Here is a 54909-nt window from a genome sequence, read left to right as displayed (position 1 = left end):
CGGCACCGGGCCCGCGCCGGTGCCCGAGGGCGGCGAGACCCTGGGCGCGGACCTGGCGGCGGGCGACGCCCTCCAGGTGCTGGTGCCCGCGGGCACCTGGCAGTCGGCGCAGCCCGCGGCCGCCGAGGAGGTCCTGGTGGCCTGCTTCGTCTCGCCGGGCTTCGACTTCGCGGACTTCGAGTCGGTCTGAGGGCCGCCCGGATCAGGAGGGCTCGCAGGTCCCCCCGGCGTCGGCGTCGCGTCCTTCCTTCTCGGCCTCCCGGAGCCGGGCCAGGAGTGCCTCGGAGATCGCCGTCAGGTCGTCGAGCCGGTCCTCGCCGATCGGCTCGATGAGCCATTCCCGGATGTGCGCGGCCCGGACGGGCATGGCGCGGTCGATGGCGGCCCGGCCCTCGTCGGTGAGCGAGACCATCACGCCCCGGGAGTTGCCCTCCGGGGTGTCCTTGCAGATCAGCCCGCGTGCGACCATCCGGTTGAGGTGGTGGTGCAGCCGGCTCTTCTCGAAGTCGGTGACCTCGCCCAGCTCGTAGGCGCGCATCGTGCCCTCGGGGGCCCGGACCAGGGCGGTGAGGATGGCGAGGTCGGGCTCGGAGAGCCCGGTGTCGGCCTGGAGGCTGCGGGCCAGCCGCCGCCAGAAGGCGATCTGGGCGTCGTAGAAGACGGACCAGGCGTGTTCCTCGCGGGGATCGAGTCCATCCGGTGTTCCGGGGCGCGTACCGGTCATGTCCGTGATCCTATGCCGGACCCCGCGACCAGCCGTTTTCCTACTTTTCCCACTGATTGAATAGATTTATGCGCCGACCGGGTTGACATGTCGACTCAATCGGGCGCAGCATGAGTCGACACATCAACTCGATCGAGGGGACACCGATCCCATGACCACCATCGCCGTCATCGTCGGCAGCACCCGCCCCGGCCGGGTCACCCGCGCCGTCGCCGACTGGGTGCACAAGCAGGCCGCCGAACGCCCCGGCGCCGACTACGAGATCGTCGACCTCGCCGACCACGACCTGCCCGTCTACGACGAGGCGATCCCCGCCCAGCTCGGCCGGTACGAGCAGGAGCACACCCGCCGCTGGGCGGCCACCGTCGCCCGGTACGACGGCTACGTGTTCGTCACCCCCGAGTACAACCACGGCGCCCCCGCCGCCCTCAAGAACGCCCTCGACTTCGTGTACGCCGAGTGGAACGACAAGGCCGCCGGGTTCGTGGGCATCGGCGCCGCCGGCGGCGCCCGCGCCGTCGAGCACCTGCGCCAGGTCGCCGCCGAGCTGCGGATCGCCACCGTGCAGGCGCAGGTCGGCCTGCCGGTGTCGGTGGACTTCCCGACCTACCCGGAGTTCTCCCCCACCCCGGCCCGGCACGAGGAGCTGGAGCGCCTGTTCGACCAGCTGGAGGCCTGGGCCGACGCCCTGAGGCCGCTGCGCGCCTGAGCCCCGGTGCCCGGGCCCCGGTGTCCGGAACCGTGGGGTACCCGACCGATACGGCCGCCGAGCGCGGACTAGCGTGGGTTCCGCGACGGACGGCGCGGAACCCACGGGAGGCACGATGGCGGAGGCAGGGCGGGCACCGGAGGCGGTCGGCCCGGTATCGACCGGCACGGTACCGGCCGCCGCGACCTGGGGGCTGCTGGCCGCCTGGGTCGTCCACGACCTGGAGGAGCTGGCCGCCATCCCCGGCTGGTCGCGCCGGGCCCGCCCGCGCCTGCGGCGCGAGCTGCCCTGGGTCCCGGAGCGGGTGTGGGACCGGCTGGACGTCTCCCCCGCGCACAACGCCACCGCCATCGGCCTGATGGGCCTGGTGGTGGCGGCCGCGGCCGCCGACGGGGCGCGCACCGGCGGGCGGAGCGGCTTCTACCAGACGGTGCTGCTGGGCTTCGGGCTGCACGCCGTGACCCACGTGGCGCAGTCCGCGGCCACGCGCGGGTACACGCCCGGCGTGGTGACGGCTCCGCTGGTGGTCGCGCCCTTCTCGCTGTGGGCGTGGTCGCGGCTGCGCGCGGCCGGGGTGCCCGCGGCACCCGGCGGCGGGGCCGCCGCGGTGGCCGCGTTCCCGGTGACTCTGGGCGCGGTGCACGGGCTGGCCGCGCTGCTCACACGCGGCCGCCGCGAGAAGAGGCGGAAGAAGTAAGGGACATGCGGGGGGTGCGGTCCGAGCCGGTCAGACGCGGCCGGACGGCTGCTGCGGCCCGGTCGGGTAGTGGCCCTGGCCGGGGTCGCGCTCCCCGCCCGGGCGCGGGATCGGCCCGCTGTCGCGGATGTCGCTGTGGTGGCCGACGCTGGGCGGGCTGGTGTGCCGGACCTTGCCCTTGTCGATGCCCAGGATCCGGTTCAGGTAGCCCTTCTTGCCGACCACGAACCAGGCGATCGCCCCGAAGAACGGGAACCAGAGGATGAAGATCACCCACAGGAGCTTTCCGCCCGCGGTGGTGTTGTCGTCGATGAGCGCCGAGATGACGGCGGCGATCAGCAGCACGATGAGCGCCAGGGCGATGACGGCGACCACGATGCCCGTGATGCCCGTCATCCAGGCCAGGGCCGTCCCGGCCGGGTCCGTCGTCGTGTTCGCGAGGGCGATGCGTTCCGTGAGGTGCTCGATCATGTCTCCCCCAAGCATGGCGTGAGCGTATCAACACGTAGCGTAACCATCATGGGTGCATACTCGCCCCCATTTCACGGTTTTCGGGCGTTTCCTCGGAGCGGTATCGGTGGGCTACTCATCGGTACCACCCCCCACCAGCGCTTTCCGCTGCTTTACTGAGAGGCATGGGCTCTCCTCCCCTCGCAGCGGTCCCGCTCCGTCACCCTCTCCCGGCGGTCGCACCCGGAACGCGGGGCTCCGGGATCGCGCGGCCGTGACCAGGAAACCCCGCTACGTCTGGCTGGCCGACCAACTCCGCGCCCCCATCCTGCGCGGCGACATGCCCCCCGGGACCAAGCTGCCCTCGCGCACCCGCCTGGCCCGCAGCTACCGGGTGAGCGAGCAGATCTCCCGCACCGCGCTGCGGCTGCTGGTCACCGAGGGCCTGGTGGAGGCCCGCCCCGGATCCGGCTACTACGTGCGCGACGTCCCCGACATCTTCCGGATCTGCCGCACCGACGCCACCTCCGGCTCCGGCCTGGGCCGCCTGGCCCGGGAGCCGCTGGGCACCGAGCAGGAACCCGGGGAGACGCCGATCGTCGAACGGCTCGGCCTGCGCCAGGGCGAACCGGTGTACCTCACCACGTCGCGCGGGCTGTCCGCGGAGCGGCCCATCACCCTGCACCGCTCCTGGGAGCCCGCCGCCCTCACCGCCGGAACGCTGCGCACCCCCTACGACGCCGCCCCCGACGCGGGCCTGCTCGAACGCCTGGGCTCGGTCGGCCACCCCGTCGACCGGGTCGTGGAGGAGGTCGGGGTGCGGGTGCTGCGCGACTCCGAGGCGGTCCTGCTCGGTTCGGCCCCGGGCATCCCCGTCCTGGTCGTGGAGCGCACCCACTACAGCGGCAACCGCCCGGTGGAGACCTCCGACCTCATCGGCACCGCCGACCAGTGTCGACTCGTCTACAAACTGGGACTGGCCCGGCCGCGCCCGCCGCGCGGGCGCACCTGACCCGTGCGGGCGCACCTGACCCGTGCGGGCGCACCTGACCCGCGCCCCGTCCCGGCCCCGACCCCGGGCATGCGAAGGGGGCGGCCGCCGCGGCGACCGCCCCCTCGAAAACCCTCTACGGCCGTCGGCTAGGAGGTGAACTCCTGCGCCACGACCTCCGCGATCTGCGCGGTGTTGAGCGCCGCGCCCTTGCGCAGGTTGTCCCCGCACAGGAACAGGTCCAGCGACCTCGGGTCGTCCAGCGACTGCCGGATGCGACCCACCCAGGTCGGGTCGGTGCCCACCACGTCGGCCGGGGTCGGGAACTCGCCCTTGGCCGGGTCGTCCAGCACGGCCACGCCCTCGGCCTTGCCCAGCAGCTCGCGGGCGGCGTCGGCGGTCACCTCCTGGGAGAAGGTGGCGTGCACGGTCAGCGAGTGGGTGGTGATGACCGGGACGCGCACACAGGTGGCGGTCACCCGCAGGTCGGGCAGGCCCAGGATCTTGCGGGACTCGTTGCGGACCTTCAGTTCCTCGGAGGACCAGCCGTCGTCCTTGAGCGAACCCGCCCACGGCACGACGTTGTAGGCCAGCGGAGCCGGGAACGGGCCCAGCTCGCCCACGGCGGCGCGGACGTCGCCGGCCTTCTCGCCCAGGGTGCGGTCGGCGGCGGCCGCGGCCATCTGGTCGCGCAGGACGTCGATGCCCTCCTGGCCGGCGCCGGAGGCGGCCTGGTAGGAGGAGACCACCAGGTCGGTGACACCGTAGGTGCGGTGCAGCGCGCCGATGGCGACGATCATCGACAGGGTGGTGCAGTTGGGGTTGCTGATGATGCCGCGCGGCCGGTTGCGGACCTGCTCGGCGTTGACCTCGGGCACCACGAGCGGCACGTCCGGGTCCATGCGGAAGGCGCCGGAGTTGTCGACGGCGACCGCGCCGCGGGCGGCGGCGATCGGCGCCCACTCCTTGGACACCTCGTCGGGCACGTCGAACATGGCGACGTCGACGCCGTCGAAGACCTCCGGGGCCAGGGCCTGGACCACGACGTCCTCGCCGCGCACCCGCAGCACCTTGCCGGCGCTGCGCGCGGAGGCGATGAGGCGGATCTCGCCCCACACGTTCTCGCGCCGGGTGAGGATGTCGAGCATGACGGTGCCGACGGCGCCGGTGGCACCGACGACGGCCAGGGTGGGAAGACGGTTGCTCATCGGCCGGTACCTCCGTAGACGACGGCCTCGACCTGGTCGGCGTCGAGCTGGAACTCGGTGTGGGCGGCCTGGACGGCCGCGTCGATCTGGTCCTCCGTCACGATGACGGAGATGCGGATCTCCGAGGTGGAGATCATCTCGATGTTGGTGCCCGACCCCGCGATGGCGTCGAAGAAGCGGGCGGTCACCCCCGGGTAGGAGCGCATGCCGGCGCCGACCAGGGAGACCTTGCCGATCTTGTCGTCGTAGCGCAGCGACTCGAAGCCGACCTTGTCCTGCACCTTCTTCAGGGCGGCCAGGGCCTGCTTGCCGAAGTCCTTGGGCACCGTGAAGGAGATGTCGGTGCGGGAGGTCGAGACCGCCGACACGTTCTGCACGATCATGTCGATGTTGATCTCGGCGTCGGCGAGGGCCTTGAAGATCGTCGCGGCCTCACCGACCTTGTCCGGGACCCCGACGACGGTGACCTTGGCTTCGCTCCGGTCGTGGGAGACCCCGGAGATGATCGGCTGTTCCATGCCTTCGCTTTCCTCGACTTCCGAAACGATCCAGGTCCCGGGCTTCTGGCTGAACGACGAGCGGACGTGCAGGGGGATGTTGTACCGGCGCGCGTACTCCACGCAGCGCAGGTGCAGGATCTTGGTGCCGCTGGCGGCCATCTCCAGCATCTCCTCGTAGGAGACCTGGGGGATGCGCTGTGCGGTGGGGACGATGCGCGGGTCGGCGGTGAACACGCCGTCCACGTCGGAGTAGATCTCGCAGGCGTCCGCCTCCAGGGCGGCGGCCAGGGCCACCGCGGTGGTGTCGGAGCCGCCGCGCCCCAGGGTGGTGATGTCCTTGCTGTCCTGGGAGACGCCCTGGAAACCGGCGACGATGCAGATCGCGCCCTCGTCCACGGCCTCCTTGATGCGGCCGGGGGTGACATCGATGATCTTGGCGTTGCCGTGCAGGGACGTGGTGATCACGCCCGCCTGCGAGCCCGTGAACGACCGCGCCTCGAAGCCCAGGTTGGCAATGGCCATGGCGACCAGGGACATGGACATGCGCTCGCCCGCGGTGAGCAGCATGTCGAGTTCGCGGGCCGGCGGCATCGGGGACACCTGCTCGGCGAGGTCGATCAGCTCGTCGGTGGTGTCGCCCATGGCCGAGACCACGACGACCACGTCATATCCCGCTTTTTTCTGAGCGACGATCCGCTGGGCTACTCGCTTGATGGCTTCCGCGTCGGCCACGGAAGACCCACCGTACTTCTGCACGATCAAGGCCACGGTCGATGCTCCTGAGGAGTTGGGTTCACAGAGGATTGCAATGGAGTGTAACCGGCGACGCCATCGTCACCCTGTCCCACCTGGGACGGGACGGTTCGGGGCGTACCGGCGCACCGGGCACGGGTTACCCGATGATCCGGAGAGTACTCATATTTCAGCTCGGTTACGGCGAAATGTGAGCTAGAACTCCAGGCTGCGGCGCCCCTCGAAGGCGCGTCCCAGAGTGACCTCGTCGGCGTATTCGAGATCGCCGCCGACGGGAAGGCCGCTGGCCAACCGGGTCACTTTGAGACCCATGGGTTTGACCAGGCGGGCGAGGTAGGTGGCGGTCGCCTCCCCCTCAAGGTTGGGGTCGGTCGCCAGGATCAGCTCGGTGACCTCGCCGTCGGCGAGGCGTTTCATGAGCTCCTTGATCCGCAGGTCGTCCGGGCCCACACCCTCGATCGGGCTGATGGCCCCGCCCAGGACGTGGTAGCGGCCGCGGAACTCGCGGGTGCGCTCGACGGCGACGACGTCCTTGGACTCCTCGACCACGCAGATGACGGCGGGGTCGCGGCGGGGGTCGCGGCAGATCCTGCACTGCTCTTCCTCGGCCACGTTGCCGCAGACGGAGCAGAAGCGGACCTTCTCCTTGACCTCGACCAGCGCGCCGACCAGGCGCTTGACGTCCGCGTGCTCGGCGGACAGCAGGTGGAAGGCGATGCGCTGCGCGCTTTTCGGACCGACGCCGGGCAGCCGCCCGAGCTCGTCGATCAGATTCTGCACCGCGCCTTCGTACATCGCCGTCCACTTCGGTCGGACCGTGCGTCCGGGGCGGTCCGTCACCCCTGTACCACCACCGTATAGGGAACGACGACCTTCCGCGTACGCGTCGGGTCGCCGTCTTCGTCCGCCCCGGGAGGGGGGCGCGCGTCCGGGAGTGCCGGACCCCTTGGGTCGCGCAAGGCGCCGGCGGGGTTCTGGAGGCCCTGGAGGCGAAGTCCGAGGAACGAGGACTTCGCCGGAAGGGTCGAAGGTTCCCGCCCTCTAAGGGCGCCTTGCACGAACCGAAGCAGAGCGGAGGTTCAAAAAGGCACAGCTTAGAAGCCGGGCAGGCCGGGGAGTCCGCCGCCGCCCAGGCCCTGGGTGAGCGGGCCCATCTTCTCCTGCTGGAGCCGCTCCACCTGCGCCTCGGCGTCGCGGATGGCCGCCAGGACCAGGTCCGCGATGGTCTCGGCGGTGTCCGCCGCGTCGTCGGGGTCCACGGCCTTGGGGTCGATGGTGATGTCCTCGACCTGTCCGCGCCCGCTCAGCTTGACCTTGACCAGGCCGCCGCCGGAGGTGCCCTCCACCTCGGCGTCCTCCAGGGCCTGCTGGGCCTCCACGAGCTGCTGCTGCATCTGCTGGGCCTGCTGGAGCAGGGCCTGCATGTCCATTCCGCCAGGGTTCACGGCCGTCTCCTCGTCGCACCCGCGGTATCGGGTCTCGGTGTCATGTCCGTATGCCTGTGAGCGTAACCGGTTCCGGCGCGGCGGGCGGGCGTGCGGCCGCACGGGCCGCGAGGGCCTCGCCGATGACCGTGTCCAGGGAGGCGCGGGTCTTCTCCAGGGAGCGGATGGCGGCGTCGATGCGCTCGCGCTCGGCCCGGAACGTGTCGAGCAGGTCGGGGGCGGGTTCGCCGAGCTCGTTGGCGTACATGCAGGGCAGGATGTCGCGGACGGTGTCGCTGTTGAGTCCGGCGGAGTACAGGCAGCGGATGCGCTCGACGCGTTCGACGCTGTTCTCGGCGTACTCGCGGTGGCCGCCGGGCGAGCGGGTGGCGGCCAGCAGGCCCTGGTCCTCGTAGTAGCGCAGGGAGCGGGGGCTGGCGCCGGTCCGCCGGGCGAGTTCACCGATCCTCATCACGACCCCCTCGCGACCCCGTGTGAGCCGCACCACAAAGGCTTGAATCTGACATCCGTGTCAGATTTTACGCTCACGGTATGACGACGACAACGGCACGGATCCACGAGACGACCACCGCCACCGACCACCCGCTGCTCACCCCCTACGACCTGGCCGGGCTGGCCCTGCCCAACCGTGTGCTCATGGCGCCGATGACCCGGCTGCGCGCCGACGCGGACGGGGTGCCCGGCCCGCTGATGGCCGAGTACTACCGCCAGCGCGCCGGGGCCGGGCTCATCGTCTCCGAGGGGATCGCCCCGCGGCCGGACGGGCGCATCCACCCGCTCCAGCCCGGGCTGGACACCGACGCGCAGGTCCGGGGCTGGCGTTCGGTCACCGGGGGTGTGCACGCGGCCGGCGGGCGGATCTTCGCGCAGCTCATGCACGGCGGGCGCAACTCCCACCCCGCCAACCTCCCCGGCGGGGGGATCCCGGTCGCCCCGGCCGCGGTCGCCGCCCCCGGCCGGGTGCACACCCTCGACGGCAAGGTGGACCCGGTGGTCCCGCGCGCGCTGACGGCGGGGCAGGCGCGCGAAATCGCGGAGGGGCACGCGGAGGCGGCCCGCCGGGCGCTGCGCGCCGGGTTCGACGGGGTCGAGATCCACGGGGCGAACAGCTACCTCGTGCACCAGTTCCTGGCCGACGGCACCAACCCGCGCACCGACCGGTACGGCGGGTCCGTCGCCGGGCGCATCCGGTTCGCGGTGGAGGCGGTCGAGGCGGCCGCCGATGCCATCGGCGCCCACCGGGTGGGGTTGCGCATATCCCCCGGTAACACGGAAGGTGGAATGGTGGAGCGGGACCCGGCACCGGTGTACCGCGCCCTGCTGGCGGCACTGGCCCCGCTGGGCCTGGCCTACCTGCACGTCACCGACGACCCGCGCTTCCCGGCACTGGACGACCTGCGGCCCCGGTGGGCGGGGACCCTGGTGGGCAACACCGGGGAGCACACCGAGACCACGCGGGAGAGCGCCACCGCGCTCGTCGCCTCGGGCCGGGCGGACCTGGTGTCGGTGGGGCGGCCCTACATCTTCAACCCCGACGTGGTGGAACGCATCGCCGCCGGGGTGGCATGGACACCGATTCGGGGAAAGGACTACCACTACGGCAGTGGTCCGCACGGATACGTGGACCTTCCCCGGCACGATGCGGTTGCGACTCTCCGATCGTCCGTTTCCACCAGCGAAAATATCGAAGAGTAGCGATAACATCACTGCCGGTTGAAATCGTGCCTCACGGGGCACAATCGTCCCGGCGGTGTGCGCGAACACCGCCGGTCACAGCGACAGGCACGGGGGTCGAGGACGTGTTGACCGCACGAGAGCGCCATTCGGCGCTGATCGAGGCGATGATCGCGGACGGCACCCTGGTCGACGCCTCGCTCATCGAGACGTTCCGATCGGTGCCCCGCCACCGGTTCATCCCCGAGACCGGGGCGCTGACGGCGCACGGCACCACGCTCAACGCCGCCAGCGACCCGGACCTGTGGCTGTCCGCCGTCTACGCCGACAACGCCATCGTGACCAGGGTCGACGAACCCGGCGTCCTCATCCCCCGCGACGAGAACCAGGACCTGGAGGAGCGGAGCGACCGGGAGGTCGGGGTCCCCGAGCAGCGGCGCTCGCCCGCCCGGTCCACCTCCTCCAGCGCGGCGCCCACCGTCCTGGCCCGGATGCTGGAACTGGCCGAGCTGGCCCGCGGGCAGAAGGTGCTGGAGGTCGGCACCGGCACCGGCTGGAACACGGCGCTGCTGGCGCACCGGCTGGGCGACGCCGCGGTGGTGTCCGTGGAGATCGACGGGCGGCTGGCCCGGACCGCGCGGGAGACGCTGCGCTCGGAGGGCCACACCCCGACCGTGCTCGACGGCGACGGCTACGAGGGCTGGCCCGCGGAGTCCCCCTACGACCGGGTCATCTCCGCCTGCGGGGTGCGGCGCGTCCCGCCCGCCTGGATCGACCAGCTCGCCCCCGGCGGGCAGGCCGTGTGCCCCTGGGGCCTGCTGGAGGGCACCGGCGTGCTCGCCCGCTTCGTCTGCCCCGGCGACGGGACCGCGCGGGCGAGCTTCCACGGCGGCGTCGGGTTCGTGCCGCTGCGCACGCCCGGCCCGCGGCTGCCGCCGGTGCGCGACGCCGGGCAGCAGCCCGACGAGTACCGGCTCACCCAGGTGGACCCGGTGGCGCCGCTGATGGCGTTCCCGTCGGCGTTCGCGCTGTCGGTGATGGTCCCCGACTGGCGGCTGCGCCGCCGGTGGATCGGGACCGGGTCCGGGGTGTGGGTGTGCGACGGCGGGGAGTCGTGGGTGCGCGTGTACCCCTACGGCACCTCGTGGATGATCGAGCAGGGCGGGCCGCGCAGCATCTGGGACGAGTTCGAGGACGCGCTGGAGGAGTGGGGGCGGCTGGGGACGCCCGGCCCCGACCGGTTCGGGCTGTCGGTGGACAAGGACGGGGCGCACCGGGTGTGGCTGGACACGCCGGATCATCCGGGCTGGCCGGTCTGAGGGCGGGGCCGCGCCCCTGTCGGGGAACGCCGGTGCCCCCGGACCGGGGGGATGGTCCGGGGGCACGCGGGGTGTTCACGGTGGCCGGGACGCTCGCGCGCCCGGGCGTTCCGGGCTTTTCAGGCTTTCCGGGCTACTCGTCGGTCTCGCCGGAGTCCTTGTCCTTGGACCCCTCGGCGTTGCCGGCCTGGTTGCGCTCCTTGATCTTGCGCAGCAGGTCCTCCTTGCGGCGCTGGGCGTCGGCGCTGGGGCCGCTGGGACCGCCCTTGTTGCCCTTCGCGGCGGAGCGGGAGACGCCCCGCCCGCCGCCCAGGCCGAGGAGATTGTCGTTGTTGCGGGCCATGGGACCTCCCCCTGGGCGAGTCCGGGCTCGCCCTGTACTGTTCCGGTCTCTTGCAGGTTACCTGTAGCAAGACGATACGTCTCGTTGTTTTCTGGGGCTAACGTGGGACACATGGCACAGACCAGCACCCCGGAGGAACCGGCACGGCCCGCACCCGACCCCCGGCGCCGCAGCGAGCGGGCGCGCAAGGCCATCCTCGCCGCCGCGGGCGAACTGCTGGGCGAGGTCGGGTACGCCAGGCTGACCATGGAGGCGATCGCCGCCCGGGCCCGGGTCGGCAAGCAGACCATCTACCGCTGGTGGCCGACCAAGGCCGCGGTGGTGTTCGACGTGTTCACGGAACTGACCGGCGGGTCCGCGGGCGACCCGCTGCCGGACACCGGCGATCTCGACGCCGACCTGCGAACGGTACTGCACGCCATCGTCGACGAGTTCGCCGACCCGCTCATGGACCGCATCAACCGGGCGTTCGTCGCCGAGGTGCAGACCGACCCGGAGCTGGCCCGCAACGTGGTGGAGCAGCTGCTGCGCCCCAACCTGACGGCGTTCGAGGACCGGCTGCGGTCGGCGCGCGCGGCCGGGCAGCTCGACCCCGGGGTGGACACCGCCCTGGCGGTGGACCTGCTGCTGGCGCCGGTGCAGCAGCGGTGGCTCATGCGGTCCGGGGAGCTGACGCACCCGTACGTGGACGCCCTGGTGGACACGGTGCTGCGGGCCCTGCGGCCCCAGGACTGACCGCGGCCCCAGGACCGGCCGCGGCCGCGGGGCCGACCGCGCTCCCGCCAGGGGGCGGCGGCCTGCCGGAAGGCGACCGCCTCCACAGGAGACCGCCAGGGCCGGAGACAGCGGCTTTCGCAGAGAAGCGTCGAGAGTCCGGGCCGCAGCGGCGGAACGGGGGAGGTCGCTCGCCGGGAAGCGACCGCCTCCACAGGAGCACCGGGGCTCGGGGCGACCGCGGAGCGGCGGCCTACAGAGAGGTATCAGGGGCCTCGTGCTCGATCTCCTCGATGACCTTGCCGCCTAGGTGCGTCTCGATGAGGGCGGCGCCCATCCCCGGGGGGAGCGGGGCGTCGGCGGAGGCGGCGGCCGGGCTCGGGTCCGGCCGCTGAGCCGGGGCCGCGGACGCCTGCTCGGGCGCGGGGGCCGCGGCCGCAGGCTTGGCGGGCTCCGGGGCCGGTGCCGGGGTGCGCGGGGAGGGGGCGGACGGCTCGGGGCCGTAGTCCTCCGGCGGCGGGGCGGCCGCGGCGTCCTCGTAGGGGTCCGGCGGCGGCTCCTGGAGGCCGGTGACGATCTTGTCCGGCGGCGGGCCCGCCGGGGCGGCCGGGGCCGGCTTCTCCTGCGGCGGCGCCGACTGGGCCTGCGGCTGCGGCTGTGCCTGCGCCTGGGACTCCTGGGGGCGGGCCGGGGCGTCCCAGCCCGCGGGCTCGGCGGCCCGGACCGGGGCCGGGGCGGGCGCGGGGGCGGAGCCGCCGCCACCGGAGATCGCGGTGACCCGCACCTCCATGCCCAGCACCTGCTGGACGGCCGAGGCCACCACCTGGTCGCTGCCGCTGTTGCCGAACCCCCGGGCCTCGTTGGGCCGGGAGAAGCCGAGCACGACGGCGTTGCCCTCCACACCGACCGGGCGCACGTCGCTGCCGCTCAGCACCATCCAGGTGAAGCGGCGCAGGCGCTTGACCGTGTCCAGGATCTGCGGCCAGGAGGCCTGGATCCGGCCCAGGTCCACCGTCGCGCCGCCGCCCTGCGGCGCGGGGGCGGCCGCGGGGGCCGACGCCGCCGGGGCCGGTGCGCGCCGCGCCGGGGCGGCGTCCCAGCCGTCGGGCTCGGCGGCCCGGGACTGCGGCTGCTGCTGGGCCTGAGGCTGGGGCGGCTGGGGCGGCTGTGTCTGCGGCTGTGCCTGTTGCGGCTGCGGGGCCGGAGGCGCGGCGGGCGCGGCCGGTGCGGGCTGCGGCCGTGCCTGGGCCTGCGGCTGCACCGGGGCGGGCGCGGCGGGCGCCGCCACCGGGCCCGCGGCGATCCGCCGCTCCATCTGCTCCAGCCGGGCCAGCAGCGCGCCCTGGTCGCCGTCGGCCGACGGCAGCAGGATGCGCGAGCACATCAGTTCCAGCACCAGCCGGGGCGCCGTCGCCCCGCGCATCTCCGTCAGCCCCTGGTTGAGGAGGTCGGCGCCGCGGGTCAGCTCGGCCGGGCCCAACCGGGTCGCCTGCGCCTTCATCTGGTCGGCGGCCTCGGCGGCCACGTTCACCAGGCCCTTCTCCAGGGCGTCGGGGACCGCGGCCAGCACCACCAGGTCGCGGAACCGCTCCAGCAGGTCGGTGGCGAACCGGCGCGGGTCGTGGCCGCCCTCCACCATCCGGTCGATCAGGGAGAACACCGCGGCGCCGTCGCGCGCGCCCAGCGCGTCCACCATCTCGCCCAGCAGGCTGGAATCGGTGTACCCCAGCAGGGACACCGCGCCCTCCCGGGTGATGCCCTGGTCGTCCGAGCCCGCGATCAGCTGGTCCAGCACCGACAGGGTGTCGCGCGCCGACCCCGCGCCCGCCCGCACCACCAGCGGCAGCGCCGCCGGGTCGTAGGCGACCTTCTCCTGCTCCAGCAGGTCCTCCATCAGCTCCCGGAGGGTGCTCGGCGGGATCAGCCGGAACGGGTAGTGGTGGGTGCGCGACCGGATCGTGCCGATGACCTTCTCCGGCTCGGTGGTCGCGAACACGAACTTCAGGTGCGGCGGGGGCTCCTCCACCAGCTTGAGCAGCGCGTTGAAACCCTCGCGGGTCACCATGTGCGCCTCGTCGATGATGTACACCTTGTAGCGCGAGCTGACCGGCGCGAAGAACGCGCGTTCGCGCAGGTCGCGGGCGTCGTCCACACCACCGTGGGAGGCCGCGTCGATCTCGATGACGTCGATGCTGCCGCCGCCGTCGGGGGCCAGCGCCACACAGGAGTCGCACTCGCCGCACGGGTCCGGGGTGGGGCCCTGGGCGCAGTTCAGGGAGCGGGCCAGGATGCGCGCGCTGGTGGTCTTGCCGCAGCCCCGTGGGCCGCTGAACAGGTACGCGTGGTTGATGCGGCCGCTGCGCAGCGCCTGGCGCAGCGGCTCGGTCACGTGCTCCTGTCCGCGCACCTCGGCGAACGTCGCGGGACGGTACTTGCGGTACAGCGCGATGCTCACGGCGTGATCACTCCCCTGGTCCCTGCCACGGGTCCATTCAACCCGCGAGCACCGACAGCTCGCGCCGGTTCCGGGGAGAAACCTGGGGTGGACCGGGCCGGAGAATACAGAAAGGACCCCCCGCGCACCCGCCAGAGCCCACTTATCCTTGCTGCCTTCCGGCCCTGGGGAGGTTCATGAGATGACGCCGCACGAGGGGTCTGCCCCGAAGTCTATCCGAACACCGGGGTGCTCGGGCAACCGGGGCGGGGAGGGGCAGGGGAGGCAGGAAGGCGGCCGGGACCGGCCGCCGGGTGGCCCAGCGGCGGAACAAAGGGGGAGGATGGGCGCATGTTCGACCCTCACTCCCCTGTCGACCGGTCCCCCGGGCGGCGCGACCTCATCGTCTCCGTGCTGGAGAACGCCTTCGCCGACCTGATGTCCGGGGCGCCCTCCGCGTTCCGGGTCAAGTTCCGCAAGATGGCGGCCGACCCCTTCGCCTTCTACCGGGGCAGCGCCGCCCTGTTCTACGCCGACGTCGGCGACGCCGACGACCCGTGGGCCGACGCGCGCACCTCCCGGGTGTGGATCCAGGGCGACCTGCACAGCGAGAACTTCGGCACCTACATGGACGCGACCGGCCGGTTCGTGTTCGACGTCAACGACTTCGACGAGGCCTACCTGGGCCACTTCACCTGGGACGTGCTGCGGCTGTCGGCGAGCATCGCCCTCACCGCCTGGCGCAAGGCCCTGTCCGACGACGACATCGACGCGCTCGTGCGCCGCTGCGTCGACGCCTACGTCACCCAGGTGGCGGCGTTCGCCGAGAACGGCGGCGACCGCGACTTCTCCCTCAAGCTCGACACCACCGACGGCACCGTCCACGACGTCCTCCAGCGGGCCCGGCTCAACAGCCGCTCCGACATGCTCCTGTCCATGACCCGCCGCCAGGGGTACTCCCGGCTGTTCCGCGAGGGGCCCCGGGTGCGCCGGCTGGGCGAGGAGGAGCGCGAGCGGGCCATGACCGCCTACCGCGCCTACGTGGACACCATCCCGGCCGACCAGCGGCACGGCTCCCTCAGCTACGAGGTCAAGGACGTGGTGGGCAGCGGCGGGTTCGGCATCGGCTCGGCCGGGCTGCCCGCCTACACGTTCCTGGTGGAGGGGCCCTCCGAGGCCTGGGAGAACGACCTGGTGCTGTCGATGAAGCAGGGCAACGTCGCCGCCCCGTCCCGGGTGGTGCGCGACCCCGAGATCATGGACGCGTTCGAGCACCACGGGCACCGCACCGCCGTGTCCCAGCGGGCGTTGCAGGCCCACACCGACCCGCTGCTCGGGCACACCGAGATGGACGGGCGCGGGTTCGTGGTGAGCGAGGTGTCGCCCTACACCACCGACCTGGACTGGGACGGGCTCACCGAGCCCGCCGACATCGCGCCGGTGCTCGACTACCTGGGGCGGGCCGCCGCCAAGGCGCACTGCGTGTCCGACACCCACGCCGACGACTCCCTGGTGGGGTGGCAGGTGGAGGAGGCGCTGATGAACGTGCTGGGCGGGCGCGAGAAGGAGTTCTCGGACTGGTGCGCGACGTTCGCGCACGCCTACGCCGCGCAGGTGCGCGCCGACCACGCGCTGTTCGTCGACGCGTTCCGCAACAACGCCATCTCGGGGGTCCGTTCCAGCCACGGCTGACCGGCCGGAGAAACGCGTTCGAAGCACACCCGGACAACCTGTAGAGTTGTTCGCGGAGGATTCGCCTAGTGGCCTAGGGCGCACGCTTGGAAAGCGTGTTGGTGGCAACGCCTCAGGGGTTCGAATCCCCTATCCTCCGCAGACGCCCACGAGGGCGAACGGAAGGCCCCGACCGGACACCGGTCGGGGCCTTCGTCGTTCCCGGTCTCAGGCGGCGGACCGTTCCGCCGTCCTGGCGGGTTCCTCCGGTGGTGGCGGCAGACCGCGGAGGCGGCTCACCGGGGACAGGACGAGTGCGATCAGCACGGCGGCGGACGCGACCGCCGCCGCGGTCAACGCGTTCTCCGCTCCGATCCGGCCGGACAGCAGGCCCGCGGACAGGCCGCCGAGCGCGCCGCCGCCGAACAGCAGCGTGCGGAAGACCGCGGTCATCCGGCCCATCATCGACTTCGGGGTACTCGCCTGGCGCAGGCTGACGATGATGACGCCCGCGACGCCGAGTCCGAGGTAGGTGGTGAAGAAGGAGAGGACGAACATCCCCACCATCACCGGTCGGGGTCCGGCGGCCAGGACGATCAGCACCGGGCCGAGGAGAAGCGCGGACTGGGCGACCAGGTAGACCAGGCCGAGCCGGAAGCGCCGGATGACCCTCCGGGAGATCGCCGCGCCGATCAGCCCGCCCACGGAGGCGGCGGCGAAGATGCCGCCGAGGGTCGTCGAGTCCAGGTGCAGGTCCCGTGTCCCGTACAGCAGGAACATGGTCCACACGGTGACCATGGAGAAGTTGCAGCAGAACCCGATGAGCGCGAGGGACCGGAGAACCGGGTTCCCCAGTACCCAGCGCAGGCCGTCCCGGAGCTCGGTGGGCCAGTGCCGTCGTACGGCCGGGGGTTCGGGACGGGGTTCGGGGGTGCGGATGAGCAGCAGCGTGACCAGGGACACCAGGTAGGAGAACGCGTTGACGATCAGCGCCACGGGCGCGGTCAGGGCGCCGATCAGGACGCCCGCGAGCCCGGGTCCCGCCACGTCGGCGGCCGACGAGCTCATCCCCATCTTGGCGCCGGCCTCGACATAGTGCTTGGGATCGCGCACGAGGGTGGGCACGTACGACATCCAGCTCACGTCGAACAGCACCGAGGCGACGCCGACGGCGCAGGCGATCACCAGCAGGGAGGCCATGCTGAGCACGTCCGCCCAGTACAGGACGGGCACGAGGGCCAGTAGGACCATTCGGACGAGGTTGGTGCCGAGCATGATCCGCCGCCGCCGGACCCGGTCCACCCACACCCCGAAGACCAGGGCGAGGCCGAGGTAGGGGACGAGCTGGAGGAACCGCAGGACGCCGACCTGCTCGTCGGTGGCGTTGAAGGCGATGATCGCGGTCAGCGGCAGGGCGAGGTTCGTGACCTGGGTCCCCAGGAGCGAGAGCGTCTCGCCGAACCAGAACTTGAGGAAGTCCCCGTTGCGCCAGAGACCGCCCTCGGAGGGCTCCGCGGCGGGTGTCCGCTCGGCGGTCATCGCGGCCCGGCACCGACGAGGTCGGCGATCGCGTCGGCGACGCGGTCGACCTCCTCCTCGGTGTTGTAGTAGTGCGGCGACAGGCGCAGGCACCAGTCGACGTCCTTGTCCCCGAAGTCGAACCGGGCGAACTCGCGGAAGCTCAGCGCCGAGTTGACGCCGCGGGCGTCCACCGCCTCCTTGAACGGCTGCGCCTCCCAGCCCTGTACCTCGAAGGTGACCAGCGCGGCCAGGCGGGGGCCGCGGTCGAGCACGCGCACCCCGGGCAGGGGTTCGAGCCGGTCGCGCAGCCGGGCCGCGAGCGCCGGGGTCCGCTGTTCGATGGCCCCGATGCCGACCTCGCGGGCGTAGCGCACCGCGGCGGCGCTGCCGAGCACCGTGGCGTAGGGGAACTCCCACTCCTCGAACCGGGCCGCCGTCGCGGCGGGCTCGTAGCCGCCCGGCTCGGTCCAGCGGGCGCCGTGCATGTCGATGAACAGCGGTTCGTAACCCGCTTCCAGGACGCGGTCGGAGACGTACAGGAATCCGGAGCCGCGCGGGCCGCGGAGGAACTTGCGGCAGGTGGCGGTGAGGAGGTCGCAGCCGATCTCCTCGACGTCGATGGCGAGCTGGCCCACCGACTGGCAGGCGTCGACCAGGTAGAGCAGGTCGAGTTCGCGGCAGTGGCGGCCGATCTCGGCGACCGGCGAGACCAGCCCCGAGTTGGTGGGCACGTGGGTGGCGGACACCAGGCGCGGGCGGTGGGTCCGCATCAGCACGGCCATCGCCTCCACGTCGACCCCGCCGCCGGGCGCGTCGGGCGCGTGGACGATGCGCACGCCGAACCGCTTGCGCAGGGACAGGAAGGCGATCTGGTTGGAGATGAAGTCGTCGCGGGTGGTGAGGATGACGTCGCCCGCCTCGAAGGGGATCGACGACAGGGCGTTGGCGTAGGCGTGGGTGGCGCTGCCCGCGAACGCGATGTTGTCGGGCCGGGTGTTGATGAGGGCGGCGATCTCCGTGTAGAAGCCGCGGACCTCGGCGGCCCGGGCGGCCGACGCCTCGTAGCCGCCGATGCGCGCTTCGAGGTTCAGGTGGTCGACCATCGCGTCCAGGACGGGGGTGGCCAGCAGGCCGCAGCCCGCGTTGTTGAAGTGGACGACCCGCTCGCACCCCGGGGTGTCGGCCCGCAGGGCGGCGACGTCCAGCCGAAGTGCTTCCGGCGCGGGAACAGAAGCGCTACTCTGATCTCTCATGAACAACGGTAGCACTTCTGGCGATCTGGCCGAAAGCCTCCGGGCGCTGCTCTCCGGCCTCGCGCCCGGGGACCGGCTGCCGAGCAGCAGGGAGCTGGTCAAGAGGTACCGGGTCGGCCCCGCGACCGTGGCGCGGGCCATCGCGGCCCTGGCCGCGGAGGGCGCGGTGGTGACCCGCCCGGGCAGCGGGACGTACGTGGCGGAGCGGCGCGCACGGCCCCACGAGGAGGCGGCCGCCGACCTGTCCTGGCAGACGGTCGCCCTCACCGACCGCGCCGTCGACACCCGTCTGGTGGCCGACCCGCTCGGTCCGGCGCCGGCCGGGGCGGTCTCCATGGACGGCGGCTACATCCACCGTTCGCTCCAGCCCACCCGGGCGCTGAGCGCTGCGCTGGCGCGGGCGGCGCGCCGCCCGGACGCCTGGGACCGCGCCCCGGCCGGCGGGCTGGCGGCGCTGCGCGCCGCGTTCGGCCACCTGGTCGGCGGGGTGTCGCCGGAGGACGTGCTGGTCACCGCGGGCGGGCAGAGCGCGCTGTCGATCGCGTTCCGGGCCGTCGCCGGGCCGGGCAGCCCGGTCCTGGTGGAGTCGCCCACCTACCCCCGGGCCCTGGCCGCGGCCCGCGCGGCGGGGCTGCGGCCGGTGCCGGTGCCGCTGGACGCGGACGGGCTGCGGCCCGACCTGCTGGCCGACGCGTTCGCGATGACCGGGGCGCGGCTGCTGTACTGCCAGCCGACCTTCCAGAACCCGACGGGCGCGGTGCTGGCGCCCGAACGCCGCCGCCAGGTCCTGGACGTGGCGCGCGCCGCGGGCGCGTTCGTGATCGAGGACGATTTCGCGCGGCACCTGGGGCACGGCGGGCCGGTGCCGCGGCCGCTGGTGGACGAGGACCGCGACGGCACGGTCGTGCACGTGACCTCGCTGACCAAGCCCGCGGCGCCGAGCCTGCGCATCGGGGCGCTGGTGGCCCGCGGCCCGGTGATGGAGCGCATGCGGGCGGTGCGCCTGGTCGACGACTTCTTCGTCACGCGCCCGCTCCAGGAGGCCGCGTTGGAGGTGCTGGGCTCCCCGTCCTGGGAGCGGCACGTGCGGGCGCTGGGCGCGGCCCTGCGGGAGCGGTGCGCCGTGCTGGCCGACGCGGTCGCACGGGAGGTCCCCGGCGCGGCGTTCTCGGCCCCCGCGGGCGGGCTGCACCTGTGGGTCCGCCTTCCGGCCGGTGTGGACGACGCCGTGCTGACCTCCGCCGCGCGGCAGCGCGGTGTGGTCGTGAGCGCCGGCGGCCGCTACTTCGCCGCCGAGCCTCCGGCGGCCCATGTGCGCATCGGTTTCGCCGCCGCGGCCGACCACGCGGAGCTGGCCGAGGGCGCGCGGCGGCTGGGTTCCGCCCTCTCGGACCTCTCCCCCGGGCGGGGGTGAGCCGCCCGGAGGCGCGGGCCCCGCGGTCTCAGTCGCGGAAGTAGTGGCCCTGGCCGAGGTCCTCGATGAGCCCGGGCCCGGTCGGCCTCCAGCCCGTCAGCTCGCGGGTGGCCGCGCTGGAGGCCGGCTGGTCGAACAGGAGCATGCCGGCCAGCCAGCCGAAGTGGGCGCCCGCGTCCTCGGCGGGAACGGGGACCACCGGCAGGTCGAGGCGGCGGCCGATCACCTCGGCGACCTCGCCCAGGGGCACGCCCTCCTCGCCGACGGCGTGCAGTGTCGAGCCGGCCGGGGCCTGCTCCAGGGCCAGCCGGAACAGCCGGGCGGCGTCGAGGCGGTGCACGGCGGGCCAGCGGAGGGAGCCGTCGCCGATGTGCCCGGACACCCCCCTTCTCGCGGGCGGTGCGGACCAGGGCCGCGACGAAGCCGGGGTCGCCCTCGCCGTGGGCGGTCCGGGGGATGCGGACCACGGACGCGCGGACGCCGCGGTCCGCGAGCGCGAGCACCCGCTCGTCGTTGGCGGCACGGCCCTGGGGCCCGTCGTCGGCGGCCGGGTCGACGTCGTGGCCGTCCTTCTCGGTCGCCACCTGTCCGGGCACGATCGGGGTCCCGCCGGTGGTGACGAACGGCCGGTCGGAGCCGACGAGCGCCTCGCCGATCGCCTCGACGGCCCGGCGGTCCGCGGCGAGGGCGCCCCGGAAGTCCCCGGTGAAGGCGATGTCGTGTTTGAAGGCGAGGTGGACCACCCCGTCCGACGCGGCGGCGGCCTCGGCCAGGACGTCCGTGTCGTCCAGGCCGCCGCGGACCGCGTCGACCCCGGCGGCGGCCAGGGCAGCGGCGGAGGCGTCGGAGCGCGCCAGGCCGACGACCTTGTGACCCGCGGCGACGAGGTCGGGGATGAGGGCGGAACCGATCCAGCCGGTCGCGCCGGTGATGAGAACACGCATGTCGGGCTCCTCGCGATCGCAAGTGATGACAGTGACTGACATTGACTGCAGCAAACGATGTCAGTCACTGTCATGCAATACGATCGGACGCATGGGTCGATGGGAACCGAACGCGCGCGGACGCCTGGAGCAGGCGGCACTGGAGCTCTACGGCGAGCACGGGTTCGACCGGACCACCGTGAAGGAGATCGCCGAGCGGGCGGGGCTGACCGAGCGCACGTTCTTCCGGCACTTCGCCGACAAGCGCGAGGTCCTGTTCCCCCAGTCGAACCCGCTGCAGACGACCCTGGTCGCCGCGCTCGCCGACGCGCCCGGGGACGCGGCGCCGATCGACGCGGTGGCCGCGGCCCTGACGGCGGCCGCCCCGCTGTTCGAGGAGCGCCGCGAGCTCGCCGCACGGCGCCAGACCGTCATCGACGCCAACGCGGAACTGCGGGAACGCGAGCTGATCAAGCTCGCGTCGCTCGGCGAGGCCCTCGCCGACGGCCTGCGGCTGCGCGGCACCCCGGAACCGGCGGCGGGCCTGGCCGCCGAGGCGGGTGTGGCCGCGTTCAAGGCCGCGTTCAAGGAGTGGATCGGCGACGCCGGCGGACCCGACCTCCCGCAGTGCCTCCGGCGCGCGTTCGCCGAGCTCACGGCCGTTGTGGCGGGAGCGGAGCGCACGGCGGGCCGGTGAACTCCGGCCGGTGAGCTCCGGCCGGTGGGCCCCGGGCTCAGAGGGTCCCGGGCTCAGAGGGTCCCGGGCTCAGGGGGTCCCGGCGCGGCGGGCGGTGACCTTGGAGGCGGGCAGGCGGCCCGCCCTGGAGGTCCCGTGCATGGTGTCCCCGTCCAGGGTGAGGTCGAAGAACAGGTTCAGGCGCATCGGCCGGGTGACGGACTGGTGCCAGGTGAGCCGGTCCCCGTCCACGGCGGGCTCGCGCAACTCCACCTCCCCGTGGCCGTCCCGGGCCGTGCCGGTGAGGACACCGGCGGTGCGGGTGAACTCCACGGTCGGGGTGAGCCGGCCGATGGGCGTGGTGATCGACAGTTCCCACACGCCTTCGACGGTGGCGGTCATGGCTGTGCTCCTTGTTCCGTTGTCTCGTTGTCTCGTCGTTCCGCGGTGGACGGGGCGTTCAGCCGACGGGGACGGCGCCCACGGCGCGCCAGACGGTCCCCCGGCGCTCGTAGGCGAACAGGCGCTCCACGGAGTGGGCGATGCGCGGCCCGAACTCGCGTTCCAGCAGGTGGAGGCCGAGTTCCAGGCCCGAGGTGACCCCCGCGGCGGTGACCAGGTCGCCGTCGTCCACCACCCGGGCGTCGATCGCGACCGTGCCGGTGGCGGCGAGCAGGTCCAGGCCCAGGTGGTGGGTGGTGGCCGGACGGCCCTCGGTGAGGCCCGCCATGGCCGCGATGAGCGAGCCGCCGCACACGGTCGCGAGCGTGGCGCCCGGCCGGGCCAGCACCTCGGCCAGCAGACCCGGCAGCGGGGTGCCGAGCGCCCGGCCCAGGATCATCGGGATCGAGTCCTCGGCGGGCTCCCCCGCCATCTCCTCGTCCGTGGGGACGGGCCCCACCGCCCCCGGCACGACGACCAGGTCCGCCGTGTCCGGGGTGAGCGGCCCCGCCGCCCGCAGGGAGATCCCGTTCCCCGAGGGCACCTCGCGGGCCCCTTCGGCGGAGACCAGTTCCACGGTCAGCGCCCCGCCGGTGGCCTCGCCCCCCGCGTGGAGCACCTCGAACGGTGCGATGACGTCCATCGGATCGAAGCCGTCGAACAGCACGACCTGTGCTCTCCTCACCCTGTTCCCCCTCGGTGTCGATTCGTTCGCACCGCCACGTTAGGAGCGGGCCGACAGGGTCCGGAAGCGTCCGATCGGACAGATGGCAACGGATTCCGGACAGCCGCGGAGAACGGCTGTACAAGATTGAATACGCAGGTGAGAGCAGGTGTCCGAACTCCGACTGTCGGCTAGATTCGGCCGCATGCACACCGTCGCCGTCCTCGCCCTGGACCGGGTCGTCCCCTTCGACCTCTCGGTCCCCGTCGAGGTCTTCTCCCGCACCCGGCTGCCCGACGGCCGCTCCGCCTACCGCGTGCTGATCTGCGGCGCCGCCGAGGAGGTCGACGCGGGCGTGTTCGGCCTGCGCCCGCGCCACGGGCTCGACGCGCTGGCCGCCGCCGACACCGTCGTGGTCCCCGGCACCGCGGACCCCGCGGCCCCGCTCCCCGCGAACGCGGCCGCCGCGCTGCGGGAGGCGGCCGCGAACGGCGCCCGTCTCGCGTCGATCTGCTCGGGCGCCTTCACGCTGGCGGCCGCCGGGCTGCTCGACGGGCTGCGGGCCACCACCCACTGGGCGGCCGCCGGCGCCCTGGCCCGCCTGTACCCGGACGTCGAGGTGGACCCCGGCGTCCTGTACGTGGACAACGGGAACGTCCTGACCTCGGCCGGGGCGGCCGCCGGGCTGGACCTCTGCCTGCACATGGTGCGGTGCGACCACGGCTCGGCCGTGGCCGCCGACATCGCCCGGCTGTCCGTGGTGCCACTGGAGCGGGAGGGCGGCCAGGCCCAGTTCATCGTTCACGAGAGCCCGCCGGCCCCCGCCGGGGCGGCGCTGGAACCCCTGCTGGCGTGGGCCTCCGACAACGCCCACCGCGGGATCACCGTCGCCGACCTGGCGGCGCGCGCCGGGATGAGCACGCGCACGCTGTCCCGCCGGTTCCGCGAGCAGGCGGGCACCACCCCGTCGCGGTGGCTGGCCCGGGTGCGGGTGCGCCGGGCCCAGCACCTGCTGGAGACCACCGACCACCCGGTGGACCTGATCGCGGCGCGCAGCGGGTTCGGCTCCCCCACGGCGTTCCGGGAGCGGTTCCGCGAGGTGGTGGGGGTCGGCCCGCACGCCTACCGGGGGGCGTTCGGCGGGTTCAGGGGGTCCGGTGGATCCGGCGGGCGCCGGTGACGGAGAGCATCAGCGAGTACAGGCCGGTGGTGGCGGTGATGAACATGATGTTGTTCCTGGCCCCGCCGAACGCGATGTTGGACACCGGCTCGGGCACCAGGATCCGCCCGATGAGGGTGCCGTCCGGGTCGTAGCAGTGCACCCCGCCGTCCATGGCCGCCGCCCACAGCCGGCCCTCGTCGTCGAACCGGATGTTGTCGAACCGCCCGTACCCCTGCGGGACCTCGGTGAAGACCCGGTCGCCGGCGAGCGTGCCGTCGCCGCGGACGTCGAAGACCCGGATGTGCCCGGCGCGGGTGTCCGACACGTACAGCCGCTCCTCGCCGGGCGAGAAGACCAGGCCGTTGGGGCCCTCGAAGCCGTCGGCGGCGAGCCGGACCTCCCCGGTGGCGGGGTCGGCCCGGTAGACGTTGCGGGCGCCGATCTCGCTCTGGGCGCGGTGGCCCTCGTAGTCGCTGGTGATGCCGAAGTCGGGGTCGGAGAACCAGACCGAGCCGTCGGAGCGCACGACGGCGTCGTTGGGGCTGTTGAACCTCTTGCCGCGGTAGTGGTCGGCGAGGACGGTGAGGGTGCCGTCGTGCTCGGTCCGCACGACCCGGCGCCCGCCCTGTTCGCAGCTGACGAGCCGGCCTTCGCGGTCCAGGGTGTTGCCGTTGACGTGCCCGGCCGGGGAGCGCAGGACGCCGACGGCGCCGGTGCGTTCGTCCCAGCGCAGGATGCGGTCGTTGGGGATGTCGCTGAAGACGAGCTGGCCCCAGGCGGGGAGGTAGAGGGGGCCCTCGGCCCAGCGGCAGTCGTCGTAGAGGAGCTTGAGGCGGGAGTCGCCGTTGGCGCAGCGGCCGGTCCGGAAGCGGTCGTCCAGAGTCTCGTAGATTCCCTCGATGGAGGACATCATATCTCCTTGATCACCATTGACCGAATATCATCCTGTCTGGAGACATGAATACCGTAGGATCTCTTGTATCCACAAGCGTGCAGACGAGAGGACGTGACCGGTGGACGAGACCGACCGCAGGCTCGTGGCCCTGCTCCAGGAGGACGCCGGGCGCTCCTACGCCGCCCTGGGCGAGATCGTGGGCCTGTCCGCGGGGGCGGCCCACGAGCGGGTGCGCAAACTGCGGGCGCGCGGGGTGATCCGGCGCACCACCGTCGAGGTCGACCCGGCCGCCCTGGGCCGGGGGGTGCTCGCGTTCGTGATGGTCGACTCGACCGCCTGGATGGGCGGCTCCGGCGCGGCGCTGGCCGCCCTGCCCGAGGTCCAGGAGGCGCACGTCATCGCGGGCAGCGCGACCCTGCTGCTGAAGGTGCGCACCGCCACCACGGAGGGGTTGCAGGACGTGCTGCGCCGCCTGTACGAGGTGGAGGGGGTGTCGGGCACACAGGCCACGGTGGTGCTGGAGACGTTCTTCGAACGCCCCGTGTCCGCGGCAGACTGACCCCCGGCCTCGCCGCCCGCGCCCCCGCCGTGTTCAGGGGCGCGGGATGTTGCGCAGGTTGGAGCGGGCCAGGTCGACCATCGAGCCCACCCCGCCCTGGAGCACCGTCCGGCCCGCGGACAGGGCGAACCCGGCGACCTGGTCGGCGGTGATCCGCGACGGGATGGACAGCGCGTTGGGGTCGGTGACCACGTCCACCAGGACCGCCTCGGTGGCCTCGACCGCCTCGCGCAGGGCGTCGCGGACCTCGTCGGGGCGGGTGACCCGCAGGGCGCGCATCCCGATCGCCCCGGCGATCGCCGCGTAGTCCACCGGCGGGTGGTCGGTCTGGTAGGCGGGCATGCCGTCCACCAGCATCTCCAGCCGCACCATGCCCAGCGACGAGTTGTTGAAGACCACGGTGGCCACCGGCAGCCCGTGCTGGTGGACGGTGATCAGCTCGCCCAGCAGCATGCTCAGCCCGCCGTCCCCCGACAGGGACACCACCTTGCGGTCCGGCGCGGCGTAGGCGGCGCCGATCGCGTGCGGCAGGGCGTTGGCCATGGTGCCGTGCGTGAACGAGCCGATCACCCGGCGGCGCCCGTTGGGGGTGAGGTAGCGGGCGGCCCACACGTTGTTCATGCCGGTGTCGACCGTGAACACCGTGTCGTCGGGGGCGACCTCGTCCAGCACGCGCGCCACGTACTCCGGGTGGATCGGCGTGTGGTCGGCGATGTTCCCGGTGTAGGCCTCCACCACCCTGGTCAGGGCCCGCTCATGGCGGCGCAGCATGCCGTGCAGGAAACGGGTGTCGGACTTGTCGCCGATGAGCGGCAGCACCGAACGCAGGGTGGCGGCCACGTCGCCGTGCACGCCCAGGGTGAGCGGCACCCGGCGGCCCAGCCGGCGGGGGTCGCGGTCGATCTGGACGACGTTCTTCCTGGGCAGGAAGTCGTCGTAGGGGAAGTCGCAGCCCAGCAGCAGCACCAGGTCGGCGTCGTGCAGCGCGTCGTAGCAGGCGCCGTAGCCGAGCAGGCCGATCATGCCGACGTCGTAGGGGTTGTCGAACTGGATCCACTCCTTGCCGCGCAGGGTGTGCCCGACGGGGGCGTTCACCCGCCCGGCCAGGGTCATGACCTCGCCGTGGGCGTCGCGCACCCCGGCGCCGCAGAACAGCGCGACCTTCTCGGCGGCGTTGATCCGCTTGGCGAGTTCCCGGACGTCGTCCTCGGCGGGCCAGGCGGTGGCGCGCACGGGCACCGACGGGGTGGTGTCGGGGCCGCCGACGGCCTTGCGCCCGGCGATGTCGCCGGGCAGGACCAGCACCGCGACGCCGGGGGTGCCCAGGGCGTGCTGGATCGCGATGCGGGCCAGCCGGGGCATCTGGTCGGGGCGGGAGACGAGTTCGCGGAACTCGGTGACGTCGCCGAACAGCCGCTCGGGGTGGGTCTCCTGGAAGTAGCCGGTGCCGATCTGCCGGGAGGGGATGTGGGAGGCCAGCGCCAGCACGGGCACCCCGCTGCGCTGGGCGTCGTAGAGGCCCTGAACCAGGTGGGTGTTGCCGGGGCCGCAGGAGCCCGCGCACACCGCCAGGCCGCCGTCGATCTGCGCCTGGGCGGCCGCGGCGAAGGCCGCCGCCTCCTCGTTGCGAACGTGGATCCACTCGATGCCGTCGGTCCCGCGCACGGCGTCGACCACGGGGTTGAGGCTGTCGCCGACCACGCCGTAGATCCGGGTCACCCCGGCGGCGACCAGCGTCCGGACGAGCTGTTCGGCGACGGTGTTCCTGGCCATGGCGGTTCCCCCCGGAGCGCGGCGACGGTGCGCGGGGCGCCGCGGCGGCGCCCCGCGTCCCACGCTAGGAGCGCACCCCGCCGTTCCCCCGCACCGCCACGCCCACCCGGGTCAGCCGACCCGGAGCGCCTGGTCCCCGAACCTCGCCACGATCTCCATGTGGCCGCCGAGAGCTTCGATATAGCCGCGGATGGTGGCGATCTCCGACCGGTCGAGTTCTCCCCGCTCGATCCGGGAGACCCGTGACTGGGAAATGCCCAGCTGGTCGGCGAGGGCGGTCTGGTCGATCCCGTGCGCCCTGCGGATCTCCGCGAGCCGGTAGGCCCGCTCCTCGGCCTTGAAGCGTTCGACTTCTTCAGCGATCCGGTCCTCGTTGAGCCCTCCGACGGAGATCGTCTCAGCCCGGACATCTCTCCACTGTCTTGCCACCAGTCAGCCCCTCTCCATCCCGTAACCGCCGGCCGACCACCGGCGATAACGGTCCTCGGCCAGTGGGATGTTCCTGTCGTACCACTCTTTCCAGCGCCCCGCCTTGTCCCCGGCGACGAGCAGGACCGCCTGTCGTTGGGGGTCGAAGACGAACAGGATCCGGATGGCCGACCCCTCCGCCGACCGGGGGCGCAGCTCCTTCAGGTTGTGGATCCTCGATCCGCTGATCACGTCCACCAGGGGTCTGCCCAGCGTCGGTCCGATGCTCTCAAGCCTGTCGATGGCGGCCACGACGTTCTCGGCGATACGCGGCTCCTCCTTGGCCAGGGCGAGCAACCAGTCATCCACTTCGTCCAACAGGATCACATTCCATGCCACCCTCATTATGCTACGAGAGTTCTATGACGCAAGGGTTCTTTTTGTCGAAGTCCGCAGGGCCGGGTCAGGCGTAGGGGTCGGTGATGGTGCGCAGGCGGGTGAGGATGCGGCGGAGGGCGGCCATGTCGCGGGCGCCGAGGTGGGCGGTCCACTCGGCCTCGACGCGGGCGACGATCCCGGCGGCCGCGGCGATGGCGCGCTCGCCGCGGGGGGCGGCGCGGATGAGGCGGGCGCGGGCGTCGGTGGGGTCGGGGACGCGCTCGACGTAGCCCGTCTCCACGAGGCGGTCGATGAGGAAGCCCGCGCTCTGCTTGGTGATGCGGGCCTGTTCGGCGAGGTCGGTGAGGCGGCTGCCGCCCGGGGCGACGCGCTGGAACAGCCGCCCCTGGGAGAAGGTGATGTCGTCGTAGCCGAGGGCGGCGAGCTCGGCGAAGACGCGGCGTTCCATCTCCCGGTAGGGGATGAAGAGCAGCAGACCTGTGTTGAGCTCGGATTCTTCGGCGTCCATCGGTGCCACCCCCTGGAATTGCGGCGGTCTCTTTGAGAGAATTGGTCAGAGAAGCTTACCTTTATCGCGCCACCGGGAGGCCGCGATGGACCGGGAAGACAGCTGGCGGGTCATCGAGCGGGAGCGGCTCGCGCTCGCCGACCTCCTGGAGGGGCTCACCGAGGAGCAGTGGGAGGCGCCCTCCCTGTGCACGGAGTGGCGGGTGCGCGATGTGGCGGGCCACGTGGCCTTCACGCCGCAGATCACCTCCCTGCCCATGGCGCTCAAGGAATTCGTGCGGGCGGGCGGCTCGTACAACCGGATGATCCGCGACGTGTCGATCCGGCACGCCCGCGGGCCCGGCGTCGACCTGGTGGGCGAACTGCGCGAGTACGCGGCCTCGCGGGAACTCGTGGCGCTGACCAACTACGAGAACATCCTGTTCGACACCCTGGTGCACGCCCAGGACATCGCCGTGCCGCTGGGCATCGACCACCCGGCGCCGGTGGACGCGGCCCGGGCCGGGGCGGACCGGGTGTGGTCGATGGGGTGGCCGTTCCGGGCCGGGAAGAGGCTGGCCGGGCTGCACCTGGTGGCGACCGACACCGACTGGGAGGTCGGCGCGGGAGAGCGGGTGGAGGGACCGATGCTCGCGTTCCTGCTGCTGCTCACCGGGCGCCCGGCGATGCTGGACCGGCTGTCGGGCCCCGGGGTCGCGGCACTCACCAGGGTGGTTAATACATAAGTAGACTAGTCACTTTGTGGAATAGGATGCTCCTCAAGCCACGAGGTGAGGAGTCCGTGATGGGTCCTGGGGACAGGGTGCGCTACGTCGCCCTCGGCGACAGTCAGACCGAGGGCGTCGGGGACGGGGACGACGCCCTCGGCGTTCGCGGCTGGGCCGACCGGCTGGCCGAGAAGATGGCGGCGACGGGCGCCCGGGTGGAGTACGCGAACCTCGCGATCCGCGGGCGGCTCGCCGGGCAGGTGCGGGCCGGGCAGTTGGAGCCCGCGCTGGCCCTGGAGCCGACCGTGGCCACGGTGTTCGCCGGGGTCAACGACGTGATCCGCCCCGGGTACGACGCCGACGCGGTCGTCGGCGACCTGGAGGCGATGTTCGCCGCCCTGACCGGGGCGGGCGCCCGGGTGGCCACGATGACCTTCCCCGACATCGCCGCGATCGCCCCGCTGGCGCGACCCCTGATGCCGCGGGTGCTGGACTTCAACGAGCGGATCCGCAGGGCGGCCGCGCGCCACGGTGTGGTGGTCGCCGACACCGCGCGGCACCGGATCTCCACCGACCGCCGGCTGTGGGCGATCGACCGGCTGCACTGTAGCCCGCTGGGGCACGCCCGGATCGCCGGCGCGATGGCCTCGGCGCTGGAGCTGCCCGGCGCGGACGAGAGGTGGGCGGAGCCGCTGCCCGCGATACCCCGGCCCGGGACCCTCCTGACGGTGGCCGACGAGGTCCGCTGGCTGGGCACGTTCCTGGGCCCGTGGGTGATGCGGCGGCTGCGCGGGCGCTCCTCCGGGGACGGCCGCACCGCCAAGCGCCCGGCGCTGATGCCCGTCGAGATCGGCTGACCGGGTCGCCCGACCGGGTTGGGGGACCAAGTCGGCCGACCCGGTTGACCGACCTGGTCGCCTGACCCGGTCGGGCGACCGGGTCAATTGACCAGGGTCTGCGCCCGTCTTCCGGGGGCGATCTCCGACCCATTTTGCAACTTGTTGCATAATGGGATGCGGGCCGTCCGGACAACGGCCCGCGAGGCACCCCGCGCGGAGGAGACACGATGACCGACTACCCCCACCTGCTGGCACCCCTGGACCTGGGCTTCACCACCCTGCCCAACCGGGTCATCATGGGCTCGATGCACCTGGGCCTGGAGGAGCACCCCGGCGGCTTCGAGCGGATGGCGGCCTTCTACGCCGAACGCGCCCGCGGCGGCGTCGGCCTCATCATCACCGGCGGCATCGGCCCCAACGACCACGGCGTCACCTTCAAGGGCGCCGCCAAGCTCACCAACGGTGACGAGGTCGCCCAGCACCGGATCATCACCGAGGCCGTGCACCGCGAGGGCGGCCGCGTCGCCATGCAGATCCTGCACACCGGCCGCTACGCCTTCGACGAGAACCTCGTCGCCCCCAGCGCGATCCAGGCCCCCATCAACCCGTTCACCCCGCACGAGCTCACCGCCGACGAGGTCGAGCAGACCATCGAGGACTTCGCGAACGCCGCCGCCCTGGCCCGCGAGGCCGGGTACGACGGCGTCGAGATCATGGGCTCCGAGGGCTACCTCATCAACCAGTTCATCGCCGCCGCGACGAACAGGCGAGAGGACGAGTGGGGCGGTTCCTACGAGAACCGCATGCGCTTCCCCGTCGAGATCGTGCGCCGGGTCCGCGAGCGGGTCGGCACCGACTTCATCATCGTGTACCGCCTGTCCATGCTCGACCTGGTGCCCGGCGGCTCCACGTTCGAGGAGGTCGTCCGGCTCGCCAAGGCCGTCGAGGCGGCCGGGGCCACCATCATCAACACCGGCATCGGCTGGCACGAGGCGCGCATCCCCACCATCGCCACCTCCGTGCCGCGCGGCGCCTACGGCTGGGTGACCGAGAAGCTCATGGGCGAGGTGTCCGTCCCCCTGGTGGCGGTCAACCGCATCAACACCCCCGAGGTGGCCGAGGAGATCATCGCGAGCGGCCGCGCCGACATGGTCGCCATGGCCCGCCCCTTCCTCGCCGACCCGGAGTTCGTGGCCAAGGCCGCCGCCGGGCGCGCCGAGGAGATCAACACCTGCATCGGCTGCAACCAGGCCTGCCTGGACCACACCTTCAGCCTCAAGATCACCTCCTGCCTGGTCAACCCGCGCGCCTGCAACGAGACCGAGCTGGTGCTCTCCCCCACCCGCCTGCGCAAGCGCGTCGCCGTCGTCGGCGCGGGCCCGGCCGGGCTGGCGTTCTCGGTGTCGGCCGCCGAACGCGGGCACGAGGTCACCCTGTTCGACGCCGCCGACGAGATCGGCGGACAGCTGAACATGGCCCGCCGGGTACCCGGCAAGGAGGAGTTCGACGAGACCCTGCGCTACTTCCGGGTGCAGCTGGACAAGCACGGCGTGGACGTGCGCCTCAAGACCGAGGTGAACGCCGACGACCTGACCGGCTACGACGAGGTCGTGCTGGCCACCGGCGTCAGCCCGCGCACCCCCGAGATCCCCGGGATCGACCACCCCAAGGTCGTCGGCTACGTCGACGTGCTGCGCGAGAACGCCGCGGTGGGCGAGCGCGTCGCCGTCATCGGCGCGGGCGGCATCGGGTTCGACGTCGCCGAGTTCCTCACCGACGGCGGCGAGCAGGCGTCCCTGGACCCGGACGAGTTCTTCCGCCAGTGGGGCGTGGACACCGACCACACCACCCCCGGCGGCCTGCGCGCCCCCGAGCGGCCCGCCCCGCCGCGCCGCGTCCACCTGCTCCAGCGCAAGACCAGCAAGGTCGGCGCGGGGCTGGGCAAGACCACCGGGTGGATCCACCGCCTGGAGATGCGCCACCGGGGCGTGGAGATGCTCGCCGGGGTGGAGTACACCCGGGTCGACGACGCAGGCCTGCACATCGTGGTCGGCGGCGAGCCGCGGCTGCTGGAGGTGGACACCGTCGTGGTGTGCGCCGGCCAGGACCCGCGCCGCGACCTGGTCGACGCGCTGGCCGGGCGCGGGGTGACCGCGCACCTCATCGGCGGCGCCGACGTGGCCGCCGAGCTGGACGCCAAGCGCGCCATCGACCAGGGCACCCGCCTGGCCGCCGCCCTCTAAGGGGGACCCGTACGGCGGCGGGCGCGTACCCCGGCGGATCCGCTCGGATGCGCGCCCGCCGCCCGAACCTAGAATGCGCACATGTCCCTGCCCCACGCCATCCTGACCGCCCTGCTGGAGAAGCCCTCCTCCGGGTCCGAGCTGACCCGGCGGTTCGACCGGTCGATCGGCTACTTCTGGTCGGCCACCCACCAGCAGATCTACCGGGAGCTGGGCAAGCTGGAGCAGGCCGGGCTGATCCGCGCGCTGCCCTCGCCGGTCCCCACCCGGGGGCAGAAGAAGGAGTACGAGGTCCTGCCCGAGGGCCGCGAGGAACTGCGCGCCTGGGTGGACCGCCGCGAGGACCCCAGGGTCGGCCGGGACCCGCTGCCGCTGCGCCTGCGCGCCGCCGGCGTGGTGGGCGTGGGCGGGCTGGTCCCCGAGCTGGCCCGCCACCGCGACCTGCACCGCGCCCGGCTGGAGGAGTACCGGGAGTTCGAGCGCCGGGACTACCCGAACGGCCCGCGCACCGAGCAGGAGCGCATCCAGCTGCTGGTGCTGCGCGGCGGCATCGACATGGAGACCGGCTGGGTCTCCTGGCTCAGCCGCGCCGTGGAGGAGCTCTCCGAGTCCGCCCCGCCCCCGGCGTCCCCGTCCCCGGTGTCCTCGGCCCCCGCGTCCCCGGCCCCGGCCGTCTCAGCCGACCGGGACGGGTCCTGACTCCGACAGGTCCTCGGGCAGCCGCAGCCCGGGGGTGCGCAGCGGGGTCAGCGTGGAGCTGAGCACCATCGCCGCCGCCCCGATCGCCGGGGCGGTGTCGGCGAACTCCGACAGCCGCACCCGCACCGGGTCGCCCGGCCGACCCCCGAACGCCGCCTCCAGTTCCCGCCGCACCGCCGGCAGGTAGGTCGCGCCCGCGACCGCCTGCCCCGCCCCGGTGAGCACCACCAGGTCCGGGTCGAGCACGCCGACGAGGGTGCGCACCGCCACCGCCGTGTACCGGGCGGACCGCTCCAGCAGGGCCCGCGCCGCGGGGTCCCCGCCCCGGGCCGCCCGGACGACCGCCGCGAACCCGGCCGTCACCGAGGCACCTCCGTTCGGACGGAGGGCGCCGCCCCCGCTCTCCGTGCCGTCCGCGCCGATCACGCCCGGCACCCCGGCGACCCCGGCGGCGCGGGCCGCGTCGGTCACCGCGGCCGGGCCCGCCACCGCCTCCAGGCATCCCCGCGCCCCGCAGGCGCACGGCGGCCCGTCGATGTCCACGCACACGTGCCCCAGCCCGCCGGCCCGGCCGTGCGCGCCGCGGTAGGGGACGCCGTCGACCAGCACCCCCGCGCCCAGGGCCGCCCCGGTGTGCACCGCCACCAGGACCGAGGAGCGCCCGGCCGACCCCGACCAGTACTCGCCCAGGGCGGCCGCGGTCGCGTCGTCGCCGGTGACCACCGGCAGTCCGGCGGCCCGCTCCAGCTCCCGCGCCCGGGCCGCGTCGCCCGCGGCGGAGACCAGGCCGATGCCCAGCAGCCTCTCCCGGTCCACCCCGGCCCCTTCGACCAGGGCCTCCACCCGGCGGGCCGTGTGCTCGGGCTCCCCGGCCGGGTCGGCGTCCCGGGGGCCGACGTGGGCCGTCCGGGAGACGACGGCGCCGGTCAGGTCGGTGAGCGCGTAGGTGGTGCCGCCCGCGTCCAGGTGCACGCCCACGGCGAACCGGGAGGCGGGGGCCAGGCGCAGCAGCACCCGCGGCTTGCCGCCGGTGGACTCGGCCCGGCCGACCTCGTTGACCAGGCCGTCGGCGAGCAGCCCGCGCACCACGGTGGAGACCGTGGCCGCGGTCAGCCCGGTGGCACCCGCCAGCCCGGCCCGGCTGATGGTCCCGGCCGCCCGGATGACGTCGAGGACCGTGGCCCGGCTCGACGTGTGGGGAATGGCCCGACCCAAGGGAACCTCCGGCTGCGCTGCGTGTTCGGTGCGCCCCAGGGTAGCCGCCGCCCCACTCTTGACTTACTTAGTTCATTGAAGAAAGAATCCTCGCACTACAGGCCCGCACCCGAGGAGCACGATGCCCAGCCACACCCTCCACGACGGATGGCGTCTGACCGCCACCGCCGGACCCGTCCCCGAGCACATCGCGGGCCGGGAGATCCCCGCCGCGGTGCCCGGGAGCACCCACCTCGACCTGCTGGCCGCCGGGCTCATCCCCGACCCCTACCTGGACTCCGCCGAGGCCGAGCTCGCCTGGGCGCACCGCACCGACTGGCGCTACACCCTCAGCTTCGAGGCCGACGCCCCCGCCGACGGCGAACGCGTCGACCTGGCCTTCGACGGGCTGGACACCATCGCCACCGTCACCCTCAACGGGCGGGTGCTCGGCACCGCCGCCAACATGCACCGCTCCCACCGGTTCGACGCCCGCCCCGCCCTGCGCGCCGGGACCAACGAGCTGACCGTGGACCTGCACTCCGCCCTGGAGCACGCCGAGCGGGAGCGCGAGCGCCTGGGCGCCCGCCCGCACGTCAACACCCACCCCTACAACCTGGTCCGCAAGATGGCCTGCTCCTTCGGCTGGGACTGGGGGCCCGACCTCCAGACCGCCGGCATCTGGAAGCCGGTCCGCCTGGAGCGCTGGACCACCGCCCGCCTGGCCCGCGTCCGCCCCCTGGTCACCGTGGACGCCGACGGCACCGGCCGGGTCGAGGTCCACGCCGACCTCGAACGCTCCGGCCTCCGACCCGGGGACGGGACCCCCCTCGTCCTCACCGCCGAGGTCACCGGGCGCACCGCCACCGCGACCCTGGCCGCCGACGCGGCGTCGGGGACCGTCACCGTCGAGGTCCCGGACGCCGACCTGTGGTGGCCCGCCGGCTACGGCGACCAGCCGCTGTACGACCTCGACGTCACCCTCACCGCCGAGGACGGGACGGCGCTGGACACCGCGCACCGCCGCGTCGGCTTCCGCACCGTCACCGTGGACACCGGGCCCGACGCCCACGGCACCCCCTTCACCGTGACCGTCAACGGCCTGCCGATCTTCGCCAAGGGAGCCAACTGGATCCCCGACGACCACTTCCTCACCCGGATCACCCGCGAGCGCCTCGAACACCGCGTCGGACAGGCCGTCGACGCCAACATGAACATGCTGCGCGTCTGGGGCGGCGGCATCTACGAGACCGAGGACTTCTACGACGTCTGCGACGAACGCGGCGTCCTCGTCTGGCAGGACTTCCTGCTGGCCTGCGCGGCCTACCCCGAAGAGGACCCGCTGTGGGGCGAGTTCGAGGCCGAGGCCCGCGAGAACGTCGCCCGCCTGGCCTCCCACCCCTCCCTCGCCCTGTGGAACGGCGGCAACGAGAACCTGTGGGGCCACGAGGACTGGGGCTGGAAGGCGCAGCTGGGCGACCTCACCTGGGGCCACCGCTACTACACCGAGCTGTTCCCCCGCATCGTCGCCGAGCTCGACCCCACCCGGTTCTACTCCGACGGCAGCCCCTACTCCTCCGGCCTCACCCCCGAGGAGTCCCACCCCAACTCCGAGGAGCGCGGCACCCGCCACGAGTGGGACGTGTGGAACCGCACCGACTACCGCGCCTACCGCGACACCGTGCCCCGGTTCTGCTCCGAGTTCGGGTTCCAGGGCCCGCCCACCTGGTCCACCCTCACCGAGTGGATCCACGACGAGCCGCTCACCCCCGACTCCCCCGTCTTCCTCCTCCACCAGAAGGCCGAGGACGGCAACGGCAAGCTCGCCCGCGGCCTGTCCATGCACCTGCCCGCCCCCACCACCTTCGAGGACTGGCACTGGGCCACCCAGCTCAACCAGGCCCGCGCGGTGGCGTTCGGGGTGGAGCACTTCCGGTCCTGGTGGCCGCGGACCGCCGGGTCCCTGGTCTGGCAGCTCAACGACTGCTGGCCGGTCACCTCCTGGGCGGCCGTGGACGGGCAGGGGCGGCGCAAACCCCTCTGGTACGCGTTGCGCGCCGCCTACGCCCCGCGCCTGCTCACCCTCCAGCCCCGCGACGGGCGGCTCGTCCTCATCGCCGTAAACGACACCGACGAGCCGTGGGAGGCGCCGCTGCGGGTGCGGCGGCAGAACCTCACAGGCCTGATACTGGACGGCACCGAGACCGCGCTGGCCGTGCCGCCGCGGTCCACGGCCGAGTACGAGCCGCCCCGGTCGCTGCTGGCGGCCGTCAACGAGACCCTGGAGGTGCTGGTGGCCACCACCGGCGACGCCCGCCTGGTGCACACCTTCCGCGAGGACGTCCACCTGGCCTACGACCCCGACGCGCTCACCGCCGAGGCCGAGCCCGCCCCCGGCGGGTACCGGGTGCGGGTGAGCGCCGCGGCGCTGGCCCGCGGCGTGTCCGTGCTGGCCGACCGGGTCGCCCCCGACGCCGAGGTGGACGACATGCTCGTCGACCTGCTGCCGGGCGAGTCGCACACCTTCCTGGTGCGCACCGCGGCCGAGGTCGACCCGGCGGAGTTCACCCGGGAGCCGGTGCTGCGCAGCGCCGCGTCCCTGCACCCCCGCGGGAAGCGATGAGCGCGCCGGAGCGCGCGGGCGCGGTCGGGCTGGTCCTGGCCCGGCCGCGCCGTCTGCTGAGCGCCGAGCCGTTCTTCATGGAGTTCCTCGGCGGCATCGAGGAGCGGCTGTCCGCCCACGACATGTGGGTGATGCTGCACCTGGTCTCCACCGCCGAGGAGGAGGCGGCCGCCCACCGCCGCTGGGCCGAGCGCGGAATGGTGGACGTCGTCGTGGTGGTCAACCCCACCGTCGACGACCCCCGCCCGGAGCTGCTCCGCGGGCTGGGGCTGCCGTTCGTGGTGGCGGGCGCCCCCGAGGGCGCGGGCCTGCCGGGGGTCCTCTCCGACCACGGCACCCCCATCCGCAAGGCGGTGGAACAACTGCTCTCCCTGGGGCACCGGCGCATCGCCCGGGTCAGCGGACCGGCGCAGCTGCTGCACACCCGCGCCCGTACGGACGCCCTCGTCGCGGCCTGCGCCGAGGCGGGCCTGCCCGCGCCGGCCACCGTCGAGGGCGACTACTCGCACGAGGAGGGCGAGCGGCTCACCGCGGAGCTGCTGTCCGCACAGGAGCCGCCCACCGCGATCCTGTACGACAACGACGTGATGGCGGTCGGCGGCCTGGAGGCGGCCCGCTCGCTGGGCGTGGACGTCCCCTCGCAGCTGAGCCTGGTCGCCTGGGACGACTCCACCCGCTGCCGGCTGGTCTCCCCCGAGCTGAGCGCGATGACCGTGGACGTGCACCTGTACGGGACCCAGGTCGCCGAGGCCGCGCTGGAGGCGGCCCGGGGGGTGCCCGTCGCCGAGCGCTGGTTCCCCGCCTCGCACTTCACCGCCCGCGGCAGCACCGGCCCCGCCCCGGATTAGGGGACACGTCGGTCTGTCGGCACGTCGGCCTGTCGCCAGGGCGACGTGTCGGCAGGTCGGCAGGGAGGCGAGGCGACGTGTCGGCAGGGCGACCTGTCGACAAGGGGACCGGGCCGCCACCGGGCACACCGGCACACCGGCGACGGGCACAAAAGAACCGCCCCCGGCGATGCCGGGGGCGGCTGGTGGCGGTGGAGGGGGGATTTGAACCCCCGAAGGGTTGCCCCTTACCCGCTTTCGAGGCGGGCGCCATCGGCCACTAGGCGACTCCACCGCCGGTAACTCTACCGGATCGGAGCGAGTGCGGGGAACCTGTTAACCGCGCCGGTTCGCGAAGAACCGGGTGAGCAGGCCCGAGCAGGCCGCGGCGAGGTCGGCGTCCACCAGGTCGGGCGGGATCACCTCGGGCCGGTGGTTCACGCGCGGGTCGCGGACCAGGTCCCACAGCGAGCCCGCCGCGCCCGCCTTGGGGTCGCGGGCGCCGTACACCAGGCGGTCCACCCGGGACAGCACCGTGGCGCCCGCGCACATGACACAGGGCTCCAGGGTGACCACCAGCGTGCAGCCCGGAAGCCGCCACTCGCCGCGGTGGCGGGCGGCGGCGCGCAGGGCCAGGACCTCGGCGTGCCCGGTCGGGTCCCCGGTGGCCTCGCGCTCGTTGTGCCCGCGGCCGATCACCGCACCGCCGGGGTCGAGCACCACCGCGCCCACCGGGACGTCCCCCGTGGCCAGGGCCAGTTCGGCCTCGGCCAGGGCCGCGCGCAGCGCGGCGTCCAGGGCCGTGTTCACAGGCGCATGCCGTCCAGGAGCTCGCCGAACCCGGCGCGGTCGGCCACGACCGCCAGGACGTCGCTGGGCAGGACGCCGCTGCCCACGGACAGCGAGCGCAGCTCGTCGGCCGGGACCCCGAAGTCCTCCAGCAGCCCGGCGTCGCCGCCCGGGGCGGCCCCCCGGGAGGTGTCGGCGGCGCCGGCGCCCACCAGGGTCCCCGCCTCGGACAGCACCTCGGCCAGGGGGTACTCCTCCACGGCGCGGGCGTCGGACAGGTACACCCGGGGCTCCCCGTCCTCGTCCGCGCGCACGATGGCGAACCAATCGTCGTCGACCTCGATGAGGAGGACGGCGGATGCGGCACCCGTATCGGCGGCGAAGTCGAGTGTCAGCTCGGTGACGTCGTCGACGACGTCCACCTCGCCGAGTTCGAGCTCGGTTCCCCGCCACGTCCCCCCGTCGGGTGCGAAGACGGCTGCGAAGGTCGACACCGCGTGCTCTCCCTAGTTCTCCGGGCTGTTTTCCTGGGGTCCCCTACCCCATCGCGTCGAGGACACGCTGGAAGGACTGCGCGAATCCGAGGCGCTCGGAGATGCTGGCCAGCACCTCGTCCGGGTACAGGTCGAGATCGCCGGCCAGGGCGCCCAGCTCCATCTCGTCCAGACCCAGGTCCGCGACGATCGACAGGTCTCCCGCGGGCAGGACCTGATCGAGATCATCGTCGTCGGGCTGGTCGATGTCCAGGTGGTCGAGGACATCTCGTGCGACCTGCCAGTCGACGGACGCGGTCACGTCGGACAGGAACAGGGACACCTCCCCGCCGTACACGCGCACGAGGATGAAGAAGTCGTCGCCCACCGAGACCAGGCCGATGGTCCCACTGATACTGGGTTGCTGGCGCAGAGCGTGGATCAGTCCCTTGAGGTCGTGCACCAGGGCGACCGGCAGCAGGTCGACCTCCCAGTACTCCTCTTCCCGGAACGCCACGGCCGCGAAGTCGCCCGAGTCGTCATCATGATCGAGCACTGTCATCGTCACCCCAACCCGGCCGGTGCCATCAGTCCGGACGAAGGAACCCCGGATCGCCCGTGCGAGTGACATGGTAACGATCACTCCGCGCCCGCTGTGGCCCTTGTCCGCTTCAGTCCGACAACGCTCTCATGAGTTCGGTGGGCACGATCCCACAGGGGGTTCCCGCGCGCGTCCGGTGTGCCTGTTCGCGCACCCTTCGGGGTGGTCGCACGCGGTTAGACTCTGCCTGGCTCAGCTCCCCGGCCACCGTCCCGTCGTCCCAGCTCACCCGGAGACCACCTTGGAAACCCTGGTCGTCGACCACCCCTTGGTCGCGCACAAACTGACCACCCTGCGCGATGTGCGGACCGACTCCCCGACGTTCCGGCGCCTGACCGACGAGCTGGTGACCCTGCTCGCCTACGAGGCGACCCGCGACGTCCGCGTGACGGAGGTCACCATCGAGACGCCCCTGGTGGAGACCACGGGGACGCAGCTGAGCCGCCCCACCCCGCTGGTGGTGCCGATCCTGCGCGCCGGGCTGGGCATGCTCGACGGGATGACGCGCCTGCTGCCCACCGCCGAGGTCGGCTTCCTGGGGATGGCCCGCGACGAGGAGACCCTCCAGCCCGCCACGTACGCGGACCGGCTGCCGCAGGACCTGTCCGGCCGCCAGTGTTATGTGCTCGACCCGATGCTGGCCACCGGCGGCACCCTGGCCGCCGCGCTCAAGCTGCTGGTGGACCGGGGCGCCGACCACATCACGGCGATCTGCCTGCTGGCCGCCCCCGAGGGCCTGGTCGCTGTGGAGCAGAAGCTGACCGAAACCCTGTCGCCGGACCACGGGGCGACGCTGCGCGTGGTGACCGCGGCGGTGGACGAGCGCCTCAACGAGAACGGGTTCATCCTCCCGGGTCTGGGTGACGCGGGCGACCGGCTGTACGGCTGCGCCTGACCTCTTCCAGCGCGTGCGGGCGCCCGGCCGGTCCTCCGGCCGGGCGCTTTTTCGGTTGTTTTCCGGTCCGGATGAATGAATGGCCGAAAACCGGGCAGAGAGCTTCTACGGCCCGCCATCGCCCCAGGTCGAAGCCCGGAGGGCGCGGGGGCGGACCGCACCCAAGGACGACACGCCGGACCGCATTATCCGAATTCATTTCGAGACGGGAACGTAACCGACAGGAGTGATCATGGTTCTTGGCCGCCCGTAACCGGGAACCTCCACGGCCCGAAACCGCCTCCCAGGACGTAGTCCGCCCGAACCCGAACTCCTCGCCCATTCTCGGGCGCGGGCTTCAGGCAACCCCCGGGCGACTACCGAACGCCCCCGTGCGTGCACGCTGAGCCATCAGTCTCCCGAGCCCTCAAGGAGAGAGATGCCCGAGACCACCTCCGCCCCCACGACCATCGACCAGCGCTTCGCACCCGTGGTGGACCTCCTCGCCGCGGAGTTCTCCGGCGTGCACCACGAATCCACCGTGACCCGGTGTGTGGACGCGGCCCGGCACGGGGCCGAAGAGGTCACCGGCAGCGCCACCCCGGACCTCGTCGAGCGGATCGCCCGGCAGCACCTCCAGGTGCTCGCGCTGGCCTTCGCGGAACGGCGCTGACACTTCCCCCGAGCCCCCTGGGGGAATCCGTGCTGCACCGAGTCCGCTTTTCGGGCCGTCCGACACTCCCGAGGAGTTTCGGCCATGACCGACCCGTCCCACTTCTCCACAAAAGCCAACCCAAACCTCCTGACCTGCACCGGTAGGCGGCCGATTTTCGGCCCCCGCGTCACCGGGGGAACAACCGCACCGGAACCGGACACAGCCCGCAAGCGAGGAAGGTCCGACATACCGCCACGCCGAGGGTGCGCCCCAGGCTTTACGGGCAGGACCCCCAATGCGACAATCGCTGCTGGGTCGGTGGGTCAGGTGGATTCCAAGGGGAGTCGGTCGTGGCGAAGTTGAAGAAATGGGGCGGCTACGCTCTCATCTTTTTCGTGGCGTTTTATCTGCTCACGCAGCCCGAAAGCGCGGCGGGCGTGATCCAGAGCGCTCTCGGGGGACTGATCGGCGGCGCCGAGTCGATGTCGCGCTTCGTCAACGCACTGCTGCCGTAGTGGGGATGGTCGGGTGCCATGCGCCTCGTAGCGTCGAGTAACAGCGCCCCGGCGTCGGTCAACCGCTACCTGCTCCCACACGAGCAGGACGTGGTCACCATCCGGAGGCATCCCGCGGTCCTGATCGGACCGGTGGGCGCGGTCCTGGGCGCCCTGATCGTGGCGGGGATCCTCAGCAACACGCAGATCGCGGACACCCCGGCCGCCCTGGCCATCATCTGGTGGCTGTGGCTGCTGGTACTGGTGTGGTTCGTGTGGCAGGTCGCGGAGTGGTCGGTCGACTACTTCGTCATCACCTCCGCCCGTCTGTTGCTGACCACGGGGCTGATCACCCGGCAGGTCAACATGATGCCGCTGGGCAAGGTCACCGACATGAGGTTCGAGCGCAGCCTGCTGGGCCGGTTCCTCGGGTACGGGACCTTCGTGATGGAGTCCGCCGGTCAGGACCAGGCGCTGAGCAGGATCGACTTCATCCCGTATCCGGAGCAGCTCTACCTGGAGGTCGTGGGGCTCATCTTCAAGGAGTAGCCCGGCGCGCACCCGGCACGGCACCCGTCCTGTGGACGGGTGCTTCCTGTTTCTCCGGGGTCGTCCGGGTCGCTGCCGGCACCCCTCAGGGTTGCTCGATTCCCCTCCCGTTCACCTTCTGTTCACCTTGGCTCGGGAGCCCCTCCCGCCCCACCGGGACGCCCCGCCGGAGGCCCGCGCCACCAGGCGTTTCGGCACCCGGCCGAACGCGGAAGGATTCCCTGTGACCGACTCCTCGGGAAAATGAATTGACTCAAAGGTGAACATAGGGTTAACTATGATCATCTGATACGGAAACGAGGAGGGCTTCATGGCGCGCAGGACAGACCGTGCACCGCACCCGACTCGCTCCGCCGACGCCCGTCGACGTACGCGTTCCACCGAGGAGACCCTCCGCATGTCCGGCCTGGCGCCGGACGCGGTGAGCGTTCCCCGGGCCCGCGAGAGCGCCGACGCCATCAGCTCCGGGCATCCGATCGTGCACTGGGTGCTGGTCACCGACGAGACCGGCCGCACCCGGCCCGAGGCCCGCTGGCTGTAGCAGCGCACCAACGACGCACGCCCCCTTCCGGCCGCGCCGGACAGGGGGCGACCGGTGTTCGCACCGGACGCGAGAGAGCGAGTCCGAAGGGCCGTCCCGCACCGCGGGGCGGCCCTTCGCCGTTCCCGGGGCCGGGCGACCCGATCCCTGACGGCTTGTCGCCGTGTCGACATATCGGCTTGACGCAATATCGGTGTTCCAGTCGACCCAAAGACATCCACCGAGAGTGATCCAGGTCTCACTGGTTTTCCGCTTGACTCTTGACGAAACGAGACGTACCGTCTTGCACATGAGGCTGTACTACTTCTTCCTGTGATCCCGCGTCCGACGCCCGTGTCCGAGCACAACGCGCACCCGCCGCACCCCGGCGGCCCCGCGCGGCTCCACCGGCGTCGCCACCCCGCGGTCGATCCGGTACGGCCTCTTCGGCGTTCCCGCACCCCGAGCCGCGTGCCCCGCGCACGCCCGCTCCCCGTGGTGCCCGAACGCCGAAGCCCTCCGGCGGCCCGCGGCCCGTTCCACCGGCCCCACCGCAGCAGAGGAGGCACACCCTTGCGCACCGCCCGCGTTCGATCCGCGACCCCCGCCGCCGAGACCACCCGAGGAGGAACGCCCATGCGCGCCGCGACACGCATCCGCTCACAGATCACCCTCGCCGGGGTCGCCAAACACTACGGCGACCACACCGTCCTGGACCGGGTGGACCTGACCATCGCCCCCGGTGAACGGGTCGGGGTCATCGGGGACAACGGATCCGGCAAGAGCACCCTGCTCCGGCTGCTGGCCGGGGAGGAGGCGCCCGACAACGGGGAGATGCTCGTCGCCGCCCCCGGCGGCACCGGGTACCTGCCCCAGACCCTGGAACGGGTCGGCGTCATGACCGGCACCGTCGGCGACGCCGTCGACGACGCCCTGTCCGAACTGCGGGAGATGGAGGCCCGCCTGCGCGGGGCCGAGGCGTCGCTGGGCACCGCCGGCCCCGAGGAGCTGGCCGCCTACGGCGACCTGCTGTCCGCGTTCGAGGCGCGCGGCGGCTACGAGGCCGACGCCCGGGTCGACGCCGGACTGCACGGCCTGGGACTGCCCGGCCTGGACCGGGACCGCCCGCTACGCACGCTCTCCGGCGGAGAACGCTCGCGGCTGGCCCTGGCCGCGGTCCTGGCCGCCGACCCCGAGCTGCTGCTGCTCGACGAGCCCACCAACGACCTCGACGACGGCGCGGCCGCCTGGCTGGAGCAGCGGCTGCGCACCCACCGGGGCACCGTCGTCACCGTCACCCACGACCGGGCCTTCCTGTCCCGGGTCACCGACACGGTTCTGGAGGTGGACCACGAGCTGCGCCGGATCCACCGGTACGGCGACGGGTACGACGGGTTCCTGCGCGCCCGGGCCGCGGCACGGTCCCGGTGGATCCGCGAGTACGAGGAGTGGAAGGCGGAGCTGGCGCGGCAGCGGCGGCTGGCCGACAACAGCATCGCCGCGCTCCAGGCCATCCCGCGCATGGTGGACAAGGCCGGCTTCGGACACGGCAACTTCCGGATGCGCTCGCGCGCCCACGGCGCGATGAGCCGGGTCCGGCAGGCCAAGGAACGGGCGGCGCGGCTGGTCGAGAACGCGGTCGCGCCGCCGCCGGTCCCCCTGGAGATGACCGCGTCCTTCACCGCGGGCGAGACGGAGGGCGGCCCCGTGGAGCTGGCGGGGGTGCGCGTGGGGCACCGGCTCGACGTTCCGGCGCTGTCCGTCGCACCGGGCGAGCGGATCCTCGTCACCGGTCCCAACGGGGCGGGCAAGAGCACGCTGCTACGGGTCATCGCCGGGGAGCTGGCGCCCGACTCCGGCACGGTGCTGCGGCGCGGGCGGGTCGGCCACCTGCGCCAGGAGGACGGGGCGGTCGTTCCGGGCCGGACCGCGCTCCAGGCCTACGCGGCCGGACGGCCGGGGCCGGCCGAGGAGTACCGGGACGAGCTGGCCGCGCTGGGGCTGTTCCGGGCCCGGGAGATGGACCAGTCCGTGGAGTCACTTTCGGTCGGCCAACGCCGCCGGATCGAGGTGGCCAGATTGACCTCGGGGGTCCATGACCTGCTGCTCCTGGACGAGCCGACCAACCACCTCTCCCCCGGTCTCGTGGAGGAGCTGGAGGAGGCGCTGGGGCGCTACACCGGCGCCCTGGTGATCGTCAGCCACGATCGCACCCTGCGCACTGGCTTCTCGGGGAGAAGACTGGAGATGCGGGAGGGGATGATCACCGCGGACACCCCGTGACCCACCCGGATCGCTTTGTCGACAAATCGGCTTGACCATAAATAGCTAAAGCCACTGACCGAAACCAGGGGGTGTGTCGGACACCGGCACACCCCCGCCACGGTGTCCGAAAAGCCCGGACACCCCAGCATAAGCTGACCCCGTGCTCGACGGGACCGTTTCCACCCGCCTGCTCGGGGACGCCGCCCGCGTCCCCCTCCCCGACCGCCCTGGACGCCGAATTCGACCACGGGGCACCCGCCTGGCCACATCCCCGACCACCCCCGCCCCAGGGGGTGACGGCCACACGAAGCCTCCCGCCCCAGGGGGTTTCCCACCTTCCCGGGGTCCTCAGCCCCAGCCTGTCCCCTTCCCGGGACCCTGGCCACAGCCCCATCCCCCTCTTGGAGCTCTCAGCCACAACCGGAGAGCGTCGCGTCTCCCCCACCCCACAGGGGGTTTCCCACCTACCCGGAGAGCCCAGCCCCAGCCCGCCCCCTCCCGGAGCCCTCAGCCCCAGCCCGGCCACCTTCCTGGCCTCCCCCGCCGCAGGGGGTGACGGCCGCACGAGGCCTCCCACCCCGGCCCCAGGGGGTGTGGGTAGAGCGGGACGGGACCCCGGCCCCAGGGGGTGAGACAGCAAGAGCAGGTTTCCAAAACCCCCGCCATCTGCGGAGGGCGGTCTGAAGGTCCGCACACGGTCGCGTTGGTCTCCACGGGTCACCCCCTGGGAACGTACAGACCCGGGCTGGGCGCGGAGCCGTCCCCACGTCACGACGCCCGGCAGACCACCAGGCGTACGCGTTGGACTCACGTCCCGGGCGGTGGGGGTTTTTCCAGGGGACGGGTCGGGGCCCAGCGGCACGCTCAACCACACATGTCCAGGGAAAGAACGCTCCGACTGGAAACAGGCCGTTGCACAGACCTCGTTTGAAAGCCCGACCACAGACGCAGTAACCCCCGCCCCGAGCACTTCGCCCTGGTGGAGACCGACCTGCCCGAGCCCGAGCCCGAGCCAGGGCAGATCCTGGTCCGCAACACGTGGATGTCCGTCGACGCTCGGCCCTACATACGCGGCCGGATGGACGACGTCCCCTCCTACACCCCGCCCTTCGAGATCGGCGCCGTCCCCTGGACGGGAGCGCCATCGGCGAGGTCGTCGCCTCGCGCGCCGGGGGATCCCGGTGGGAGCGACCGTCTCCCACTTCCTGGGCTGGCGGGAGCACTCCCTGGTCGACTCCGCAGCGGCCGTGGTCCTGGACACCGAGCACATCCCGGCCCCGCGCCCGAACCTATACCGGGCCGCCACCAGGGAGGTCACCCTGCGCGGCATGCTCGTGGCCGCCCACCTCGACCGCTTCCCCGAGTTCCACGCCAAGGCCGTGCCGTGGCTGCTCGACGGCACCCTGCCCGCCCGCGAGACCATCCTCGGCGGCCTGGAGAAGGCCCCGGAGACCCCCCGGAGACCCCGGAGGCCCTGCGCGGGGTCCTGGGCTCCTGGAGTCCCGGAGTCCTGAGTTCCCGGGTTCCCAGGTTCCCGGAGTCCTCCTGTCCGGCACCAACACCGGCAAGATGCTCGTCCGCCTGTGAACGAGCCCCCTCCCCCCTCCCCCCGCCCGCCGCGGACGCCCCTACCCCGGCGCCATGTCGACGAAGCGGCTGTAGTGACCCTGAAAGGCCACGGTGACGTCCGCGGTGGGGCCGTTGCGGTGCTTGGCGACGATGATGTCCGCCTCGCCCGCCCGCGGCGACTCCTTGTCGTGCACGTCCTCGCGGTACAGCAGGATCACCATGTCCGCGTCCTGCTCGATGGAGTTGTGAACGCTGATCCCATTCGCCACGAAGTTGTGCGTGCCCGCGACCGTGGCGTCGAAGACCTCCTCCTCGCCCAGCGGTTCGACCGCGACGACCTCGTCCCAGAAGACGTCGTTGGTGGCGAGCAGGTCGAGGTCGGCGTCATCGAGCACCGCGGCGATCCGGGAGAGCCCGCCCCGGCTCGGCGCGGGCCTCCACATCGCACTCCCGTTGAACTGCACACCGGGTTCCGAGGAGAACCGGCGGTGGCTCATCTCCTGAGCGGCGATCGTGGTGCGCACCCGGTCCCACACCTGCCGGGGAACGGTGTCCACATCGGTATTGGCCGTGCGGCCGGCCATGTTCTCGATGCAGGAGGCGAGGGTCAGGGCGCGGGCGCCGTGGCAGCCCACCTTCTCCGCGAACAGCCTCTGCTGGTCCACCCCGTAGACATCGAGCACGTAGGAGGGCCGGTCCCCCTTCTTGGTGCTGTGCTTGATCCTGGTCATGATGCCCAGCCGGGCGAGCAGCAGGGCCACTCCGTCGACGAGCCGCCGACTCGTGGAGGAGTAGTGGATGCGGGTGCCGCCGGACGCCTCACTCCAGTGGACGCTCCCGTCCGTGGCCCACAGGTGGCGCAGGAACAGGGCGATCTGCTCCGTCGGCAGCGTGAAGACCGCGTCGGGCACGAACTTCTCATGGCTGCGGAGCCCGAACAGCCCCAACCCGTCGAGCCAGGCGGCGATCGGGTTCCGCTTGCCGTGGGTGAGTCGGAACGGCGCGGGCAGCCACAGGGTCGTGACCCGCGCGGAACGGTACTCGTCCCGGACGGCGGTGATCCCGAAGTGCCGGGCCGCCTCGGTGACCGCCGCCAGGTTCTCCTCGTCGACACTGGCGTAGCGGATGGGCTGACGGCGGACGAACGACCCGTCGCCGATCATGTGGGCGAGCAGGACCACCTCGTCCTCGGGCCACGTGACCGACTCATCCGGCGCGGGCACGTGCCGCGGGACGGCGATCCGGTCACCGGCTCTCAGGTCCTCCAGGTGGCGCCACCCCTCGAAGGCGAGGAACGGGTGGTTGGCGGATGCCTTGACCTCACGCCCCGATGCCAGACGCAGCCGGAAGGTCTCCTTGACCCCGCTGGAGAAGACGTGGCTCATCGTGCGCGGGACCAGGCGCAGTTTCTCGTCCAGGGACCAGACCGGGATGTCGTTCTCTCCCGACGCGTACAGTTCCCCGAGCGTGGTCTCGGCGCCCGTGTCGGCCCGCAGGATCCTGGTGTCGGCGGTGAGGCATCCGGACTCGCGAAGGTCCGACACCTGGGGGCGTTTGTCGGTGCGCTGCTCCGGACCGCGGTTGAGCTGGGAGAGCGCTACCACGGGCACCTCCAGCTCCTTGGCCAGCAGCTTGAGCGACCGGGACATCTCCGAGACCTCCTGCTGGCGGCTCTCCACCCGGCCGGGCGAGCTCATCAGCTGGAGGTAGTCGACGATGACCAGTTTGAGGTCGTGCTGCTGCTTGAGCCGGCGGCACTTGGCCCGGATCTCCATCATCGACATGTTGGGCGAGTCGTCGATGAACAGCGGCGCGTTTGCGACCTCGCCCATGCGCCGCGCCAGCCGCGCCCAGTCGTCGTCGGTCATCAGGCCCGACCGCATGGTGTGCAGCGGCACCCGCGCCTCCGCCGACAGCAGGCGCATGACGATCTCGTTGCGCCCCATCTCCAGGCTGAAGAAGACCGCGGTCATGTTGTGCTTGATCGACGCCGCCCGCGCGAAATCCAGGGCCAGCGTGGAGTTGTGGGTAGGAACCATGGCCTTCGTGGCCAGGAACAGGTGGTCGGGGTGGTCCACCTGGACACAGCGCACCGGAACGCTGTCGATGGGGCGCACCTCGGTGATGAACCTGGAGCCGATCCGCGCGTAGCCGCGCCCGGCTCCGCGAGTCCGGTGCGCCTCCTGCTTGCGCGAGAGACGGAAGACCTCTCGCTCGGACCCGAAGGTGACCGTGTAGCAGGTGGAGGAGGCCTCGGTGCGTCCCTCGACCCGTCGTGTCGACATACCGGTGCGGTACCCGAGCCCGTGTGCCAGCTCGCGGAAGTCGCTCGCCAGCCGTTCGTCGGTCACCGCGAACTGGACCGACCCGCCGGCGTTGACCGTGCCGTCGGAGTCCAGCAGCCCGGCCAGGAGCGCCCGCCGCTGCTCGACCGAGGCTCGCAGGTACTCCATGGGGATGTGCTTGTTCCCGAGCACACCCAGGGTTCTGAGCAGCGCCTGGACACTCCCGTGATGACGGGTGCACTCGCGGCAGCGCAGACGCCCGGTCATGGGTCTCCCGCAGTCCGGGCAGGGCGCCTCCGGCACCGGGTCGGAAACGAACCGGGCCTTCCCTCCGCAGGACTGCCCGCAGCTGCGCACGTGCGGCAGGGACGGGGTGAACTCCTCACCGCACACCACGCACAAGCGTGTCCCCGGGGCCTCGTGGGGGAGCCGGACGCTGTAGGAGATGCGGCCCACGGGCTTGGTCACCAGACCGTCGGCCTCGATATTGACGAGGACCTCCGGGTCGGCGGTCGTGATCCGGGCGGCGTCGGTGGCGCCGTCACCCAGCCAGACGCCGAGGAAGTAGGGCGGCAGCGGCAGCTCCCGCTCGGGCAACTCCAGCGGTTCGGCGTTGACGACCGAGTGGTTGAGGCGAGCGTCGGCGGTGGACATCCGCAAGGTGTCGGCGATCTCCCGGGTGGTGCGCACGCCGGGGAGGGTCCTCGGGGTGCCTCCCGAGCGGGCCGCCTCCTGCGCGGAGCGGCGCGAGGCCCGGGTGTGGGTGAGCCACTGGTGCTCCGCGTCGGCGATGACCGTGGTCCCGTCGTCGAACACCACCTCGTAGCAGGGGCGGCCGGCCATCACCTCGGTCGCCGCCACCACGCGGGTGGGTGTCCCGTCCGCGGCCAGCAGCTCATCGCCGACCCGGACCGCGCCCATGGTCGTCCACCCCTGCGGGGTGGGCAGCGGGGTGTCCAGAGCCAGGGCCTTGCCGACGGCCGGGCGGGCGGCGATGATGACCATCTGGCCCGGGTGGAGGCCGTTGGTGAGGGCGTCGAAGTCGGCGAAGCCGGTGGGGACGCCGGTGAGGGTGCCGTCGTGGGAGGAGATGGCCTCGATCTCGTCCAGGGCGCCCGGCATGATGTCGGCGAGGGGGACGTAGTCCTCGCCGGTGCGCTTCTCGGCGACCTTGTAGATCTCCGCCTGGGCGTGGTCGACGAGGTCGTCGACCTCGCCGTCGCCGGCGTAGCCGATCTGGGCGATGCGGGTGCCGACCTCGACCAGGCGGCGCAGCACGGCGCGGTCGGAGACGATCTTGGCGTAGTAGCCGGCGTTGGCCGCGGTGGGGATGGCGTTGGTGAGCGTGGTGAGGTAGAGCGCGCCACCGACGCGGGCGGACTCGCCGCGCTTGGTCAGCTCGGCGTTGACCGAGACGATGTCGACGGGCTCGCCGCGGGAGAACAGGTCGACGATGGCGTCGTAGATGATCTGGTGCGCCGGGCGGTAGAAGTCGGCGGAGCGGATGATCTCCACGACCTGGGTGATGGCGTCCTTGGAGATGAGCATGCCGCCCAGGACGCCCTGTTCGGCCTGGATGTCGTGGGGTGGCGTGCGCTCGTATCCGCCTTCTTCGGGTGGCTGCTCAGCGACGCTCACGAACAATCTCCCCTGGGCCGTGCTCCACCGGCCCCGGGTCGGGACCGACCCTTCCAGGATGCCTCATGGAAGGCGCCGGGGGTGCCGCGGGCGGCGTCGTCCACAGGCCCGGTAGCACTCGTTCGCCCCGCTCCGCAGGGGTTTCACCGACCCGTTGTGCACATAACCTGTGGATAACTTTGTACACGCCCCCTCTTATCGGTGTTGACCTGCGAAAACATGCTTCGATGCCGGGGTGTGCAAGATGTCTCACAGGGTCGATTTCCACAAGTTATCCACAGGCATCCCGGAGCCTGTGGATAACTTCACCCCCGCTGGGGAACGCCTGTCCGATAACGTGGTCCGGTCATGCCCAGACTGCTCTCCGCCGCCCCGTTCCGGCACCGCCACGACCGCGAGATCTTCGCCCTGGCGATCCCCACGTTCTTCGCCCTCGTCAGCGAACCCCTGTTCCTGCTGACCGACTCCGCGATCGTCGGCACCCTGGGCACCGCCGCCCTGGCCGGGCTCGGCATCGCCGGCCAGGTGCTGCTGACCCTGGTCGCCGTCTGCATCTTCCTCGCCTACGGCACCACCGCCGCCGTCTCCCGCAAGTTCGGCGCCGGGGACGTCCCCGGCGGCATCCGGGACGGGATCGACGGCCTGTGGCTGGCCGTGCTGCTCGGCGTCGCCGCGATCGCGATCGGCTGGCCGCTGGGCCCGGCCATGGTGGACCTGCTGGGCGCCTCCCCCGAGGTCGCCCCGCACGCCCTGGTCTACCTGCGCATCAGCCTGCTGAGCACGCCGTTCCTGCTCATCGTCATGGCTGGCACCGGGGTGCTGCGCGGGTTGCAGGACGCCCGCACCCCGCTGGCCGTCGCGGTCGCGTCCTTCCTGGGCAACGCGCTGCTGTGCGCGGTGTTCGTGCTGGTCCTGGACTGGGGCATCGCGGGTTCGGCGTGGGCGACGGTGCTCGCCCAGGGCGGCGGCGCGTTCTGGTACGTGGCGGTGATGGTCCGCCGCGCCCGGCGCGAGGGGGTGTCGCTCGCACCGACGGCGGCGGGGCTGCGCGCCTCGGCCTCGGCCGGGTTCGCGCTGTTCCTGCGCAGTGTCTCGATGCGCGTGGTGGCCCTGGTGACCGTGGCGGTCGCGGCCCGGCTGGGCGACGCGCCGGTGGCCGCGCACCAGGTCTCGCACAACATCTGGGCGCTGCTGGTGTTCGCCATGGACGCGATCGCGATCGCCGGGCAGGCGATCATCGGCCGCTACCTGGGGGCGGGCGACGTCCGCGGGACCCGGGACGCCACCCGCCGCATGGTCGAGTGGGGCGTGATGCTGGGCGTGGTCTTCACCGTGGTGGTGCTGCTGGTCCTGCCGTGGGCGTGGATCCCGTTCACCTCCGACCCGCAGGTGCGTGTGCTCATCACCGCGTCCCTGGTCGTGGTGGCCCTGTTGCAGCCGCTGAGCGGGGTGACCATGGTGCTCGACGGGGTGCTCATGGGCGCCGGGGACCAGCGCTACCTGGCCTGGGCCTCCCTGTGGACGATGCTGGTCTTCCTGCCGTTCGCCCTGATGGTGCCGCCGCTGGGGCTGTCCGCGACCGGGGGGATCGTGGCCCTGTGGATCGCCTACGGGGTCTGGATCCTGGCCCGTGCGGTCGCCCTGGGTCACCGGGCCCGGGGTGGGGCCTGGCTGGTCACCGGCGCGGCCCGGCCCTGAACCCCGGCCCTGCCCGGGGTTCCGCCGTCCGGCGGGACGGGGATCCCGGGTGCGCCCGGGTCAGAGGGAGACGTCGAGGTCGCCGACGGCCGGACCGTGGTAGAAGGTCGCGACCCGCTCCGACTTCGGGGTGTCCGGGAAGGTCGGCAGCTGCTCCAGGGTGAGCTCGACCCCCGCCACCCGGCTCAGGTGGGCGAGCTGCTCGCGGAGCCGGGAGGCGACGTCCCTGCGCAGGTCCGGGAGCATCGAGTAGAGCTTGTCCCCCGGGCAGTTGGTGGCGTTGTAGTCGCGGTGGCCGACGATGGCCTTCTGCGGGTCCAGCCGGTAGACCAGGCACAGCCAGGCGCAGGTGTCCACCAGGGAGCTCATGAGCGCCTGCGGCGGGGTGGCCGAGGTGTAGGTGCCCTCGTTCTCGATGCCGATGGTGTGCGAATTGTGGTTGGCGGTGTGCGCGCCGATCACGTGGCCGCCGTCTGCGATGGCCTGGAGGGTGCGGTCGCGGCCCTCCATGATGTGCCCGCCGCGGCTGATGGTGAGCTGCTGCCCGGTGTCGCTCCACCCGTTGTGGTCCATGTGGTATCGCTGGATGGAGCGGGACAGCGCGGCCGCGTGGGTGGTCGAGGTGTCGGAGACGTTCCCGGTGGCCGTGTGGTGCACGACGATGTGGGTGGGCCCCTTCGCCAGGACCTCGATGCGGTTCTTGGGGGCCCTGGCCTTCCAGTCCGTGCGGGTGTAGACCTTGGGTCTGGCCGCGGCGAGCGCGCCGGTGGCCGGGGTGAGCCCGATCAGCCCGCCGAGCAGCACGCCGCCCGCGGCCAGTGCCGTGCCCCTCAGGACCGTCCTGCGGTCCGGCAGGTGCTCCGGTCGTCCGTTCATCGGCCCGTCGTCCTCTCTGTTCTTGGCGTCACGCGACGTCAACACAGAGAACACGATAGGTTACAAAGAGTAGTCAAAGGGTGGCTTTCGCCGAGCCCCGGCGTGTTGCCCCCGAACAGGACGGGCCCCGCACCTCGGCAAAGAGGTGCGGGGCCCGAATTCACGCGAGCGCGAGCGCGAACGCCTCGACTAGACGCCGACGACGTCCAGCTTGATCGTCGCGACGACCTCGGGGTGCAGGCGGACCTGGACCTTGTGGGCGCCGGCCGACTTGATCGGGGTCTTGACCTCGATGCGTCGCTTGTCCAGCTGCGGGCCGCCGGAGACCTTGACGGCCTCGGCGATGTCCGCGGGGGTGACCGAGCCGAAGAGACGGCCACCCTCACCGGCGCGCTGCTTGAGACGCACGGTGAGCGCGTTGACCTGGCCGGCGACCTGCTTGGCCTCGTCCAGGGTGCGGATGTCCCGCGCGGCACGGGCGCGCTGGATCAGGTCGATCTGCTTCTGGCCGCCGCGCGTCCACCGGATGGCGAACCCGCGGGGAAGCAGGTAGTTGCGGCCGTAGCCGTTCTTCACCTCGACGACATCGCCGGGGGCTCCGAGACCGTTGACCTCGTGGGTCAGGATCAGCTTCACGACAAAAACCTCCCTCGGAGAATCCCCGCTAGCGAGCGGTGCTGGTGTAGGGCAGCAGGGCGACCTCGCGCGCGTTCTTGATCGCGGTGGCGACGTCGCGCTGGTGCTGGGTGCAGTTACCCGTCACGCGGCGGGCGCGGATCTTGCCGCGCTCGGAGATGAACTTGCGGAGAAGCGTGGTGTCCTTGTAGTCGATGTAGGACTGCTTCTCCTGGCAGAACAGGCAAACCTTCTTCTTGGGCTTGCGCGGTGCCGGCTTCGCCATCGTGGTGCTCCTTCGCAAGAGCCCCGGGTTCCTCCCGGGGATGGTCTGAGGACATGTGAATGGTGACTCGGCCCCCTGGGGCGCCGGGTCGGGGTATTGCGCCTACGGCACGGGGCCGCGGCGCGACCGCTCGGCTAGAACGGCGGGTCGTCGGAGAAGCCGCCGCCGAAGCCGCCGCCTCCGCCACCGCCGCCGTTGTTGGCCCACGGGTCGTCGTTGGCGGGGGCGCCGCCGCGGCCGCCCTGCTGGCCGCCGCCGAAGCCGCCGCCCTGGTTCCCGTAGCCGCCGCCACCCTGCTGCTGCTGGGGCTGGCCGCCACCGAAACCACCGCCGCCGCCCCCACCGAAGCCGCCTCCGCCGCCGCCCTGGCGCTGCGCCTTGGTCACCTTGGCGGTGGCACTGCGCAGGGCCGGGCCGACCTCGTCGACGTCGACCTCGAAGACGGTGCGCTTCTCACCCTGCTGGGTGTCGTAGGAGCGCTGCTTGAGCCGCCCCTGGACGATCACGCGCATGCCGCGGGTCAGGCTCTCCGCGACGTTCTCCGCGTACTGCCGCCACACGGTGCAGGTGAGGAACATGGACTCGCCGTCCTTCCACTCCCCCGACGCGCGGTCGAAGGTGCGCGGCGTCGAGGCCACGCGGAAGTTGGCGACAGCGGCTCCACTCGCCGTGAAGCGCATCTCAGGATCGTCGACCAGGTTGCCGACGAGCGTGATCTGGGTTTCGCCTGCCATGAGGGCTCCGGTTCGAGATAGATCGGGTCAGGCGGTTTCGCCTGCTCCCCTGATCATCCGCCCTCCTACTGACAGAAATCAGCGGAAACGGAAGATCCGGGGTAGGGGGTGCGGGCGGGAGGTCGCTAGTGGACCTCGGGCCGGATGACCTTGGTGCGGAGCACGGCCTCGGCGATGCCGAGCTGGCGGTCGAGCTCCTTGACCGTGGCGGGCGTGGCCGTCAGGTCGATCACGGCGTAGATGCCCTCGGGGTTCTTGTCGATGTCGTAGGCGAGCCGACGCTTGCCCCAGATGTCGACCTTCTCGACCGAGCCGCCGTCGTTGCGCACGACGGACAGGAAGTTCTCCAGCGACGGGGCGACGGTGCGCTCGTCGAGGTTCGGGTCGAGGATGACCATGATTTCGTAACGACGCATCGGCGTACGTTCCTCCTCTGGACTGTCGCGGCCATGGAATCTCCATGGCAGGAGGGCAGGAGCCCGCGGTGTTCTCCGTGCGGTGACGGGGGCGCGGGCTCAGAGCCATACGGGGACCAAGGCTACCAGCAGCGCGGGACCGGAATCGGCGGCCGTCTCCCGGGACGGGTTCCCCGGCACACGCGAAGGGGCCGGTGCGCGTCGCGCACCGGC

At 72.5% G+C, this 54909-nt stretch carries 55 protein-coding genes, 2 tRNA genes, 1 other RNA gene and 2 pseudogenes (1 of these 60 only partly in view); 28 read left to right on the top strand and 32 right to left on the bottom strand.

Annotated elements, in window-relative coordinates:
• Positions 1-190, top strand: partial view of a cupin domain-containing protein gene (locus ACJOT3_RS00715; protein WP_406967606.1) — the 3' portion only. 596 nt of this gene lie to the left of the window's left edge; the window shows 190 of its 786 coding nt (coding positions 597-786); its start codon lies off the left edge, out of view; the stop codon is at positions 188-190.
• Between the two features lie 12 nt (positions 191-202).
• Here ACJOT3_RS00715 and ACJOT3_RS00710 read toward each other — a convergent pair whose 3' ends face one another.
• On the bottom strand, positions 203-724 hold the full coding sequence (locus tag ACJOT3_RS00710) for a MarR family winged helix-turn-helix transcriptional regulator (protein ID WP_406967604.1): 522 nt from the start codon (positions 722-724) through the stop codon (positions 203-205).
• Between the two features lie 151 nt (positions 725-875).
• On the opposite strand from ACJOT3_RS00710, the gene ACJOT3_RS00705 reads away from it, so the two are divergent.
• The gene (locus ACJOT3_RS00705; protein ID WP_406967602.1) at positions 876-1433 is read left to right on the top strand and encodes an NADPH-dependent FMN reductase; all 558 of its coding nucleotides are present in this window, start codon (positions 876-878) and stop codon (positions 1431-1433) included.
• Between the two features lie 115 nt (positions 1434-1548).
• The gene (locus tag ACJOT3_RS00700) at positions 1549-2130 is read left to right on the top strand and encodes an HXXEE domain-containing protein (protein WP_406967600.1); all 582 of its coding nucleotides are present in this window, start codon (positions 1549-1551) and stop codon (positions 2128-2130) included.
• Positions 2131-2160: 30 nt separating this feature from the next.
• Here ACJOT3_RS00700 and ACJOT3_RS00695 read toward each other — a convergent pair whose 3' ends face one another.
• The gene (locus ACJOT3_RS00695; RefSeq protein ID WP_406967598.1) at positions 2161-2601 is read right to left on the bottom strand and encodes a PLD nuclease N-terminal domain-containing protein; all 441 of its coding nucleotides are present in this window, start codon (positions 2599-2601) and stop codon (positions 2161-2163) included.
• 253 nt (positions 2602-2854) lie between these two features.
• Here ACJOT3_RS00695 and ACJOT3_RS00690 point away from each other — a divergent pair, with 253 nt between their 5' ends.
• On the top strand, positions 2855-3592 hold the full coding sequence (locus ACJOT3_RS00690) for a GntR family transcriptional regulator (protein WP_406967596.1): 738 nt from the start codon (positions 2855-2857) through the stop codon (positions 3590-3592).
• A 128-nt stretch (positions 3593-3720) separates the two neighbouring features.
• Here the strand turns inward: ACJOT3_RS00690 and ACJOT3_RS00685 are convergent, their stop codons facing one another.
• The 5 genes from ACJOT3_RS00685 to ACJOT3_RS00665 form a co-directional block, all read right to left on the bottom strand.
• On the bottom strand, positions 3721-4779 hold the full coding sequence (locus ACJOT3_RS00685) for an aspartate-semialdehyde dehydrogenase (RefSeq protein WP_406967594.1): 1059 nt from the start codon (positions 4777-4779) through the stop codon (positions 3721-3723).
• The gene (locus tag ACJOT3_RS00680) at positions 4776-6047 is read right to left on the bottom strand and encodes an aspartate kinase (protein WP_406967592.1); all 1272 of its coding nucleotides are present in this window, start codon (positions 6045-6047) and stop codon (positions 4776-4778) included. Before ACJOT3_RS00680 ends, ACJOT3_RS00685 begins: the two co-directional genes overlap by 4 nt.
• 180 nt (positions 6048-6227) lie before the next feature.
• Complete coding sequence (gene recR / locus ACJOT3_RS00675) at positions 6228-6827, bottom strand: recombination mediator RecR (RefSeq protein ID WP_406967590.1); 600 nt, start codon at positions 6825-6827, stop codon at positions 6228-6230.
• 299 nt (positions 6828-7126) lie between these two features.
• The gene (locus ACJOT3_RS00670; RefSeq protein WP_406967620.1) at positions 7127-7462 is read right to left on the bottom strand and encodes a YbaB/EbfC family nucleoid-associated protein; all 336 of its coding nucleotides are present in this window, start codon (positions 7460-7462) and stop codon (positions 7127-7129) included.
• Between the two features lie 55 nt (positions 7463-7517).
• Entirely contained in the window at positions 7518-7928 is a 411-nt protein-coding gene (locus ACJOT3_RS00665) for a MerR family transcriptional regulator (protein WP_406967588.1), read from the bottom strand.
• A gap of 80 nt (positions 7929-8008) precedes the next feature.
• Here ACJOT3_RS00665 and ACJOT3_RS00660 point away from each other — a divergent pair, with 80 nt between their 5' ends.
• Both ACJOT3_RS00660 and ACJOT3_RS00655 read left to right on the top strand, forming a co-directional pair.
• The gene (locus ACJOT3_RS00660; RefSeq protein WP_406967586.1) at positions 8009-9172 is read left to right on the top strand and encodes an oxidoreductase; all 1164 of its coding nucleotides are present in this window, start codon (positions 8009-8011) and stop codon (positions 9170-9172) included.
• A 107-nt stretch (positions 9173-9279) separates the two neighbouring features.
• A complete protein-coding gene (locus ACJOT3_RS00655; protein ID WP_406967584.1) occupies positions 9280-10470 on the top strand; it encodes a methyltransferase domain-containing protein in 1191 nt (396 codons plus the stop codon).
• 133 nt (positions 10471-10603) lie between these two features.
• Here ACJOT3_RS00655 and ACJOT3_RS00650 read toward each other — a convergent pair whose 3' ends face one another.
• Complete coding sequence (locus ACJOT3_RS00650; protein ID WP_406967582.1) at positions 10604-10813, bottom strand: DUF6243 family protein; 210 nt, start codon at positions 10811-10813, stop codon at positions 10604-10606.
• 111 nt (positions 10814-10924) lie between these two features.
• Between ACJOT3_RS00650 and ACJOT3_RS00645 the strand changes: the two genes are divergently transcribed.
• Positions 10925-11548 (top strand): TetR/AcrR family transcriptional regulator, encoded by a 624-nt coding sequence (locus tag ACJOT3_RS00645; RefSeq protein ID WP_406967580.1) that lies wholly within the window; start codon positions 10925-10927, stop codon positions 11546-11548.
• A 232-nt stretch (positions 11549-11780) separates the two neighbouring features.
• Here the strand turns inward: ACJOT3_RS00645 and ACJOT3_RS00640 are convergent, their stop codons facing one another.
• Entirely contained in the window at positions 11781-13982 is a 2202-nt protein-coding gene (locus tag ACJOT3_RS00640) for a DNA polymerase III subunit gamma and tau (RefSeq protein ID WP_406967578.1), read from the bottom strand.
• Positions 13983-14090: 108 nt separating this feature from the next.
• An RNA gene (ffs, locus tag ACJOT3_RS00635) (signal recognition particle sRNA small type) lies at positions 14091-14186 on the bottom strand.
• Between the two features lie 126 nt (positions 14187-14312).
• On the opposite strand from ffs, the gene ACJOT3_RS00630 reads away from it, so the two are divergent.
• Together ACJOT3_RS00630 and ACJOT3_RS00625 are read left to right on the top strand one after the other, a co-directional pair.
• Complete coding sequence (locus ACJOT3_RS00630; protein ID WP_406967576.1) at positions 14313-15653, top strand: DUF2252 domain-containing protein; 1341 nt, start codon at positions 14313-14315, stop codon at positions 15651-15653.
• Positions 15654-15707: 54 nt separating this feature from the next.
• A tRNA-Ser gene (locus ACJOT3_RS00625) sits at positions 15708-15792 on the top strand.
• Between the two features lie 68 nt (positions 15793-15860).
• On the opposite strand, the gene ACJOT3_RS00620 is transcribed toward ACJOT3_RS00625, so the two are convergent.
• Both ACJOT3_RS00620 and ACJOT3_RS00615 read right to left on the bottom strand, forming a co-directional pair.
• A complete protein-coding gene (locus ACJOT3_RS00620; protein ID WP_406967574.1) occupies positions 15861-17171 on the bottom strand; it encodes an MFS transporter in 1311 nt (436 codons plus the stop codon).
• Positions 17168-18406 (bottom strand): aminotransferase class V-fold PLP-dependent enzyme, encoded by a 1239-nt coding sequence (locus ACJOT3_RS00615; protein ID WP_406967572.1) that lies wholly within the window; start codon positions 18404-18406, stop codon positions 17168-17170. Before ACJOT3_RS00615 ends, ACJOT3_RS00620 begins: the two co-directional genes overlap by 4 nt.
• On the opposite strand from ACJOT3_RS00615, the gene ACJOT3_RS00610 reads away from it, so the two are divergent.
• Positions 18405-19820: an aminotransferase-like domain-containing protein gene (locus tag ACJOT3_RS00610; RefSeq protein ID WP_406967570.1), complete on the top strand. Its 1416-nt coding sequence runs from the start codon at positions 18405-18407 to the stop codon at positions 19818-19820. The genes ACJOT3_RS00615 and ACJOT3_RS00610 overlap by 2 nt on opposite strands.
• A gap of 28 nt (positions 19821-19848) precedes the next feature.
• Here ACJOT3_RS00610 and ACJOT3_RS00605 read toward each other — a convergent pair whose 3' ends face one another.
• Entirely contained in the window at positions 19849-20202 is a 354-nt protein-coding gene (locus ACJOT3_RS00605) for a Rossmann-fold NAD(P)-binding domain-containing protein (RefSeq protein WP_406967622.1), read from the bottom strand.
• Between the two features lie 391 nt (positions 20203-20593).
• Positions 20594-20764: pseudogene (locus ACJOT3_RS00600) on the bottom strand (NAD-dependent epimerase/dehydratase family protein); the annotation flags it as partial.
• Positions 20765-20855: 91 nt separating this feature from the next.
• On the opposite strand from ACJOT3_RS00600, the gene ACJOT3_RS00595 reads away from it, so the two are divergent.
• Positions 20856-21440 carry a TetR/AcrR family transcriptional regulator gene (locus ACJOT3_RS00595; RefSeq protein ID WP_406967568.1) on the top strand — a complete coding sequence of 195 codons (585 nt, stop codon included), beginning with the start codon at positions 20856-20858 and terminating at the stop codon, positions 21438-21440.
• A 69-nt stretch (positions 21441-21509) separates the two neighbouring features.
• On the opposite strand, the gene ACJOT3_RS00590 is transcribed toward ACJOT3_RS00595, so the two are convergent.
• Entirely contained in the window at positions 21510-21821 is a 312-nt protein-coding gene (locus ACJOT3_RS00590) for a hypothetical protein (protein WP_406967566.1), read from the bottom strand.
• Between the two features lie 58 nt (positions 21822-21879).
• A complete protein-coding gene (locus ACJOT3_RS00585; RefSeq protein WP_406967564.1) occupies positions 21880-22545 on the bottom strand; it encodes a DJ-1/PfpI family protein in 666 nt (221 codons plus the stop codon).
• Between the two features lie 184 nt (positions 22546-22729).
• Between ACJOT3_RS00585 and ACJOT3_RS00580 the strand changes: the two genes are divergently transcribed.
• Positions 22730-23704 carry a GlxA family transcriptional regulator gene (locus ACJOT3_RS00580; RefSeq protein WP_406967562.1) on the top strand — a complete coding sequence of 325 codons (975 nt, stop codon included), beginning with the start codon at positions 22730-22732 and terminating at the stop codon, positions 23702-23704.
• Here the strand turns inward: ACJOT3_RS00580 and ACJOT3_RS00575 are convergent.
• Positions 23670-24596: an SMP-30/gluconolactonase/LRE family protein gene (locus ACJOT3_RS00575; RefSeq protein ID WP_406967560.1), complete on the bottom strand. Its 927-nt coding sequence runs from the start codon at positions 24594-24596 to the stop codon at positions 23670-23672. The genes ACJOT3_RS00580 and ACJOT3_RS00575 overlap by 35 nt on opposite strands.
• Positions 24597-24699: 103 nt before the next feature.
• Here ACJOT3_RS00575 and ACJOT3_RS00570 point away from each other — a divergent pair, with 103 nt between their 5' ends.
• Complete coding sequence (locus tag ACJOT3_RS00570; protein ID WP_406967558.1) at positions 24700-25140, top strand: Lrp/AsnC family transcriptional regulator; 441 nt, start codon at positions 24700-24702, stop codon at positions 25138-25140.
• 33 nt (positions 25141-25173) lie between these two features.
• On the opposite strand, the gene ACJOT3_RS00565 is transcribed toward ACJOT3_RS00570, so the two are convergent.
• The 4 genes from ACJOT3_RS00565 to ACJOT3_RS00550 form a co-directional block, all read right to left on the bottom strand.
• Complete coding sequence (locus ACJOT3_RS00565) at positions 25174-26913, bottom strand: pyruvate dehydrogenase (RefSeq protein WP_406967556.1); 1740 nt, start codon at positions 26911-26913, stop codon at positions 25174-25176.
• Positions 26914-27024: 111 nt separating this feature from the next.
• Positions 27025-27342 carry a helix-turn-helix domain-containing protein gene (locus ACJOT3_RS00560; protein WP_406967554.1) on the bottom strand — a complete coding sequence of 106 codons (318 nt, stop codon included), beginning with the start codon at positions 27340-27342 and terminating at the stop codon, positions 27025-27027.
• A gap of 3 nt (positions 27343-27345) precedes the next feature.
• Entirely contained in the window at positions 27346-27690 is a 345-nt protein-coding gene (locus ACJOT3_RS00555; RefSeq protein ID WP_406967618.1) for a type II toxin-antitoxin system RelE/ParE family toxin, read from the bottom strand.
• 94 nt (positions 27691-27784) lie between these two features.
• Positions 27785-28228 (bottom strand): MarR family winged helix-turn-helix transcriptional regulator, encoded by a 444-nt coding sequence (locus ACJOT3_RS00550; protein ID WP_406967552.1) that lies wholly within the window; start codon positions 28226-28228, stop codon positions 27785-27787.
• A gap of 85 nt (positions 28229-28313) precedes the next feature.
• Between ACJOT3_RS00550 and ACJOT3_RS00545 the strand changes: the two genes are divergently transcribed.
• The 4 genes from ACJOT3_RS00545 to ACJOT3_RS00530 all read left to right on the top strand — a co-directional run bounded on the left by ACJOT3_RS00545 (position 28314) and on the right by ACJOT3_RS00530 (position 32715).
• Positions 28314-28952 (top strand): maleylpyruvate isomerase family mycothiol-dependent enzyme, encoded by a 639-nt coding sequence (locus ACJOT3_RS00545; RefSeq protein ID WP_406967550.1) that lies wholly within the window; start codon positions 28314-28316, stop codon positions 28950-28952.
• Between the two features lie 59 nt (positions 28953-29011).
• Entirely contained in the window at positions 29012-29791 is a 780-nt protein-coding gene (locus tag ACJOT3_RS00540) for an SGNH/GDSL hydrolase family protein (protein ID WP_406967548.1), read from the top strand.
• A gap of 209 nt (positions 29792-30000) precedes the next feature.
• The gene (locus ACJOT3_RS00535; protein ID WP_406967546.1) at positions 30001-32016 is read left to right on the top strand and encodes an oxidoreductase; all 2016 of its coding nucleotides are present in this window, start codon (positions 30001-30003) and stop codon (positions 32014-32016) included.
• Positions 32017-32097: 81 nt separating this feature from the next.
• Positions 32098-32715 carry a PadR family transcriptional regulator gene (locus ACJOT3_RS00530; RefSeq protein ID WP_406967544.1) on the top strand — a complete coding sequence of 206 codons (618 nt, stop codon included), beginning with the start codon at positions 32098-32100 and terminating at the stop codon, positions 32713-32715.
• Here ACJOT3_RS00530 and ACJOT3_RS00525 read toward each other — a convergent pair.
• Positions 32692-33930, bottom strand: coding sequence for an ROK family transcriptional regulator (locus ACJOT3_RS00525; protein WP_406967542.1), 1239 nt, complete (start codon positions 33928-33930; stop codon positions 32692-32694). The two genes, ACJOT3_RS00530 and ACJOT3_RS00525, sit on opposite strands and share 24 nt — an antisense overlap.
• Before the next feature lie 121 nt (positions 33931-34051).
• Between ACJOT3_RS00525 and ACJOT3_RS00520 the strand changes: the two genes are divergently transcribed.
• Together ACJOT3_RS00520 and ACJOT3_RS00515 are read left to right on the top strand one after the other, a co-directional pair.
• Entirely contained in the window at positions 34052-36532 is a 2481-nt protein-coding gene (locus ACJOT3_RS00520; protein ID WP_406967540.1) for a glycoside hydrolase family 2 protein, read from the top strand.
• The gene (locus ACJOT3_RS00515) at positions 36529-37380 is read left to right on the top strand and encodes a LacI family DNA-binding transcriptional regulator (protein WP_406967538.1); all 852 of its coding nucleotides are present in this window, start codon (positions 36529-36531) and stop codon (positions 37378-37380) included. The genes ACJOT3_RS00520 and ACJOT3_RS00515 overlap by 4 nt, the downstream gene beginning before the upstream one ends.
• A gap of 186 nt (positions 37381-37566) precedes the next feature.
• Here ACJOT3_RS00515 and ACJOT3_RS00510 read toward each other — a convergent pair.
• The 4 genes from ACJOT3_RS00510 to ACJOT3_RS00495 form a co-directional block, all read right to left on the bottom strand.
• Positions 37567-37654: transfer RNA gene (locus ACJOT3_RS00510), tRNA-Ser, on the bottom strand.
• Positions 37655-37695: 41 nt separating this feature from the next.
• Complete coding sequence (locus ACJOT3_RS00505; protein WP_406967536.1) at positions 37696-38169, bottom strand: nucleoside deaminase; 474 nt, start codon at positions 38167-38169, stop codon at positions 37696-37698.
• Positions 38166-38642, bottom strand: coding sequence for a tRNA adenosine deaminase-associated protein (locus tag ACJOT3_RS00500; protein WP_406967534.1), 477 nt, complete (start codon positions 38640-38642; stop codon positions 38166-38168). The genes ACJOT3_RS00505 and ACJOT3_RS00500 overlap by 4 nt, the downstream gene beginning before the upstream one ends.
• 43 nt (positions 38643-38685) lie before the next feature.
• Positions 38686-39183 (bottom strand): tRNA adenosine deaminase-associated protein, encoded by a 498-nt coding sequence (locus ACJOT3_RS00495; protein ID WP_406967532.1) that lies wholly within the window; start codon positions 39181-39183, stop codon positions 38686-38688.
• Between the two features lie 280 nt (positions 39184-39463).
• Between ACJOT3_RS00495 and upp the strand changes: the two genes are divergently transcribed.
• The 8 genes and pseudogenes from upp (at position 39464) to ACJOT3_RS00455 (ending at position 46093) form a co-directional block, all read left to right on the top strand.
• Positions 39464-40117: a uracil phosphoribosyltransferase gene (upp, locus tag ACJOT3_RS00490; RefSeq protein ID WP_406967530.1), complete on the top strand. Its 654-nt coding sequence runs from the start codon at positions 39464-39466 to the stop codon at positions 40115-40117.
• A 418-nt stretch (positions 40118-40535) separates the two neighbouring features.
• A complete protein-coding gene (locus ACJOT3_RS00485; RefSeq protein WP_406967528.1) occupies positions 40536-40769 on the top strand; it encodes a hypothetical protein in 234 nt (77 codons plus the stop codon).
• Positions 40770-41101: 332 nt separating this feature from the next.
• Positions 41102-41266 carry a hypothetical protein gene (locus ACJOT3_RS00480; protein ID WP_406967526.1) on the top strand — a complete coding sequence of 55 codons (165 nt, stop codon included), beginning with the start codon at positions 41102-41104 and terminating at the stop codon, positions 41264-41266.
• 18 nt (positions 41267-41284) lie between these two features.
• Positions 41285-41794 carry a PH domain-containing protein gene (locus ACJOT3_RS00475; RefSeq protein WP_220563968.1) on the top strand — a complete coding sequence of 170 codons (510 nt, stop codon included), beginning with the start codon at positions 41285-41287 and terminating at the stop codon, positions 41792-41794.
• Positions 41795-42104: 310 nt separating this feature from the next.
• Positions 42105-42335 (top strand): hypothetical protein, encoded by a 231-nt coding sequence (locus tag ACJOT3_RS00470; protein WP_406967524.1) that lies wholly within the window; start codon positions 42105-42107, stop codon positions 42333-42335.
• Positions 42336-42950: 615 nt separating this feature from the next.
• Entirely contained in the window at positions 42951-44597 is a 1647-nt protein-coding gene (gene abc-f / locus ACJOT3_RS00465) for a ribosomal protection-like ABC-F family protein (protein ID WP_406967522.1), read from the top strand.
• Between the two features lie 961 nt (positions 44598-45558).
• Positions 45559-45645: pseudogene (locus tag ACJOT3_RS00460) on the top strand (hypothetical protein); the annotation flags it as partial.
• A gap of 115 nt (positions 45646-45760) precedes the next feature.
• Positions 45761-46093, top strand: coding sequence for a hypothetical protein (locus ACJOT3_RS00455; protein ID WP_406967520.1), 333 nt, complete (start codon positions 45761-45763; stop codon positions 46091-46093).
• A 114-nt stretch (positions 46094-46207) separates the two neighbouring features.
• On the opposite strand, the gene ACJOT3_RS00450 is transcribed toward ACJOT3_RS00455, so the two are convergent.
• On the bottom strand, positions 46208-50071 hold the full coding sequence (locus ACJOT3_RS00450) for a replicative DNA helicase (protein ID WP_406967518.1): 3864 nt from the start codon (positions 50069-50071) through the stop codon (positions 46208-46210).
• A 348-nt stretch (positions 50072-50419) separates the two neighbouring features.
• On the opposite strand from ACJOT3_RS00450, the gene ACJOT3_RS00445 reads away from it, so the two are divergent.
• Positions 50420-51769: an MATE family efflux transporter gene (locus ACJOT3_RS00445; protein WP_406967516.1), complete on the top strand. Its 1350-nt coding sequence runs from the start codon at positions 50420-50422 to the stop codon at positions 51767-51769.
• Between the two features lie 60 nt (positions 51770-51829).
• Here the strand turns inward: ACJOT3_RS00445 and ACJOT3_RS00440 are convergent, their stop codons facing one another.
• From ACJOT3_RS00440 to rpsF, 5 genes are all read right to left on the bottom strand, one after another.
• A complete protein-coding gene (locus ACJOT3_RS00440) occupies positions 51830-52645 on the bottom strand; it encodes a peptidoglycan recognition protein family protein (RefSeq protein WP_406967514.1) in 816 nt (271 codons plus the stop codon).
• 189 nt (positions 52646-52834) lie between these two features.
• Positions 52835-53281 (bottom strand): 50S ribosomal protein L9, encoded by a 447-nt coding sequence (gene rplI / locus ACJOT3_RS00435; protein ID WP_406967512.1) that lies wholly within the window; start codon positions 53279-53281, stop codon positions 52835-52837.
• Between the two features lie 28 nt (positions 53282-53309).
• On the bottom strand, positions 53310-53546 hold the full coding sequence (gene rpsR / locus ACJOT3_RS00430) for a 30S ribosomal protein S18 (RefSeq protein ID WP_406967510.1): 237 nt from the start codon (positions 53544-53546) through the stop codon (positions 53310-53312).
• A gap of 134 nt (positions 53547-53680) precedes the next feature.
• On the bottom strand, positions 53681-54280 hold the full coding sequence (locus ACJOT3_RS00425) for a single-stranded DNA-binding protein (RefSeq protein ID WP_406967508.1): 600 nt from the start codon (positions 54278-54280) through the stop codon (positions 53681-53683).
• Between the two features lie 125 nt (positions 54281-54405).
• Positions 54406-54696 (bottom strand): 30S ribosomal protein S6, encoded by a 291-nt coding sequence (gene rpsF, locus ACJOT3_RS00420; RefSeq protein WP_406967506.1) that lies wholly within the window; start codon positions 54694-54696, stop codon positions 54406-54408.
• Positions 54697-54909: the final 213 nt, after the last annotated feature.

It is taken from the genome of Nocardiopsis protaetiae, assembly GCF_045446735.1.
In the GTDB taxonomy this organism is placed as follows: Bacteria; Actinomycetota; Actinomycetes; order Streptosporangiales; family Streptosporangiaceae; genus Nocardiopsis; species Nocardiopsis protaetiae.
This window is presented reverse-complemented; position numbering and strand designations above follow the sequence as displayed.

Excerpts from the sequence above, each read along its gene's own strand:
- ACJOT3_RS00660 (WP_406967586.1), top strand. The coding sequence starts at position 8,009 with ATGACGACGACAACGGCACGGATCCACGAGACGACCACCGCCACCGAC.
- abc-f (WP_406967522.1), top strand. The coding sequence starts at position 42,951 with ATGCGCGCCGCGACACGCATCCGCTCACAGATCACCCTCGCCGGGGTC.
- ACJOT3_RS00710 (WP_406967604.1), bottom strand. The coding sequence starts at position 724 with ATGACCGGTACGCGCCCCGGAACACCGGATGGACTCGATCCCCGCGAG.
- ACJOT3_RS00615 (WP_406967572.1), bottom strand. The coding sequence starts at position 18,406 with ATGAGAGATCAGAGTAGCGCTTCTGTTCCCGCGCCGGAAGCACTTCGG.
- ACJOT3_RS00515 (WP_406967538.1), top strand. The coding sequence starts at position 36,529 with ATGAGCGCGCCGGAGCGCGCGGGCGCGGTCGGGCTGGTCCTGGCCCGG.
- ACJOT3_RS00475 (WP_220563968.1), top strand. The coding sequence starts at position 41,285 with ATGCGCCTCGTAGCGTCGAGTAACAGCGCCCCGGCGTCGGTCAACCGC.
- ACJOT3_RS00700 (WP_406967600.1), top strand. The coding sequence starts at position 1,549 with ATGGCGGAGGCAGGGCGGGCACCGGAGGCGGTCGGCCCGGTATCGACC.
- ACJOT3_RS00590 (WP_406967566.1), bottom strand. The coding sequence starts at position 21,821 with ATGACCGCCACCGTCGAAGGCGTGTGGGAACTGTCGATCACCACGCCC.
- ACJOT3_RS00445 (WP_406967516.1), top strand. The coding sequence starts at position 50,420 with ATGCCCAGACTGCTCTCCGCCGCCCCGTTCCGGCACCGCCACGACCGC.
- rpsF (WP_406967506.1), bottom strand. The coding sequence starts at position 54,696 with ATGCGTCGTTACGAAATCATGGTCATCCTCGACCCGAACCTCGACGAG.
- ACJOT3_RS00620 (WP_406967574.1), bottom strand. The coding sequence starts at position 17,171 with ATGACCGCCGAGCGGACACCCGCCGCGGAGCCCTCCGAGGGCGGTCTC.
- ACJOT3_RS00545 (WP_406967550.1), top strand. The coding sequence starts at position 28,314 with ATGGACCGGGAAGACAGCTGGCGGGTCATCGAGCGGGAGCGGCTCGCG.
- ACJOT3_RS00650 (WP_406967582.1), bottom strand. The coding sequence starts at position 10,813 with ATGGCCCGCAACAACGACAATCTCCTCGGCCTGGGCGGCGGGCGGGGC.
- ACJOT3_RS00485 (WP_406967528.1), top strand. The coding sequence starts at position 40,536 with ATGCCCGAGACCACCTCCGCCCCCACGACCATCGACCAGCGCTTCGCA.
- ACJOT3_RS00535 (WP_406967546.1), top strand. The coding sequence starts at position 30,001 with ATGACCGACTACCCCCACCTGCTGGCACCCCTGGACCTGGGCTTCACC.
- ACJOT3_RS00495 (WP_406967532.1), bottom strand. The coding sequence starts at position 39,183 with ATGACAGTGCTCGATCATGATGACGACTCGGGCGACTTCGCGGCCGTG.
- ACJOT3_RS00685 (WP_406967594.1), bottom strand. The coding sequence starts at position 4,779 with ATGAGCAACCGTCTTCCCACCCTGGCCGTCGTCGGTGCCACCGGCGCC.
- ACJOT3_RS00645 (WP_406967580.1), top strand. The coding sequence starts at position 10,925 with ATGGCACAGACCAGCACCCCGGAGGAACCGGCACGGCCCGCACCCGAC.
- rpsR (WP_406967510.1), bottom strand. The coding sequence starts at position 53,546 with ATGGCGAAGCCGGCACCGCGCAAGCCCAAGAAGAAGGTTTGCCTGTTC.
- ACJOT3_RS00610 (WP_406967570.1), top strand. The coding sequence starts at position 18,405 with ATGAACAACGGTAGCACTTCTGGCGATCTGGCCGAAAGCCTCCGGGCG.
- ACJOT3_RS00540 (WP_406967548.1), top strand. The coding sequence starts at position 29,012 with ATGGGTCCTGGGGACAGGGTGCGCTACGTCGCCCTCGGCGACAGTCAG.
- ACJOT3_RS00520 (WP_406967540.1), top strand. The coding sequence starts at position 34,052 with ATGCCCAGCCACACCCTCCACGACGGATGGCGTCTGACCGCCACCGCC.
- ACJOT3_RS00550 (WP_406967552.1), bottom strand. The coding sequence starts at position 28,228 with ATGGACGCCGAAGAATCCGAGCTCAACACAGGTCTGCTGCTCTTCATC.
- recR (WP_406967590.1), bottom strand. The coding sequence starts at position 6,827 with ATGTACGAAGGCGCGGTGCAGAATCTGATCGACGAGCTCGGGCGGCTG.
- ACJOT3_RS00705 (WP_406967602.1), top strand. The coding sequence starts at position 876 with ATGACCACCATCGCCGTCATCGTCGGCAGCACCCGCCCCGGCCGGGTC.
- ACJOT3_RS00630 (WP_406967576.1), top strand. The coding sequence starts at position 14,313 with ATGTTCGACCCTCACTCCCCTGTCGACCGGTCCCCCGGGCGGCGCGAC.
- ACJOT3_RS00425 (WP_406967508.1), bottom strand. The coding sequence starts at position 54,280 with ATGGCAGGCGAAACCCAGATCACGCTCGTCGGCAACCTGGTCGACGAT.
- ACJOT3_RS00595 (WP_406967568.1), top strand. The coding sequence starts at position 20,856 with ATGGGTCGATGGGAACCGAACGCGCGCGGACGCCTGGAGCAGGCGGCA.
- ACJOT3_RS00440 (WP_406967514.1), bottom strand. The coding sequence starts at position 52,645 with ATGAACGGACGACCGGAGCACCTGCCGGACCGCAGGACGGTCCTGAGG.
- ACJOT3_RS00695 (WP_406967598.1), bottom strand. The coding sequence starts at position 2,601 with ATGATCGAGCACCTCACGGAACGCATCGCCCTCGCGAACACGACGACG.
- ACJOT3_RS00565 (WP_406967556.1), bottom strand. The coding sequence starts at position 26,913 with ATGGCCAGGAACACCGTCGCCGAACAGCTCGTCCGGACGCTGGTCGCC.
- ACJOT3_RS00670 (WP_406967620.1), bottom strand. The coding sequence starts at position 7,462 with ATGGACATGCAGGCCCTGCTCCAGCAGGCCCAGCAGATGCAGCAGCAG.
- ACJOT3_RS00580 (WP_406967562.1), top strand. The coding sequence starts at position 22,730 with ATGCACACCGTCGCCGTCCTCGCCCTGGACCGGGTCGTCCCCTTCGAC.
- ACJOT3_RS00665 (WP_406967588.1), bottom strand. The coding sequence starts at position 7,928 with ATGAGGATCGGTGAACTCGCCCGGCGGACCGGCGCCAGCCCCCGCTCC.
- ACJOT3_RS00530 (WP_406967544.1), top strand. The coding sequence starts at position 32,098 with ATGTCCCTGCCCCACGCCATCCTGACCGCCCTGCTGGAGAAGCCCTCC.
- ACJOT3_RS00470 (WP_406967524.1), top strand. The coding sequence starts at position 42,105 with ATGGCGCGCAGGACAGACCGTGCACCGCACCCGACTCGCTCCGCCGAC.
- ACJOT3_RS00575 (WP_406967560.1), bottom strand. The coding sequence starts at position 24,596 with ATGTCCTCCATCGAGGGAATCTACGAGACTCTGGACGACCGCTTCCGG.